This is a genomic window from Bradyrhizobium sp. Ash2021 (genome assembly GCF_031202265.1).
Lineage (GTDB): Bacteria > Pseudomonadota > Alphaproteobacteria > Rhizobiales > Xanthobacteraceae > Bradyrhizobium.
Genome location: NZ_CP100604.1, coordinates 2,725,944 through 2,782,804, shown reverse-complemented (window position 1 = coordinate 2,782,804; position 56,861 = coordinate 2,725,944). Strand labels below are relative to the sequence as shown.

General features: G+C 63.4%; 55 protein-coding genes and 1 tRNA gene (2 of these 56 cut by a window edge). 20 read left to right on the top strand and 36 right to left on the bottom strand.

Features of this window, described 5'->3' with window-relative positions; translation table 11 throughout:
* Positions 1 to 541 carry the 5' portion of a LysR family transcriptional regulator gene (locus tag NL528_RS13430; RefSeq protein ID WP_309183132.1) on the bottom strand. 341 nt of this gene lie to the left of the window's left edge, so the window shows 541 of its 882 coding nt (coding positions 1–541); its start codon is at positions 539 to 541; its stop codon lies off the left edge, out of view.
* Positions 542 to 666: 125 nt separating this feature from the next.
* On the opposite strand from NL528_RS13430, the gene NL528_RS13425 reads away from it, so the two are divergent.
* Positions 667 to 900, top strand: coding sequence for a hypothetical protein (locus NL528_RS13425; protein ID WP_309183131.1), 234 nt, complete (start codon positions 667 to 669; stop codon positions 898 to 900).
* 19 nt (positions 901 to 919) lie between these two features.
* Here NL528_RS13425 and NL528_RS13420 read toward each other — a convergent pair whose 3' ends face one another.
* The 14 genes from NL528_RS13420 to NL528_RS13355 form a co-directional block, all read right to left on the bottom strand.
* A complete protein-coding gene (locus NL528_RS13420; protein WP_309183130.1) occupies positions 920 to 1,324 on the bottom strand; it encodes a hypothetical protein in 405 nt (134 codons plus the stop codon).
* Positions 1,321 to 2,259: an alpha/beta fold hydrolase gene (locus tag NL528_RS13415; protein ID WP_309183129.1), complete on the bottom strand. Its 939-nt coding sequence runs from the start codon at positions 2,257 to 2,259 to the stop codon at positions 1,321 to 1,323. Before NL528_RS13415 ends, NL528_RS13420 begins: the two co-directional genes overlap by 4 nt.
* A complete protein-coding gene (locus tag NL528_RS13410; protein WP_309183128.1) occupies positions 2,256 to 3,122 on the bottom strand; it encodes a hypothetical protein in 867 nt (288 codons plus the stop codon). Before NL528_RS13410 ends, NL528_RS13415 begins: the two co-directional genes overlap by 4 nt.
* 185 nt (positions 3,123 to 3,307) lie before the next feature.
* Complete coding sequence (locus tag NL528_RS13405) at positions 3,308 to 4,243, bottom strand: D-2-hydroxyacid dehydrogenase family protein (protein ID WP_309183127.1); 936 nt, start codon at positions 4,241 to 4,243, stop codon at positions 3,308 to 3,310.
* Between the two features lie 12 nt (positions 4,244 to 4,255).
* Positions 4,256 to 5,080, bottom strand: coding sequence for an alpha/beta hydrolase (locus NL528_RS13400; protein ID WP_309183126.1), 825 nt, complete (start codon positions 5,078 to 5,080; stop codon positions 4,256 to 4,258).
* Entirely contained in the window at positions 5,077 to 5,547 is a 471-nt protein-coding gene (locus tag NL528_RS13395) for a 2,4'-dihydroxyacetophenone dioxygenase family protein (protein ID WP_309184888.1), read from the bottom strand. Before NL528_RS13395 ends, NL528_RS13400 begins: the two co-directional genes overlap by 4 nt.
* A 146-nt stretch (positions 5,548 to 5,693) precedes the next feature.
* Positions 5,694 to 6,398 (bottom strand): glutathione binding-like protein, encoded by a 705-nt coding sequence (locus tag NL528_RS13390; protein WP_309183125.1) that lies wholly within the window; start codon positions 6,396 to 6,398, stop codon positions 5,694 to 5,696.
* A gap of 81 nt (positions 6,399 to 6,479) precedes the next feature.
* A complete protein-coding gene (locus NL528_RS13385) occupies positions 6,480 to 7,055 on the bottom strand; it encodes a carboxymuconolactone decarboxylase family protein (protein WP_309183124.1) in 576 nt (191 codons plus the stop codon).
* Positions 7,056 to 7,137: 82 nt separating this feature from the next.
* A complete protein-coding gene (locus NL528_RS13380) occupies positions 7,138 to 7,695 on the bottom strand; it encodes a DUF417 family protein (protein ID WP_309183123.1) in 558 nt (185 codons plus the stop codon).
* A gap of 121 nt (positions 7,696 to 7,816) precedes the next feature.
* Complete coding sequence (locus tag NL528_RS13375; RefSeq protein ID WP_309183122.1) at positions 7,817 to 8,392, bottom strand: carboxymuconolactone decarboxylase family protein; 576 nt, start codon at positions 8,390 to 8,392, stop codon at positions 7,817 to 7,819.
* A 233-nt stretch (positions 8,393 to 8,625) separates the two neighbouring features.
* Positions 8,626 to 9,822 (bottom strand): SDR family oxidoreductase, encoded by a 1,197-nt coding sequence (locus NL528_RS13370; RefSeq protein WP_309183121.1) that lies wholly within the window; start codon positions 9,820 to 9,822, stop codon positions 8,626 to 8,628.
* Between the two features lie 487 nt (positions 9,823 to 10,309).
* Positions 10,310 to 10,732 (bottom strand): hypothetical protein, encoded by a 423-nt coding sequence (locus NL528_RS13365; RefSeq protein ID WP_309183120.1) that lies wholly within the window; start codon positions 10,730 to 10,732, stop codon positions 10,310 to 10,312.
* A 158-nt stretch (positions 10,733 to 10,890) separates the two neighbouring features.
* A complete protein-coding gene (locus NL528_RS13360) occupies positions 10,891 to 13,758 on the bottom strand; it encodes a winged helix-turn-helix domain-containing protein (RefSeq protein ID WP_309183119.1) in 2,868 nt (955 codons plus the stop codon).
* A gap of 931 nt (positions 13,759 to 14,689) precedes the next feature.
* Positions 14,690 to 14,766, bottom strand: a tRNA-Pro gene (locus tag NL528_RS13355).
* A gap of 69 nt (positions 14,767 to 14,835) precedes the next feature.
* Here NL528_RS13355 and NL528_RS13350 point away from each other — a divergent pair.
* From NL528_RS13350 to NL528_RS13335, 4 genes are read left to right on the top strand one after another with little or no spacing between them, the layout of a single operon-like run.
* Positions 14,836 to 15,828, top strand: a complete 993-nt coding sequence (locus NL528_RS13350; RefSeq protein ID WP_309183118.1) for an L-threonylcarbamoyladenylate synthase — start codon at positions 14,836 to 14,838, stop codon at positions 15,826 to 15,828.
* An 11-nt stretch (positions 15,829 to 15,839) separates the two neighbouring features.
* Positions 15,840 to 17,267, top strand: coding sequence for an FAD-binding oxidoreductase (locus NL528_RS13345; RefSeq protein WP_309183117.1), 1,428 nt, complete (start codon positions 15,840 to 15,842; stop codon positions 17,265 to 17,267).
* Positions 17,264 to 17,719 (top strand): GNAT family acetyltransferase, encoded by a 456-nt coding sequence (locus tag NL528_RS13340; RefSeq protein ID WP_309183116.1) that lies wholly within the window; start codon positions 17,264 to 17,266, stop codon positions 17,717 to 17,719. The genes NL528_RS13345 and NL528_RS13340 overlap by 4 nt, the downstream gene beginning before the upstream one ends.
* Before the next feature lie 23 nt (positions 17,720 to 17,742).
* A complete protein-coding gene (locus tag NL528_RS13335; protein WP_309183115.1) occupies positions 17,743 to 18,324 on the top strand; it encodes an NUDIX domain-containing protein in 582 nt (193 codons plus the stop codon).
* 16 nt (positions 18,325 to 18,340) lie between these two features.
* On the opposite strand, the gene NL528_RS13330 is transcribed toward NL528_RS13335, so the two are convergent.
* On the bottom strand, positions 18,341 to 19,108 hold the full coding sequence (locus tag NL528_RS13330; protein ID WP_309183114.1) for an SOS response-associated peptidase: 768 nt from the start codon (positions 19,106 to 19,108) through the stop codon (positions 18,341 to 18,343).
* Between the two features lie 62 nt (positions 19,109 to 19,170).
* Here NL528_RS13330 and NL528_RS13325 point away from each other — a divergent pair, with 62 nt between their 5' ends.
* The 5 genes from NL528_RS13325 to NL528_RS13305 all read left to right on the top strand — a co-directional run bounded on the left by NL528_RS13325 (position 19,171) and on the right by NL528_RS13305 (position 21,879).
* The gene (locus NL528_RS13325) at positions 19,171 to 19,689 is read left to right on the top strand and encodes a hypothetical protein (RefSeq protein WP_309183113.1); all 519 of its coding nucleotides are present in this window, start codon (positions 19,171 to 19,173) and stop codon (positions 19,687 to 19,689) included.
* A gap of 92 nt (positions 19,690 to 19,781) precedes the next feature.
* Positions 19,782 to 20,201, top strand: coding sequence for an NUDIX hydrolase (locus tag NL528_RS13320; protein WP_309183112.1), 420 nt, complete (start codon positions 19,782 to 19,784; stop codon positions 20,199 to 20,201).
* A gap of 75 nt (positions 20,202 to 20,276) precedes the next feature.
* Positions 20,277 to 20,666 carry a TIGR02301 family protein gene (locus tag NL528_RS13315; RefSeq protein ID WP_309183111.1) on the top strand — a complete coding sequence of 130 codons (390 nt, stop codon included), beginning with the start codon at positions 20,277 to 20,279 and terminating at the stop codon, positions 20,664 to 20,666.
* A gap of 152 nt (positions 20,667 to 20,818) precedes the next feature.
* Entirely contained in the window at positions 20,819 to 21,466 is a 648-nt protein-coding gene (locus tag NL528_RS13310) for an HAD family hydrolase (RefSeq protein ID WP_309183110.1), read from the top strand.
* A gap of 146 nt (positions 21,467 to 21,612) precedes the next feature.
* Complete coding sequence (locus NL528_RS13305) at positions 21,613 to 21,879, top strand: hypothetical protein (protein ID WP_309183109.1); 267 nt, start codon at positions 21,613 to 21,615, stop codon at positions 21,877 to 21,879.
* 129 nt (positions 21,880 to 22,008) lie between these two features.
* Here NL528_RS13305 and NL528_RS13300 read toward each other — a convergent pair whose 3' ends face one another.
* The gene (locus NL528_RS13300) at positions 22,009 to 23,343 is read right to left on the bottom strand and encodes a dihydroorotase (protein WP_309183108.1); all 1,335 of its coding nucleotides are present in this window, start codon (positions 23,341 to 23,343) and stop codon (positions 22,009 to 22,011) included.
* Between the two features lie 141 nt (positions 23,344 to 23,484).
* Between NL528_RS13300 and NL528_RS13295 the strand changes: the two genes are divergently transcribed.
* The 7 genes from NL528_RS13295 (at position 23,485) to NL528_RS13265 (ending at position 30,647) form a co-directional block, all read left to right on the top strand.
* A complete protein-coding gene (locus NL528_RS13295; RefSeq protein WP_309183107.1) occupies positions 23,485 to 24,366 on the top strand; it encodes a folate-binding protein in 882 nt (293 codons plus the stop codon).
* Positions 24,363 to 24,989 carry a DNA-3-methyladenine glycosylase I gene (locus tag NL528_RS13290; RefSeq protein ID WP_309183106.1) on the top strand — a complete coding sequence of 209 codons (627 nt, stop codon included), beginning with the start codon at positions 24,363 to 24,365 and terminating at the stop codon, positions 24,987 to 24,989. The genes NL528_RS13295 and NL528_RS13290 overlap by 4 nt, the downstream gene beginning before the upstream one ends.
* Positions 24,986 to 25,603 carry an HD family hydrolase gene (locus NL528_RS13285; RefSeq protein ID WP_309183105.1) on the top strand — a complete coding sequence of 206 codons (618 nt, stop codon included), beginning with the start codon at positions 24,986 to 24,988 and terminating at the stop codon, positions 25,601 to 25,603. Before NL528_RS13290 ends, NL528_RS13285 begins: the two co-directional genes overlap by 4 nt.
* A gap of 76 nt (positions 25,604 to 25,679) precedes the next feature.
* On the top strand, positions 25,680 to 26,186 hold the full coding sequence (locus tag NL528_RS13280) for a protein-tyrosine phosphatase family protein (RefSeq protein ID WP_309183104.1): 507 nt from the start codon (positions 25,680 to 25,682) through the stop codon (positions 26,184 to 26,186).
* A 119-nt stretch (positions 26,187 to 26,305) separates the two neighbouring features.
* Positions 26,306 to 29,002 (top strand): DUF2339 domain-containing protein, encoded by a 2,697-nt coding sequence (locus tag NL528_RS13275; protein ID WP_309183103.1) that lies wholly within the window; start codon positions 26,306 to 26,308, stop codon positions 29,000 to 29,002.
* 45 nt (positions 29,003 to 29,047) lie between these two features.
* Positions 29,048 to 29,623 (top strand): TetR/AcrR family transcriptional regulator, encoded by a 576-nt coding sequence (locus tag NL528_RS13270; protein ID WP_309183102.1) that lies wholly within the window; start codon positions 29,048 to 29,050, stop codon positions 29,621 to 29,623.
* Positions 29,624 to 29,672: 49 nt separating this feature from the next.
* Complete coding sequence (locus NL528_RS13265) at positions 29,673 to 30,647, top strand: zinc-dependent alcohol dehydrogenase family protein (protein ID WP_309183101.1); 975 nt, start codon at positions 29,673 to 29,675, stop codon at positions 30,645 to 30,647.
* Positions 30,648 to 30,988: 341 nt separating this feature from the next.
* Here the strand turns inward: NL528_RS13265 and NL528_RS13260 are convergent, their stop codons facing one another.
* From NL528_RS13260 to NL528_RS13235, 6 genes are all read right to left on the bottom strand, one after another.
* Entirely contained in the window at positions 30,989 to 31,588 is a 600-nt protein-coding gene (locus tag NL528_RS13260; protein WP_309183100.1) for a hypothetical protein, read from the bottom strand.
* 118 nt (positions 31,589 to 31,706) lie between these two features.
* On the bottom strand, positions 31,707 to 32,693 hold the full coding sequence (locus NL528_RS13255; RefSeq protein ID WP_309183099.1) for an MDR family oxidoreductase: 987 nt from the start codon (positions 32,691 to 32,693) through the stop codon (positions 31,707 to 31,709).
* 203 nt (positions 32,694 to 32,896) lie between these two features.
* Positions 32,897 to 34,141, bottom strand: a complete 1,245-nt coding sequence (locus NL528_RS13250; RefSeq protein ID WP_309183098.1) for an MFS transporter — start codon at positions 34,139 to 34,141, stop codon at positions 32,897 to 32,899.
* Between the two features lie 270 nt (positions 34,142 to 34,411).
* Complete coding sequence (locus NL528_RS13245; RefSeq protein WP_309183097.1) at positions 34,412 to 35,866, bottom strand: cell wall hydrolase; 1,455 nt, start codon at positions 35,864 to 35,866, stop codon at positions 34,412 to 34,414.
* Positions 35,867 to 36,403: 537 nt separating this feature from the next.
* Positions 36,404 to 39,301 (bottom strand): pyruvate, phosphate dikinase, encoded by a 2,898-nt coding sequence (gene ppdK / locus NL528_RS13240; protein ID WP_309183096.1) that lies wholly within the window; start codon positions 39,299 to 39,301, stop codon positions 36,404 to 36,406.
* Between the two features lie 93 nt (positions 39,302 to 39,394).
* Complete coding sequence (locus NL528_RS13235) at positions 39,395 to 39,550, bottom strand: DUF3096 domain-containing protein (RefSeq protein WP_309183095.1); 156 nt, start codon at positions 39,548 to 39,550, stop codon at positions 39,395 to 39,397.
* Positions 39,551 to 39,901: 351 nt separating this feature from the next.
* Between NL528_RS13235 and NL528_RS13230 the strand changes: the two genes are divergently transcribed.
* A complete protein-coding gene (locus tag NL528_RS13230; protein WP_309183094.1) occupies positions 39,902 to 40,258 on the top strand; it encodes a DUF1236 domain-containing protein in 357 nt (118 codons plus the stop codon).
* Between the two features lie 294 nt (positions 40,259 to 40,552).
* On the opposite strand, the gene NL528_RS13225 is transcribed toward NL528_RS13230, so the two are convergent.
* The 7 genes from NL528_RS13225 to NL528_RS13195 form a co-directional block, all read right to left on the bottom strand.
* On the bottom strand, positions 40,553 to 41,161 hold the full coding sequence (locus tag NL528_RS13225; RefSeq protein ID WP_309183093.1) for a class I SAM-dependent methyltransferase: 609 nt from the start codon (positions 41,159 to 41,161) through the stop codon (positions 40,553 to 40,555).
* 3 nt (positions 41,162 to 41,164) lie between these two features.
* Complete coding sequence (gene glyS, locus NL528_RS13220) at positions 41,165 to 43,510, bottom strand: glycine--tRNA ligase subunit beta (RefSeq protein WP_309183092.1); 2,346 nt, start codon at positions 43,508 to 43,510, stop codon at positions 41,165 to 41,167.
* The gene (locus NL528_RS13215; protein WP_309183091.1) at positions 43,510 to 44,445 is read right to left on the bottom strand and encodes a glycine--tRNA ligase subunit alpha; all 936 of its coding nucleotides are present in this window, start codon (positions 44,443 to 44,445) and stop codon (positions 43,510 to 43,512) included. The genes glyS and NL528_RS13215 overlap by 1 nt, the downstream gene beginning before the upstream one ends.
* 188 nt (positions 44,446 to 44,633) lie before the next feature.
* Entirely contained in the window at positions 44,634 to 44,825 is a 192-nt protein-coding gene (locus NL528_RS13210) for a hypothetical protein (protein ID WP_074279761.1), read from the bottom strand.
* Positions 44,826 to 44,936: 111 nt separating this feature from the next.
* Positions 44,937 to 45,848: a S49 family peptidase gene (locus NL528_RS13205; protein ID WP_309183090.1), complete on the bottom strand. Its 912-nt coding sequence runs from the start codon at positions 45,846 to 45,848 to the stop codon at positions 44,937 to 44,939.
* A 240-nt stretch (positions 45,849 to 46,088) separates the two neighbouring features.
* Positions 46,089 to 46,865 carry a methyltransferase gene (locus NL528_RS13200; RefSeq protein ID WP_309184886.1) on the bottom strand — a complete coding sequence of 259 codons (777 nt, stop codon included), beginning with the start codon at positions 46,863 to 46,865 and terminating at the stop codon, positions 46,089 to 46,091.
* Positions 46,866 to 46,950: 85 nt separating this feature from the next.
* Positions 46,951 to 47,178: a DUF2007 domain-containing protein gene (locus NL528_RS13195; RefSeq protein ID WP_309183089.1), complete on the bottom strand. Its 228-nt coding sequence runs from the start codon at positions 47,176 to 47,178 to the stop codon at positions 46,951 to 46,953.
* Positions 47,179 to 47,314: 136 nt separating this feature from the next.
* On the opposite strand from NL528_RS13195, the gene NL528_RS13190 reads away from it, so the two are divergent.
* Positions 47,315 to 48,325, top strand: coding sequence for a polyprenyl synthetase family protein (locus tag NL528_RS13190; RefSeq protein WP_309183088.1), 1,011 nt, complete (start codon positions 47,315 to 47,317; stop codon positions 48,323 to 48,325).
* A 133-nt stretch (positions 48,326 to 48,458) separates the two neighbouring features.
* Here NL528_RS13190 and NL528_RS13185 read toward each other — a convergent pair whose 3' ends face one another.
* The 3 genes from NL528_RS13185 to NL528_RS13175 form a co-directional block, all read right to left on the bottom strand.
* A complete protein-coding gene (locus NL528_RS13185) occupies positions 48,459 to 49,343 on the bottom strand; it encodes a 4-(cytidine 5'-diphospho)-2-C-methyl-D-erythritol kinase (protein WP_309183087.1) in 885 nt (294 codons plus the stop codon).
* Between the two features lie 23 nt (positions 49,344 to 49,366).
* On the bottom strand, positions 49,367 to 51,154 hold the full coding sequence (locus NL528_RS13180; RefSeq protein ID WP_309183086.1) for a tetratricopeptide repeat protein: 1,788 nt from the start codon (positions 51,152 to 51,154) through the stop codon (positions 49,367 to 49,369).
* A gap of 307 nt (positions 51,155 to 51,461) precedes the next feature.
* On the bottom strand, positions 51,462 to 53,120 hold the full coding sequence (locus NL528_RS13175; RefSeq protein ID WP_309183085.1) for an electron transfer flavoprotein-ubiquinone oxidoreductase: 1,659 nt from the start codon (positions 53,118 to 53,120) through the stop codon (positions 51,462 to 51,464).
* Between the two features lie 227 nt (positions 53,121 to 53,347).
* On the opposite strand from NL528_RS13175, the gene NL528_RS13170 reads away from it, so the two are divergent.
* A complete protein-coding gene (locus NL528_RS13170) occupies positions 53,348 to 54,187 on the top strand; it encodes a uracil-DNA glycosylase (protein WP_309183084.1) in 840 nt (279 codons plus the stop codon).
* Between the two features lie 87 nt (positions 54,188 to 54,274).
* Here the strand turns inward: NL528_RS13170 and NL528_RS13165 are convergent, their stop codons facing one another.
* The 3 genes from NL528_RS13165 to NL528_RS13155 form a co-directional block, all read right to left on the bottom strand.
* Positions 54,275 to 55,783: a glycosyltransferase family 39 protein gene (locus NL528_RS13165; protein WP_309183083.1), complete on the bottom strand. Its 1,509-nt coding sequence runs from the start codon at positions 55,781 to 55,783 to the stop codon at positions 54,275 to 54,277.
* A 116-nt stretch (positions 55,784 to 55,899) separates the two neighbouring features.
* A complete protein-coding gene (locus NL528_RS13160) occupies positions 55,900 to 56,643 on the bottom strand; it encodes a ribonuclease HII (protein WP_309183082.1) in 744 nt (247 codons plus the stop codon).
* Positions 56,644 to 56,691: 48 nt separating this feature from the next.
* Positions 56,692 to 56,861, bottom strand: partial view of a GNAT family N-acetyltransferase gene (locus tag NL528_RS13155; RefSeq protein WP_309183081.1) — the 3' portion only. Its footprint extends 508 nt past the window's final position; the window shows 170 of its 678 coding nt (coding positions 509–678); its start codon lies beyond the right edge, outside the window; it ends in the stop codon at positions 56,692 to 56,694.

The window sequence follows — 56,861 nt, the reverse complement described above, 5'->3', positions numbered from 1 at the left end:
GCGTTGCGGGGGTGCCGGCGCGCTCGAAGTAGCCGGGCGTACCCAATACCAGTCGCTTGCATCGACCGACGCGACGGACTGTCAGCGCCGAATCCAGCAGCTTTCCCATCCGCAGCGCCACATCGATGCCCTCCTGCACGAGGTCGATCTGGCGGTCATCGAGCACGACTTCCAGGTCGAGCTCCGGATGTTGCGCGAGGAACTGCGGCAGCAGGGGAATGAGGTGAATGCGGGCAAAGGTGACGGCGGCGCAGACGCGCAATCGTCCCTTCAGCCCGGTGCCGGCGCCGCGCGCGGCGAGTTCCGCCTCATCAGCCTCCTCGATTGCGCGCTTGGCTCGTTCGAAATAGCCAAGCCCCGCTTCGGTCGGGGTTAGTCCGCGCGTCGAGCGCGTGAGCAGCTTGACCCCGAGATAGCTTTCGAGCTGGGCGACCGTCTTCGAGACCGCCGGCTGGCCCACGCGAAGCTGCCGCGCCGCGCCCGAGAAGGATCCCGTTTCGACCACCCTGATGAAGGTCTCCATCGACGCCAGACGGTCCATCTTGATCCTCCCTTATTCTTCCTGGGAATGAGGCCTATTGCCGTGTCCTGTCTGCCACGGCTGCGAAGAATTGGCCATGTTTTCTCGCGACCCCAGCGGGTGCTTGGGCAGGACGGAGACGACCGATGACCCTCTACAGACAATCTTACGCGGACCGCCTTGAGGCCGAGTCATCCGCGTTCCTCGTCAGGCGGAGCACGAAAACCCTTGCCGCCGGGGCGGTCCGGACGCTCAACCTAACTCTTGCCGACGCTCTCTATGCCTACGCCGTGACCGGCAGCGCTTTCGCAACCCTGATGCTGCTCGTCGCGCCGCATCTGGAGATTTTCCTGCGCTGCCTCTTCCACGGCAAGGGATAAGCGCCCAGCTTCCGATCACTCAGCCGTGTCGGGACAGAAACGGGAGCTGATACAAGCGGCCGGTCGCGTCGAGGTCCTCGACCTCCCATTCGCCACCAATGCCCTGGATCATCCACCTCAGGACCGCCCAGAGATCGGTATCGACGTCTGCTTCGGTCAGGGGCTCCAGCGCATCAATGAGCGCATAGACCTCGAGTCCGTCGGGAAACGGCTCTCCGCTCCGACCAACGAATACGAGCGAATAGATGATTCCCGAAGGCGCACGGACATAGCCGGGCTTCGACAGGCCGTCGGTATCGAGCGAGAAGCGCCGAACGAAGAATTCCCGAAATTCCGGGTAGTGGCCGATGCGATCTTCCGCAAGCACGAGCGCTCTTCTTTTTCCCTCGAGGCTGGGCTGTTCGATGACTTCAACGTCTGTCATGGCTGCCTCTCGTGAATCCGGTCGAGGAAGTCGTTGATCTTCTTTGCGATCTCAGCTCCCGAATCCTCCTGAAGGAAATGCCGGCCGGTGACCAATTCGGGACCCTCCGCGTGCGGCAATAGCTCCTTGAAGCGCGTCGCGAACGTCTTGTGATCAAACACTTCGTCTTCCCTTCCCCAGACCAGCATTGTCGGAAATTTCGATCTTTTGAGTTCACGCTCGAGCCATTCGAAACGTCTGAAACCACGTGCGGTCTCATCGAGCGGAATCCAGCGCGGCCAGGTCCAGGTGAGGAGGCGCGATCCCGGATCGGGCAACACGCTCTCATAAGCGCTCTGGGCCTCGTCTTGAAATTTCTTCCTGTCGACCACCGACAGGTACATTCCGCGACCGGCCAACGCATTGTGCTTGCCAAGAAGATAAGGGCCTGCAAGCGGCGCGTGCATCATGCGCCAGGGAAATATCCGTTTGTGGAATTCGGCCGGAGGAAGCGGCCAGGCCCAGGTACTCATGATCACGAGCGCGCGGACGCGGTCAGAATTGGAGAGTGCAAAGCCGAGACCGGTCGGACCGCCCCAATCGTGACAAACCATAGTTGCGTTGCGAACGTCGAGCTGCCGCAGCAAGCTCGTGAGATTTGCGATGTGGCCGTCGAGACTGTGCGCCTGTTCGCGGACGGGTTTCTCGGACAGCCCAAAGCCGATCATGTCAGGAACGATCACGCGCCGGCCTGCAGCCGTCAGCGGCTTTACGAATTTCCGGTACAGGAATCCCCAGGCGGGATTGCCGTGCAGGAGAACGACGGGATCGCCGCCTCCCTCATCGATGTAATGCATGCGCCAGCCATTGACACGCTTGAATCTCGGTTCGTACGGCCATTCCTTATGCACGAAATACCCGGTCGGCACGCGCGACCCTGCTCGGTCAGGCTTCACTGCGCTTCTCCTTGCTGCCGATTCACACCCTGTGGAAAGAAAATCACGGCTTGGCCGTTGAGGCCGGGTAGCTTGACGACGGAACCGAGGCACTTCCCTGTCGCGAAATCGAAGGCCACCACTTCGTCCTGGGTCACGCAGTAGAGCCGGCCTTGAGGCCCAAACCGCAACCCCCGCGGTTTCTGGAATCCCACGTCATTGCGTGGCACGAGCACGCGGACGAGATGCCCGTCAGTACGGTCATATTCGCGAACGGTCGTGGCGGCATCCGCGGCACCGAACGGATGCTCGCTGCTCACGACGATATTGCCGCCTGGCGCGATCGTAAGGTCAAGCGGACTGAGCTCGGGGTCTCTCACCTTCCATGATGGCAGCATCCTGCGATCGGAATCGAACGCCAGAATGGTGTTGTCGCCTTCACCGCCCGGCCCGATACCGGAGGCAACGAAGAGCGTGCCATCGGGAGCGAACGCGAAGCCGCGCGGAAACGGCACGACCTGCGGCGGCAGGACATATTCGCCTTCGCCGTCGAGTTGGCGTGCAAACGCCATGATGGTGCGCTCGCCGCGCAGGCCGACGTAATAGCGCCCGTCCGGCCCAAAATTGCCGCCGCCCGGGTTCAGTCCCTCCACGGCTCTGCTTGCGCGGACGACCACTCCGTTGCGATCGAGCGCGAGAATCCGATTTGAGCCGCTGTTGACGAACAGCAACCTGTCGACGGGCTCGATCCCAAGCCCACGAGGATCGGCGATGCGCGGATCGTCGCCGAAGACGCCAATCGGCTTGCCGTCGTCGGCGAAGGCGAGAACTTTTCCGTAGCCGGCGCCGTTCGCGCCGGTTGCACTTGTGACGAGGAGCGTCATGGATCTTCTCACCCGCGGCGCTTCAGCGCCACCCAACGATTGCCTACGCGCAACATCATTCGTTCCTGCAATCGAGGTAGCTCTCTTGCCGGGATAAGACCTATTCCAGGCCGGAATGGAAAAGCTGTTATCTCGGCTCTGGATCGCATCAACGGCAGCGGTCAATATTCACGAGAGATTTGCCTTCACGCGGCATTGGCCTCGAGCCACCCGGCGATGCTGGCGGCAGCGTCGCCGTAGAAGGTGCGATAAAGCTCCTCCGTCACGTAGCCGATGTGCGGCGTCGCCAGCAAATTGTCCAGCGTTCGGAACGGGTGATCGGCGGGCAAGGGCTCGGTATCGAACACGTCGACGGCCGCACCCGCGATCGTGCGGGCCTGCAGCGCCTTGATCAACGCCGCTTGATCGACAATCGGACCGCGCGACGAATTGATCAGCCGCGCCGTCGGCTTCATCAGGGCGAGTTCGGGTGTCCCGATCAGGCCCTTGGTGCGCCCGCTCAGGACGAGATGGACCGTGATGACATCCGCCTCGCGGAACAGTGTCTCCTTGTCGACGAGCGCGGCGCCGGCGGCGCTGGCCTTCTCCTGGGTCAGGTTCTGGCTCCAGGCGATCACCTTCATGCCGAAGGCCAGACCGATGCGCGCGACCTCTCTTCCGATATTGCCCAACCCGACGACCCCAAGGCTTTTGCCTCGCAGGTTCGAGCCGAGGCCCGTCTGCCATCCGCCGGCCCTCAGCGATGCGGCCTCCCGGTCGATGCCCCGCATGCTCGCCAGGATCAGCGACCAGGCGAACTCGATGGTCGGGGTGGAGTCGTAGCCGGTCGGGGTCACCAGGATCCCGCGCTCTGCCGCGGCCTGCGTGTCGATCGAGGCGTTGCGAGGGCCCGTCGACGCGATCAGCTTCAGCCTCGGCAGCTGCTCGAGAATCTCCCTCGTCAACGGAGTTCGCTCGCGCATCACGCAGACGGCGTCGAACGGGCGCAGCCGGTCTACGACCGCACCGGGATCATCCAGGTGGTCGTTGAACACGGTGATCTCGGCGTGCCGCCGCACGGCGGACCAGTCGGCGAGTTGCTGCGCTACGTTCTGATAGTCGTCGAGGACCGCAACCCGCATGGGTATACTCCGTCAGTGTTCGGCGGCAAAGAACCCGGCCAGAGCTCCCGCTACCGCTTTGGGATCATTTTCCATCGGAATGTGGCCGGCCGACTTGATCCGCACAAGCCTCGTTTCCGGAATCTCGCGTGCGTAACGTTCGGCATAGTCGATGGTCTGGAATTCGTCGTCCTCGCCCCAGACCAGGAGCTTCGGCGTCCTGGATTGGAGCAGCGCCGGCAGCATCTCCACGGTGTAGCGGTGGTCGGCGGCGCCCGCTAGCGCCAGCCATGAGCGGGCAACCCTCGGGTCTGTCCAGGGTTCCAGATATTCGGTGATCTCGGCTTCGCTTGCCGGGCGGCCGAGCGCTTTCACGACGGACACGCGGCGCGCGGCGAGCACGTCGTCCCGCGTCGTCGCGGCGGCCACAACCGGATCCCGGAAGCGGGCGACGCCGGGCACCGGCCATGAGTCGTACATGATGCCGTTCACTACCGCCGCACGCGGCACCTGCACTGTTCCTGCGAGCATAAGATGCTGCGCCACACCTCCGCCGATGTCGTGACCAGCGACCATGACCGGTCCCTTATGCCCGAGTGCCTCGAGGAAGCGCACAAGCCAGGCAGAGAGACGCGGGACCGAAGCCTCGCTCATGGTGAGCTCACCACCGGAGCGGCCGAAGCCGGGGAAATCGACCGCAACCGGGCGAAGGCCCGCGGCGGCCATGCTGTCGAGCACGGGCTGCCAGACGCGGCTCCAATAGGTGCCATGAAGCAGGAGCACCAAGGGTCCCCCCTTGCCGGCGGTCAGATAGCTGATCGGAACGCCACCTACATCGACGGTCTCGCGTCTCGTCATCGGACGATCCTCTTCACATGTTCCTTGCCGAGCCCGATGGCTTCATAGTGCCTGGTCGAGTGCTCGAGCTTGGTGAAAACGTCTTCGTATCCGAGCGCCTCACCGTAGGGATCGACATAGGTGTACCCGCCCGTCACGTGAAAGAGCGTGGCCATCTCCTTGACGTCGTCCGGTACAACCAGCGTGTGCGTCTCGCCGGGCGGCTCGAATGCGTAGTCGCCCGGGGTTGCGATCCAGTCGTGCTCGAGGTAGCGCCATCTTCCGCGCAGCGTGAGGGCATGCACCGGTCCGGAATGGCGGTGGCGCGACAGCACGCCAGAGGACCGAACCCGCAGGATGTTGATGTAGTAGCCCTGGCTCACGTTCAGCACGAGCGGTCTGAACGCGACCGTGTCCGACTGCGGGACCCATTCGCGCTCGTCCCCGTCAAGCTCCAGCGCGGAGCCGACGAATACATCGGACACCATGCCTGCGGGCTGAGGTTTCTGGTAGGCGATCTTGCTCTGATCGATGGAACGGCGCTCGGGCGCCTGCTGCTGCTGCGATGAAGACTTGGTCGTCATTTTCTCCTCCATGAGGCCATGGGACGTCGGGATATTTCGCGCCTCTCCCGTCATGCTGCCGGCGCTATGCTGGCGGTCTGACCGAACAGGATCTTCTTGCCTTCCTCGGTAACCGTCGGGCGGCTCGAGTACGGCTCGCCTTTCGCGTAGGCCCGCTGCGTCCCGGGGCGCGCGCGCACCGTATCGAACCAGCGCCGCAGGTTCGGGAAGTCGTCCAGATTCTGCTGCTGGCGCTTCCAGGGAACAATCCAGGGATAAGCAGCCATGTCGGCGATACTGTAGTCGTCGCCGGCGACGAACGTGCGGTTTTCGAGATGACGGTCGAGGACGCCGTACAGACGGTTCGTCTCCTTCACGTAGCGGTCGATCGCGTAAGGAATTTTGCTCGGCGCGTAGACGCCGAAATGGTGGTTCTGTCCGGCCATCGGTCCCAGCCCGCCCACCTGCCAGAACAGCCACTCCGTCGCGGTCTTGCGGCCGCGGACGTCGTTCGGCAGGAAGCGGCCGGTCTTTTCGGCCAGGTACAACAGGATAGCGCCGGACTCGAACACGCTGATCGGCTCGCCGCCGTCGGCCGGCGCGGTATCGATGATCGCCGGCATGCGGTTGTTCGGCGAGATGGCGAGGAAGTCGGGCTTGAACTGATCGCCGGCGCTGATATCGACCGGATGGATCGTGTAGTCCAGCCCCGCTTCCTCCAGCAACATCGTGATCTTGTGGCCGTTGGGCGTAGGCCAGTAGTAAAGGTCGATCATTTCGGTCTCCTCTGCTTGTCCGCCAGGTGCAACGCCGCGGACCCCGCCCCTGCCGGAGGCAAGGGGCGGCCTCGGTCGCGGTCAGGCGGCGGCCTTCAGTTTGCCGGGCGCGTTCCACTCGGCGCCCTTCATGAACGGATCAAGGGGCGTCTGCGCGAGGTGGTTGGTGTAGTTCGAGATCAGCTTGGTCGCGGCGAGGACGAGTACGTCGAGGATGGCGCCATTGCCGAAGCCCGCCGCCTTGAAGGCGGATACGTCGGTCTCGCTGACGACACCGCGATTACGCGTCACTTTGGCTGCAAACTGGCGCAAGGCCTCGAGCTTGGGGTCGGCGATCGGACGCCCTTCGCGGACGGCGGAGATCGCCTCCGGCTCGACCTTGGCCACGCGAGACAGGTTCGTGTGGCCGGCCATGCAGTACGTGCACTCGTTCTCGTAGATGATCGCGATGTAGACGATGTTGCGTTCTTGCGGCGTAAACGCCGTCTTCTCTGCGATTCCCCACAAGGTGGCATAGGCCTCGAGCGCGGCGGGACTCTCGGCCAGCACGCGGTGCAGGTTCGGAACGAGCCCCCAGGATTTTTGAACGCCGTCGAGAATCCCGATCGATGCCGTCGGCGCGCTGGCCGTGTCGTGAAGCGTGAAACCGTTGATCATCTCTCGTCTCCTTCGAATGATGTGGCGGTGACAAACTTGGGTATCCGCCGGCGCCGGGGCAGTCGCTTTGGGGCAATATCATTCATTCCTGTCCGGAATGAACGAGACCCCCGGTTTTCGAGCGCCGTGCGACAGCGTCCTGCTGAGCAACGCGTACCACGTCCTGCTTCAGGAGATAGAACGAGACGGCGAGCAGCACGACATCCTTCATCAGGAACGGGACGTTGCCGGTCATCGCCGGAAATCCGGCCGCAGGATCCCAACCGTCAGGCATGAAGGGGATGATCGTGACGGTCGCGATGAAGGTCGCGGTCGAGCCGGCGGCACCGAGAATTCCGAGCCGCTTGTCCCAGAACCCTGCAAGCAGCAGGGCGCCAAACGTCCATTCGGAGACTCCGAGAAACCAGCTGGCACCCTGATGCCCGAACACGGGGTACAGCCACCAGATCAGCGGACCATTGCTGATGAAGGGCACGAGCCGCTCCGCCTCATACGGCCACCACTTCTGGTAACCGAAGAAGAAGAACATGATCACCATCGATGCGCGGACCAGATGGTAGTCGAGATCCTCGGTGAGCACGCCGGACCGGCGAAGGATCAGGACGAACGGGCTGACTGCTGTGTTGAGAATCGCGTTCATTATCGTAACTCCTTGTGTCGAGCGTCGACATGCAGTCGCTTCACGCGACCGCGGGGAAGTCGATTTCATTGTCGGACCACGCCGCCCGCGCCGCCAAGCGAGGGCGGCCTTTTGATGCCGGTCAGGCGGCCGGCTTGAGCTTGCCAGGCGGCGTCCATTCGGCGCCTTTCATGAACGAATCGTTCGGCGTCTCGGCGAGGTGGTTGGAATAGTTTGAGATCAGCTTGGTCGCGGCGAGGACGAGCACGTCGAGCACAGCACGGTTATCGTAGCCCGCAGCCTTGAAGGCTGCGACATCGGCCTGGCTCACCACGCCGCGCTGGCGGGTGACTTTTGCGGCGAACTGGCGCAGCGCCTCGAGCTTCGCGTCAGAAATGGGGCGGCCTTCACGGACGGCAGCGATCACGGCATTGTCGACCTTCGCCATGCGCGAGAGGTTGGTGTGACCCGCCATGCAATAGGTGCACTCGTTCTCGTAGATGATGGCGAGATAGACGATGTTGCGCTCCTGCGGCGTGAAACCCGTCTTCTCGGCAATGCCCCAGAGCGTGCTGTAGGCCTCGAGCGCCGCCGGGCTCTCGGCGAGGATGCGGTGCAGGTTGGGCACGAACCCCCAAGCCTTCTGGACGCCGCTCAGAATCTCGGCCGAGGGTGCGGGCGCGGTAGCAGTCTCGTGAAGCGTGAATCCGTTGATCATTTCTCTTCTCCTCTCTTGAGCACCAAAACCATGGCCGCACCATCATCCATTCCCCGCCGCGGCGGCAGGCGCGACGGAGCGATATCATCCATTCCGATCAGGAATGGATCTCTTGGCGACAAATCGGCCCGACGACTTCGAAGAGATCCCTTTCCGGGAAGCGATGATCCTGCCGTCCGATCCGGGCCGAGAGGTTGATTGACGAGAGTGATCATGCGAGGTGCGAGGATCGCTCATGAAACAGTCCTCTTGATCGCGCTCCCTTTCCTTTCCTCGCGCGGTGCTCGCCGTCCTTCGCTCCCTCTCTGTCCTGCACGAGTCACGGCGGGCGGCAGAAGCCTGTTGTCGATCAGGAACTGCAGCGCGTTCCGGAAGGCGTCCTCGGTGTCAATCGTCTTTGTGAACCCAGCCTGGCGCAGCTTGACGGTACTCACGAATGCCCGAGGTCCTTCCGGGGCGCCGTAGGCGAACGCGAAGTCCGCGTGCTGGTCCCCCTGGCCAACCAGTTCCCGTAAGCTCCGCGAGCGAAGATCGTACTTCGCGACGATCCGGTCCCAGATATCCGCGTTTTCCTCGAGGTAGGCCGTCACACTCATTGGCATGTCAGGCCCGGTTTCGACACCGAGGGTTTCGGCCAGGGCCGGCCACACATTGCGCCATTCGAACACGTCGCCATTGGTGATGTTGAACGCCTCGTTCGCCGCCTTGGGCGAGTGCGCAGCCCAGACCATCACGTCGGCCACGAGGTCTGCATCGGCGGCTTCCCAGACGAACGACGGACCGCCAGGAAATCCGAACGGTTCGCCCTTCTCGCGACGGATCGCTGCGTAGACACCGATGGCAGGGAGAACGTTCAAAGCACCTGGGGTGGGACCGGTGACGAGCTGCGGACGCAGTGCCGTGTAGCTGAAGCCGTGCCGGGCGCCCCTCTCACGCACATAGGCTTCCTGGTCGAAAAAGAAGTTCTGGTGGTCCCTGCGGGCATCGCGTTCGCGGGCCGGGATAGGGATCGGGTGCAGGTGCACGCCGTAGACCTTCGTTCCCTGCAGGATGCTGATATGCTGGAAATTGGACGCGGTGCGAACGATGGGTTCCACGACGTTGCGCAGCATGGCGTTGTTGGTCTCGATCTGTTCCTTGCTCGACCAGCCAGCGACCAGCTCGGGTTTCTCGTGCAGGGCCGTGTAGGCGATGTGCGTGATGTCAGTCAGCGGCTCGAACGCGACGCGGGCCGTCTCCTCGTCCCGCAGATCGACCGACAGAAACTCAACATCCCGGCCGCTCGGCAGCTCGGGCTTGCGGCGTGAGACGCCGACCACCTCCCAGCCGGCGGAGAGAAACTTCTCGATCGCGGCGACCCCCAGCAGGCCACTTGCACCCGTGACCAGCACCTTGTCTGGAACGATCTTGCTTTGATTGGTCGCGTTCATGACTTCAAGACCTCGTTGTTTGATGAGGTGAGCTTCCTTTTCAGAAAGGCGATGATTCTGATGTCCGATCCGAGCCGATAAGTTGGTGGACGAGCGTGATCATGCCTGAATTGCTCATGATACTTTCCTCTTGATTGCACTCTCTTTTCTCTTCTTCCGCGGTGCTCGCCGTCGTTCGCTCTCTCTCCGTCCAGCACGCGTCACATCGCTTGGTGCACAATGAAGAGCCCGGTCGCGCGGCGAGGCGGCTCTGCTGAAACCCTCGTTGCGTTCCGCCGCCGCGAAATGGTCCATCGTCTCGCGCATGAGCGTTCTCTGCAGATGGCAGCTCCGAAGAACCTGACTGCATGGGCAAGCGTTGCGCGATCTTCACCTCCAAGGCGAGTTAAACGTTATAAGAGGTTGTTAATCGTGTGGGGTGCGGGCGTGCGGCAGCCAGCCGCTCATAGCGAGGAGCCGAGGCGCCAGATGAGGGTCGGTCCGGTCGTCAGATATCGCGGCGATTGCGCAAGATGATCAATTCGATGATGACATCGTCATGAGGCGTGAAATAAAAGGCCAAGACGAGCGGGTCTGGCAAACCGCGTTTGTCGAAATTTCCATCAACATCGGCCGTCACAATAAAGTTGCCGTAGTGCCTCACGATTTTCGTAACTGCGATCGTCAGTTTTTCGCCGATGATGTCCCGTTCTGCCCAGTCCCTGATGGCCGCTTTGCCCCAGTAGTCCCGCAGCTGATCGTTGACGAGCGCGTCGTCGGAAAAAGTGACCATCAACCGCTCCAGGTCGGAGCTGTTCGTTGCCTCGACAAAGGCTGCAATCAGGGGCGGAAGCCCAGTTGAAGCATTGGTCGAAGAACGGGGGCTTGGCATGTGGATCAGCCATGGCGAACTGCGGTATTTCAATAACATGCCGCAATTTGTGAGCCTTCACCCATTGTATGATGCAAAAAATTGTAAAATCAGCAAGGGCGGCTGTTCGGGCGCACTGGCGCGCTGGCAGTCAAGGGCAGCCGCAAACCGCTTCTGGCACGTCCTGCAAGGGCATCATCGGCACGCCTTGGGACGAGTTACGATCGTGACTGCAAATCTTCCAGGAGCGCGCGCGCCTGCTTGAGGTCTTCGGTTTGAAATCCTTCTGTGAAGCGGTCGTGGACGAGAGCAAGCTCATGACGTGCCTGATCCCGCTGTCCGCCTTCGGCGAGCAAACGCGCCAAGGTCATCGTCGACCTCAGCTCCAGGGCGAGCGCTGATTGGACGCGCGCGACTTCGATCGCTTCGGTCAGGCAACCAATGGCCGACGCCCGGCCATGCCGCGGCATCGCCGCAAGAATCTGTGCCTTGATCCGCAGAAGTTCGGGCATGTCGTACGTCGATCCGCAATCTGTCGCGCGCGCGATTGCGCCATCGACTGTGAGGAGGGCCTCCTCCACTTGCCCGCTCATGTGCAGCCCCTCGGCCAGCGCTCCAGCAAAGAGCGTAAGCAAGATATTCAGCTTTCTAGCGGAAAGGGTCTCCAGCGCACTCCGTAGCAAGTCGACGCCGGGTCCCACTTCGACGCGGGCAATGGCAAGGGCTCCCTTCAGTCCGAGGCCGGCGGCGCGGTACGGCTCGATCGAGTGTCGTCCCGCATATTCGATGAGTCGTTCGACGTAGTCGCTGGCAGTCCGGAAGTCGCCGCTCCAAAGAAAGACGGGCGAACCGTAGGTCAGCGCAACGCATATCGAAAGCGGATTATCTCGGCTCGCCGCTCCGTCGACGGCGTTTCTTGCGATACCGCGCGCCTGGTCGGGAAAGCCGCGCAGCCACAAGGTGCGGGCGAGGCTAATGGGAGCGTAGATGCGATGATCAAACCCGAAGAAGTTCGGGATGACCGTGCCAGGCTCGGCCGCGCGAGCCATGCCTCGCTCACCGTAAAATTGGGCAGCGGCCTGGTCGCCCATAAAATGGTAGCAGGTGCCGAGCATGAAATCCGCGACTACCAGGCCCGCCGGGTCTTGGGCGCCCTCCGCGAGCGTTGCGCTCTGCTGCGCAGCCGCGAGCGCGGCACGGAAATCGCCGAGCCGCATGAGAAGCCGATACGAGCCGTAAAGAAGCTGCAGTTGGTGACGCGGGTCGCCGAACGCCTCCTCAAGCGCAAGTCCGCGCTCGATCGCGGCGCGCACCCGGTCGGCGTTTCCGCTTATATACATCGATGATAACGCAAGGGCCTCCTGAAGGATCATCTCCTGTCTGGTGCCACGGGCTGCGTTATCGAGGCAGGCGAGCGCCCGTTCGCACCACCGGTCGCACTCCTCGAGCAGTGACAATCCGATGAACAGGGGCGCCGCCCAGGTAGCGAGTTCCACGCCAACCGCGACATCACCGTCGGCAGAGAATGCCCATTCGAGCGCCGCCCGCACATTGCCAATGTGCGAAGTGTATCCCGAAAGATCCTGCTCGCCTAACCTCGATTGAACGATCTCGTCGTGTTGGAGAAATTTGGAAAAAAAGCTCGCGTGCCGCCGGGCGACGCGATTCGCTTCACCCCGCTCGGCGAGCTTTGCTCCGGCATAGGCGCGCGTCGTGTCGAGCAACCGATAATATGTGGGACCGTGTACTGGGATAGACGATATCAGCGATTTCGCAAGCAAGCTTTCGAGTGTCTCTGTAGTACTCGCCCGGTCTATCTCCGTCTCGGATGCAAGATAGCAGGCGGCCTCAAGCGTGAAATCCCCTACGAAGACCGAGAGTCTGCTAAGAACAACCCTTTCGCACTCCGAAAGCAGGCTGTAACTCCAATCGAGCATCGCATTCAGGGTCTGGTGGCGGGGCAGCGCGGTTCGGCGGCCGTGCCAGAGCAAGCTGAAGCGATTGTCGAGCAGCTCCGCAATTCCATGAATCCCGAGAGACCCGGTGCGACTCGCGGCAAGCTCGATGGCTAGCGCGATTCCATCAAGTCGGCGGCAGATCGTGGCGACGATCGGCGCATCGATATCGCTCAACGATGCGCTATAGCCGCTAGCGGTCGCCCGCTCCATGAATAGCTGGGCAGCAGGATATTTCAGTGCTTCCGCGGCAGTCAGGTCGGCATCCGCGGGCGGACAATCAAGTGAATACAATAAGTGGACGCGTTCACCTTCGACACGGAGCGCTTCGCGACTGGTCGCCAGGATATGCGCTTGTGGTGCCTCACTGACGACCCGTTCGGCCAACACCGATGCCGATTCAATCACGTGCTCACAATTGTCGAGAATGAGGAGGATCTTCTTGTCGCCGAGAAACGCCACAAGGCTGCCGAACGGGTCGCTGGCCTGAACCATGAACCCGAGCGCCGAGGCGACCGCCGTTGGGACGAGCTGGGGATTGGTCAGCGCGCCAAGATCGACAAAGGAGACCGCGCCGCTGAAACCGTTCAATAACGCATGCGCAACAGAGACGGCGACGGTCGTCTTGCCAATTCCTCCTGGGCCGACGATGCTCACGAAGCGGCCCATGGTGAGCTGCTCTGATACGGCCCGAACGGCTTCATCTCGACCGACCATCCGTGCCAATCGCGGCGGCAGCTTCCTGGGTCGCTCGCCGTCAGCGTTTCCTTCGGCCGCAATCGGCCGCCCTATCGGGCGTGTGACAGGCGCGACAAAACAATAACCGCGACCGGCAACGTTCGATATGTAACGGGCGCCGCCCTCTCCGTCACCCAGGGCTTTCCGCAGGGTGGCAATCTGAACGCGGAGATTGGCCTCATCCACCGTTACATTTGGCCACGCAATCGAGATCAGTTCCCTGTAACTGACGACCTCGCCAGCCCGCTCCGTCAGCGTGATCAGAACATCGAGCGCGCGTCCGCCTAGCGGTATCGGCTCATCAGCCCTTTTGAGCAGCCTGCCGGCCACCAACAGACTGAACGGGCCAAAGGAAAGGGCGTCCTTGGCCTGGAAATCACGACGACCATTCATTCAAGTGTTCCGCGCTCTTGGAGAGGCATAGCGGATTCTCTGCGACGCGGAACTTTGATGAGGGAAGCCGATGCTTCTTCGCACCGAACCCGCGCGCCTTCTCCCGCGCGATGCTTAATCCGGGCGAGCAGGCTGTCAACGGCTCCCACTCATCCGCGGCAGCACCCCGACCACGAACCGAGATCGCATCGGGAACGACAGAGTACAGCATAGGACGATGACGTGCAGTCGACAAGTTTGCGCTCGGCGCGGGAGCCGGCAGGGTATTCCGTGCAGGAATAGGTGTTATTGCGAGGATAGGTCTGCCGGGGTCGTGCCCCGCACAGCACCTAGCTGCTCACACCCAGCGACAGCCATCTGCGCCGCTCTTCAGCGGTCAGGAGACGCTGGTGCCCGGAAGACATGCGGTCCACGATTAGGGGGCCTCATTTTTCACAAGCTGACGTTCGATAACGGCTCTTTGCAAGAGTTGCGGCCCGGCAAAAATCGGGATCACAAATTTCCAGACTGCCGGGTGAGATCACGCTTCTCGGCGCACATTTCATTCCAAGAAGCCTTGCTACTTATTCGTCGCATTCGGAGCGAATTCGCCACTCACTCCGTTTCGACTGCGCATCGTCCTCCTCGCATCCAGATCTTAACGGGCTTGATGCTGCTGTACGCCGTCCTCACAAGGTTAGCGGCGGTCGAAATGTTCGTGAGATCAACAACACACCAAAAAGTGGGATCTGGAGAAGCCAGGCGTCGTCAAGCCCGGTTGGAAGAAGTCGCGATGAACGAAATGCTCAACATGCCCCTGACGGGTGCACCATCGGACGCGTGATGAAGAGCCTCGTGCGCGCCGTGAAAATGCTGCGTGCATTTTGCGTGCAAAATCGAGATTTTTGGTCAATAACGGGCCGCGAGAGCGTGGCCCAAGCCATTGATTACTTGGTCGGAGTGGCAGGATTTGAACCTGCGACCCCTGCGTCCCGAACGCAGTGCTCTACCGGGCTGAGCCACACTCCGACTAAGAACGCGGCTTATAGCCGTGGGTGTCGGCGACCGCAAGCCGCCGAATTAAGGAAGTTAATCCCAGTGAATGTGGGCCTGAAAACGCTGATTTTGCCTGCCGGCGCGGCCGCGACCGCCGCCGCGGCGCGCGCGCTTGCCGATGGCGCCCTGGTTGCGTTCCCGACCGAGACCGTCTACGGCCTCGGCGCCGACGCCACCAATGCCGCCGCGATCGCCCGTTTGTACCAAGCCAAAGGCCGGCCGGCCTTCAATCCGCTGATCGCCCATGTCGGCGACCTCGGCGCCGCGCGGCAAATCGGGCTTTTTGACGCCAAAGCGCTGGCGCTTGCGGAAGCGTTCTGGCCGGGCCCGTTGACGCTGGTTTTGCCCAAAACAGCCGATTGCGCGGTGGCCGATCTCGCCACCGCCGGCCTCGACACCGTCGCGATCCGGATACCGGCGCATCCGGTGGCCCGAGAAATCCTGCGGCTGTTCGGCCGCCCGGTGGTGGCGCCGTCCGCGAACCTGTCGGGCCACGTCTCGCCGACCACGGCCGCCCATGTGCAAAGCGACCTCAACGGCCGGATCGACCTGATCGTCGATGGCGGCGCGGTCGCGGTCGGCGTCGAATCAACCATTGTCGGATGTTTCGAGGCCCCGATGCTGCTGCGCCCCGGCGGCCTGCCGCGCGCAGAGATCGAACGCGTGCTCGGCCGCGCGCTGGTTCAACCGCCGGTGGATGCCGACAGCGACAGCGGGCAACCCTTGGCGCCGGGCATGCTGGCGTCGCATTACGCGCCGCGCGCCACCGTGCGGCTGGGAGCAATGCGGATCGAGCCCGGCGAGGCGCTGCTGGCGTTTGGCTCCCATCCGGTTTCGGGAATTGACGCCGCATCCGCCGTGATGAATCTGTCCGCCCGCGGCGATCTTGCCGAGGCCGCGGCCAATCTGTTCGGCTATCTTCGCGCCCTCGACACCCGGGGCGCACGCACGATCGCGGTGATGCCCATTCCGGACGATGGATTGGGCGAGGCCATCAACGACCGGCTGCGCCGCGCAGCCGTGGGGCGGAAATGAAAGAGAAGCGAATGAATATCGTTCAAGCCGCCGTGCCGCCGCTTGCACCCGAACTGATCGCGAAATTCCGCGCCATCGTCGGCGACAAATATGCGGTCACGGATGCGGCCGACATCGCGCCTTACGTCACCGAGGAGCGCGATCTGTTCCACGGCCGCTCGCCTTTGGTGTTGCGCCCGGGCTCGACCGCGGAAGTCTCCGCGATCTGCAAGCTGGCGTCAGAACACCGCATCGCGCTGGTGCCGCAGGGCGGCAACACCGGGCTCGTCGGCGGACAGACCCCGCATAATGGCGAGGTCGTAATCTCGATGCGGCGGCTGGACAAAATCCGCGAGGTTGACGCCGCCTCCAACACCATGACCTGCGAGGCCGGGGTGGTGCTGCAGGTTGCCCAACAGCGCGCCAGTGCGGTCGACCGGCTGTTTCCGCTCTCGCTCGGCGCCGAGGGAAGCTGCACCATCGGCGGCAATCTCTCCACCAATGCCGGCGGCACGGCGGCACTGGCCTATGGCGTGGCGCGCGAGATGGCGCTCGGGCTCGAAGTGGTGCTGGCGGACGGGCGGATCCTGAACGCGCTGTCGAAGCTGAAAAAGGACAACACCGGCTACGATCTGCGCAATCTCTTCATCGGCGCCGAAGGCACGCTCGGCATCATCACCGCGGCGACGCTAAAACTATTTCCAAAGCCGCGCGCGATCGAGACCGCCTATGTCGGCCTCAAATCGCCGGCGCAGGCGCTCAAGCTGCTGTCGATCGCGCAGAACGAGGCCGCCGGCAGCCTCACCAGTTTCGAATTGCTGGCCGACATCGCGGTGGATTTCTCGATCCGTCACGGCATCGACATCCGCGATCCGCTGACCGGCAAGCACCCCTGGTATGTGTTGATGGAATTGTCGTCCTCGCGCGACGATGCCCGCGATGCGCTGGAATCGATCCTGGCGAAAGGCATGGAAGACGGCATTGTCGACGATGCCGTGATCGCGGCGAATTTGACCCAGCGCGCGGCGTTCTGGAAACTGCGCGACGAGATGTCCGCGGCGCAGAAGCCGGAAGGCGGCTCGATCAAGCACGACATCTCCGTGCCGGTCGCAGCCGTGCCCGATTTCATCGAAGCGGCCAATGCGGCCGTGGTGAAGCTGATCCCGGGTTCGCGGCCGGTGCCGTTCGGCCATCTCGGCGACGGCAATATCCACTACAATGTCAGTCAGCCGGTCGGCGGCAACGCCGCCGACTTTCTGGCACGCTGGCACGAGGTCAACGAGGTCGTGTTCGCGATCGTGCTGCGGATGGGCGGGTCGATCTCCGCCGAGCACGGCATCGGCGTGCTCAAGCGCGACGAATTGCCCGAGGTCAAGGACAAGGTCGCGATCGAACTGATGCGCGGCATCAAGGCGATGCTCGATCCGCTCGGGATCATGAACCCCGGAAAAGTGCTGTGAATAATTCTGCGGCCGCTCAAGTCCTGAGCATCACGGCGATCGAAGATGCCGAAATCCCCGAGGTGATTGCGCTGTGGCAGCGTTGCGGTTCGACGCGGCCATGGAACGATCCGGCAAGCGACATCGCGCTGGCGCGCCAGGGAACCAACTCGACGGTACTGCTGGGCCGCCATGACGGCGCGCTGGTCGCCTCCGTGCTGGTCGGCCATGACGGCCATCGCGGCTGGGTCTACTACGTCACCGTCGATCCGGAGTGCCGCTATGCAGGCTTTGGCCGCGCCATCATGAATGCCGCCGAAGAGTGGCTGCGTGCCCGCGGCATCGCCAAACTTCAACTGATGGTTCGCAAGGAAAATACCAAGGTCCACGCATTCTACCAGTCGATCGGCTATTACAACCAGGAAACCGTGACCTTCGCCAAATGGCTCGATGGCCGCGAGCCCACGCCATAGTCGCAGCGATTGAGCAGGCAGGCATGACCATCTCCGAACGCGTCCGCGTCAAGAACGTGCAGATCCTCTCCGACGATTATTATGTGCTTAAGAAGACCACGTTCGAATACCACCGCGGCAATGGCGAGTGGCAGACGCAAGACCGCGAAACCTATGACCGCGGCAACTGCGCTACCGTACTGCCCTATAACCTCGCTCAGCGCACCGTGGTGCTGGTGCGCCAGTTCCGCTACCCGGCCTACGTCAACGGCTACGACGATCTGCTGATCGAGGCCGCCGCGGGCGTACTGGACGGCGAAGCGCCCGAGGTGAGGATCCGCGCCGAGGCGGAGGAGGAAACCGGGTACCGGCTCGGCGATATCAAGAAGATCTTCGAGGCCTTCACCAGTCCGGGCTCGGTGACCGAGAAACTGCACTTCTTCGTCGCCGAGTATGATCCTTCGATGCGGATCGGCAGCGGCGGCGGCCTCGCAGACGAAGGCGAGGACATCGAGGTGCTGGAATTGCCGATCGACCAGGCGCTCGCCATGATCGCCGACGGCCGCATCGTCGACGCCAAGACCATCATGCTGTTGCAACACGCGGCGCTGCATATTTTCAGGTGAGCATCGCAGGGTGGACTCAAAACAGCGACCCCTGCCCGTCATCCTCGGACGCTGCCAGCGCAGCTTTGCGCGCCGCGGTCTTCTTCGCCGGCTTCGGTTGTTCCGCCGCCCTCTCCTCGTCGCTGATCGGCAGGACCAATTGCGCGTCGTCATTGGCGACGCGATTGACCCGGGTCGAGACCTCATGCCAGCCAAATTCGCCTTCGGCCGGCCCGGTCAACAGCGCCATGACGGCTTCGGCGTCGTTGGCCCGGCCATCGAGCCAGCGCTCGAAATCATCGGGCGCAATGGTCACGGGCACGCGGTGATGCAGCACGGTCAGATCGCGGCTGGCCGGCGCGGTGACGATGGCGACGCTGTCGATCTCCTCGCCGTTCGGCCCCATCCAGGTTTCCGCCAGCGCCGCAAAGCCGACCGGCTGGCCGTCGCGGCGGTGGATGAAGAATGGCCGTTTGCGGCCGGCGCTATCCTGCCATTCGTAATAGCCGTCGGCCGGAACCAGGACCCGCCGGCGCTTGATGGCGTTCTTGAACGCCGGCTTGTCCTGCACCGTCTCCGAACGCGCGTTGATCAGCAGGCTGAATTTGCGGGGGTCCTTGACCCAGGCCGGCAGCAGGCCCCAGCGCATCAGCCGGAAACGCCGGCCGCCATTTTCGAGGATGACGACCGGGATCGGCTGGGTTGGCGCAATATTGTGCCGCGGCGGGAAATTGGGCTGCTCGGCATAGCCGAAAATCTGCCTAAGTGCCGCCGGCGGCGAGGTGATTACGAAACGTCCGCACATTATCTGACCAAAGATAGTAGCCGTTTAGTTGCTGTTAACGTCAGGTGTTAACACTGGAATCGATGAGTTCGACAGCTTCCTCCACATGCGCGCGATCCGATCGCTCGACACCGCGACCGACCGGCACCGACGCGGAGGCCTGGACGGCGAAGCTGCGCGCCGCCAACATCAACCCCCGCACCGGGCTCGCCACCGATTATCTGAATCATTTCAACGAAGCCATCATGCTGCTGGAGATGGTTCCGGACATTCCTGAGTGCTCGGAAGACTTCCTGGCCTGGTACCCGCTGTCCTATGCCGAGCATTTCATGCTATCCAATTTCAAGGCCCGCGACCTTGCGATCGAGGCCTACGAATTGGCCGACACCAGGATTCGCGCCGAGTTCGACAACATCACCTCGACCATGACCTCGATCCTGACCGCGGTGGGCCAGGCGATGCGCGAAGTCCGCCAGGACAAGACCCGCGCAACGCTGGCCGAGCAGGCCACGATCTGGGTCAAGCCGCTGGTGACGCTGGCCGGCGGCATCATCAATGGCGGCACCGATGCCGACGTCGAAACCATCATGGCGAGTAACTGATCGCCGACGGCGATGGCGCCGAATTAGACCTGCGCGTGTCGATGAGGCATGATCGGGTCCGAAAAACCGGTTCCACCTTTCCGGATCGTACCTTGGTCGCCCCCCTGCAACCGTCCCGTCCCCAGCTCGCCGTCAGCGGCGCGATCTTTCGCGATGGCAAGGTGCTGCTGGTGCGCCGCGCCCGTTCGCCGGGCAAAGGCTTCTATTCGTTCCCCGGCGGACGGGTCGAATTCGGCGAATCGCTGCATACCGCCCTGCACCGCGAGGTCGATGAGGAAACCGGACTGAAAATCGAGATTGTCGACCTTGCCGGCTGGCGCGAAGTACTGCCGGGAACCGGCGGCGGCGGGCACTATCTGATCATGTCGTTCGCGGCCCGCTGGAGGGCCAAGGAGCCGGTCCTGAACGACGAACATGACGACTTCAAATGGCTCGAGCCCGATGCAATCGGCGATCTCCAGGTCACCGGCGGCCTCCAGGAGGTCATTGCCGCCGCCCGGCGGCTGATTTAGGGCCCGATTGCCCAGTCTCGCGCGCCTTGCTTCCAGCCCCCTGAGGAGGCATACCACGCGGGTTCGGAACCCCTCATGTCCAAGAAATTTTCGGCCTATTTGCTGGCCATTCTCATCATCGTCCCGGCCTGCCATCTCGGCCCCGCGCGGGCCCAGGATGCGGCGGCGCCGTTCGACGGCGACCTGCAGCGGCTGGCCGAGATCCTCGGCACGCTGCATTATCTGCGGGGCATCTGCGGCACCAATGAAGGTCCGAAATGGCGCAACGAAATGCAGGCGCTGATCGATGCCGAAACCCCCTCCGGCGACCGCCGCGCACGCATGATCGCAGGCTTCAACCGCGGCTATAACGGGTTTCAGCAGACTTACCGCACCTGCACCCCGGCGGCCACGGTGGCGATCCGCCGCTATATCGAAGAAGGCTCCAAGATCTCGCGCGACCTGACCGCGCGTTACGCGAATTAGGATTGACGATGAGTGGTCGCCTGTTGCCCATGCTTCGAGACGCTCGCTTAGCTCGCGCCTCAGCATGAGGGCGGTTATGTTGCAGCAAATTCAACCTCATCCTGAGGGGGCCGTCTCGAAGGATGGGCCGTAACACCGGTATTTGATCCACCATGGACGCGATCTTCTTCGATCTCGACGGCACGCTGACGGATCCGAAACCCGGCATCACCAGGTCGATCCAGTATGCGCTGCAAAAACTCGATCAGCCGGTGCCGTCGCAGGACGAACTGACCTGGTGCATCGGCCCGCCGCTGCGCGATAGCTTCGTCACGTTACTGGGCGGCGACAGCCGGACCGACCTGGCCGTGACGCTCTACCGCGAACGCTTCGGCGATGTCGGCCTGTACGAGAACGCCGTCTATCCCGATATCGAACACATCCTGGGCGCGCTGAAGCAGTCGCATGGCCGGCTGTTCGTCGCCACCAGCAAGGCCAGAGTGTTTGCCGAGCGCATCATCGAGCACTTCGGCCTCGGCAGCTATTTCGAGCAGGTGTTTGGCGCCGAACTGGACGGCACACGAGTCCACAAGAGCGATCTCCTGGCCTACTCCCTCGACAAGGCAGCCGTGGAGGCGTCGCGGGCGCTGATGATCGGCGACCGCAGCCACGACATCATCGGCGCGAAAAACAACGGCATGGACGCACTCGGCGTGCTCTACGGCTACGGCAGCCGCGAAGAGCTGATCGAGGCCGGCGCCCGCCATGTCTGCGCCAGCCCACGCGCCGTGCTCGACCATATTACGGGGCGCTCCGGCTGACCGGCGGAACCCTGTTTCAAATGCAAATGCGGACAGCCGCGTTAACCTTTCCTAAAGATGTAGTCTAGCCGGTCCCGCGGCGCATGCTACACCTCGGCCATCAGATGCGCTCCGCCCTGGATCGCGTGCAAATTTCGTTGAGTTTCATGAGCCATCCAGCGTCCTTTTCGATTCACCGCGACCCGCTGCCGGATCACGAACAGAAGCAGGCTGCGCTCGGCTATCTCAACGAGGCCTGGGCCGAAGCGCGGCACGATGGCGTCGACGGCGATTGCCTGGCGCAGGCCAGCCTGTTCACTGCCCTGGCCGAACTGGTCTCCACCTACGGCGAAGACGCGGTCGCGAAATTCGTCGAGGGCCTTCCGGCGCGCGTGCGCAACGGCGAGTTTTCGCTGGCGCTGGCGAAGCAGTAGGACTTGCTCCGCCTCTGGTCGTCATTGCCCGCGAATGCGGGCAATCCAGTACGCCGCGGCTTCTGAATTACTCGCTGACGTCTCTGGAATACTGGATCGCCCGCTTTCGCGGGCGACGACAGTTGTGAATTACACCTTCAGCGTCTCCAGAAACCGCACCGGCTCGCCCGTCGACGGCGTCGCCACCTCGCCCTGCCACATCACCCGTCTGCCGCGCACGAACGTGCCGACCGGCCAACCGGTCACGCGCACGCCGTCATAGGGCGTCCAGCCGGCGCGCGAGGTCACCCATTTGTTGGTGATGGTCTCGCTGCGCTTGAGATCGACGACCGTGAAGTCGGCGTCATAGCCCGCCGCGATCCGGCCTTTGCGGGCGATGTCATACAGCCGCGCCGGACCTGCGCTGGTGAGATCGACGAAGCGTGCCAGCGACAACCGCCCGGCATTGACGTGATCGAGCATCAGCGGAACCAGCGTCTGCACGCCGGTCATGCCCGAGGGCGAGGCCGGATAGGTCTTCGCCTTTTCCTCCAGCGTATGTGGGGCGTGGTCGGAGCCGAGCACGTCGATGATGCCCTGCTCGATGCCGTACCAGATGCCGTCGCGATGATCGGCCGAGCGCACCGGCGGATTCATCTGCGCGCGGGTGCCTAGCCGCTCGTAGCATTCGGGCGCAACCAGCGTCAGGTGATGCGGCGTCGCCTCGCAGGACGCGACGTCCTTGTGGTCGCGCAAGAACTCGATCTCCTGCTTGGTCGAGATATGCAGCACGTGAATGCGTTTTCCGGTCTCGTGCGCGAGCTTCACCAGCCGCTGGGTCGCCATCAGCGCCGCGGTTTCGTCGCGCCAGACCGGATGCGAGCGCGGATCGCCCTCGACGCGCAGCGGCTTCCGATCATTGAGGCGGTATTCGTCCTCGGCGTGGAATGCGGCGCGGCGCCGGATCACCCCAAAAATCCGCCGCAGGCTTTCGTCGTCCTCGACCAACAGCGCGCCGGTGGAGGAGCCGATGAACACTTTTACGCCGGCGCAGCCCGGCGCGCGCTCCAGTTCCGGCAAGTCCTGCACGTTCTCGCGGGTGCCTCCGATGAAGAACGCAAAATCGCAATGCATGCGGTGACGGCCGCGCTTCACCTTGTCGGTGAATGTCGCTTCGGTGATGGTGAGCGGATCGGTGTTCGGCATTTCGAACACCGCGGTAACCCCACCCATGACAGCGCTAAGCGACCCCGTTTCGAGGTCTTCCTTGTGGGTCTGGCCCGGCTCGCGGAAATGCACCTGCGTGTCCATCACGCCGGGCAGGATATGCAGCCCCTTGCAGTCGATCACCTCGCCCGCCGAGGCCTGCCCCAAACCGCCGATCGCGGCGATCCGGCCATTGGTGACGCCAATGTCGCGGATGCCCTCACCGTCCTGATTGACCACGGTGCCGGATTTTAGAATGGTATCAAATCGCTGATTCATCGGTCCTCGACGCCCGCTTTTGAGTGGTCGCGCGGGCCTTGTTGACGGCACCTTAGCGCCTTACGTTCCCGTGTGATATCCGCGACCGGTGTTTCCCCAGGAACTTCAAAAAAGAACGTCGAAAAAGGGCCATTTCAGCGAATGAAAGCAGCGTTTCTTCCAGACCGAGGCGTGGTCAAGGTCAGCGGCGAGGATGCCCGCAACTTCCTCAACGGCCTCGTTACGACCGATGTGACGCTGCTTCGCCCCGGCCTTGGCCGGTTCGGCGCATTGCTGACGCCGCAGGGCAAGATCATCACCGATTTCCTGATCACCGAGGCCCCGGCCGGCCATGGCGGCGGCTTTCTGATCGATGCCCCGCGCGCGCTGGCGCCGGGACTTGCAGCCAAGCTCGGCTTCTACAAGCTGCGCGCCAAGGTCGCGGTCGAGAATCTCACCGACAGCCTCGGCGTGCTGGCGGTCTGGCGCGGCGAACCCGCGATGAAGCCCGATCTTGCATTTGCAGATCCGCGCAACGACGCGCTCGGCTGGCGCATCCTCGTGCCCGAAGAACTCAAGCAGAAGGTTGCCGATTTGATCGGCGCCGAACTCGTCGACAGCGCCGACTATGAGGCCCATCGCATCGCATCTGGCGCCCCGCGCGGCGGCCTCGATTTCATGTATGGCGACGCGTTTCCGCACGAGACCAATATGGATCGCCTGCACGGCGTCGATTTCGACAAGGGCTGCTATGTCGGACAGGAAGTGGTGTCGCGGATGCAGCATCGCGGGACCGCACGCACGCGAACCGTGCGGGTGGTGCTGGAAGATCTGTCGCCGGAACCGGGCGCGACAATCCTTGCCGGCGACAAGGCGGTCGGCACCATGGGTTCGACCGCCGGCGGCAACGGTCTGGCGCTGATCCGCACCGATCGCGTCGCCGATGCGCTGGAGGCCGGCCTGGCGCTGACCGCGGGCGGCCTCGGCATCCGTCTGGCCGATCCGGACGACGTTCGCACCCCACCGAAGCAGACCGTCGCATGACCAGGTCCGCGCGCCTGCATGCCGATGGCAAGATGCGATGCCCGTGGCCGGGCGAAGATCCGTTTTACATGGCCTATCACGACACCGAATGGGGCGTGCCGGAATATGACGACCGCGCGCTGTATGAAAAACTGATTCTGGACGGTTTCCAGGCCGGGCTGTCGTGGATCACGATCCTGCGCAAGCGCGAGAACTTTCGCAAAGCGTTCGACGATTTTCAACCGGAGAAGATCGCGCGCTACAATGCGAAAAAAGTCGAGGCGCTGATGAACGATGCCGGCATCGTCCGCAACCGCGCCAAGATCGAAGGCGCGGTCGCAAGCGCAAAGTCCTATCTGAAGATCATGGAAGAGGGCGCCGGCTTTTCGAAATTCCTGTGGGACTTTGTCGACGGCAAGCCGAAGGTCAACAGCTTCAAGACTACTGCCAGCGTGCCGGCGTCGACGCCGCTTTCGATCAAGCTGTCCAAGGAACTCGGCGCGCGCGGCTTCAAATTCGTCGGCCCCACCATCGTCTATGCCTTCATGCAGGCCACCGGCATGGTCAACGACCATCTGGTCACCTGCTTCTGCCACGAAACCTGCAGCGGCACCCATCGCAGCCCCCGCCTCAAGACCAAATGACGGCCCGGAAATCGTCCGCCTCCGATGTCTCGACCCGCGTCTGGCAGCGGATGCTGTCGGGGCGGCGGCTCGATCTGCTCGATCCCTCGCCGCTCGATATCGAAATCGCCGATATCGCCCATGGTCTCGCGCGCGTCGCGCGCTGGAACGGGCAAACCAGCGGCGCGCATATCTTCTCGGTGGCGCAGCACACGCTGCTGGTCGAGGCCGTGATGCGCGAGCAGATGCCGCGCGTCGACATGAAATTCCGGATCGCGGCGCTGCTGCACGACGCGCCCGAATATGTCATCGGCGACATGATCTCGCCGTTCAAGGCGGTGCTCGGCGGCGACTACAAGGTGGTGGAAAAGCGGCTGCTTGCGGCGATCCACATCCGGTTCGGGCTGCCGCCGGTGCTATCAGATGAGATCACGCAGAAGATCAAGGCCGCCGACCGCGGGGCGGCCTATCTCGAGGCGACGCATCTGGCGGGCTTTGCGGAAGCTGAGGCCAAACGCCTGTTCGGCCGCGATCCCGGCCTGCCGGCCGCCACCGAGCGCGATTACATGACGCCGTGGACCGCTGCGAAGGCCGAGAAGCGGTTTTTGACGCGATTCAAGCTATTGCACGGTTGAACGCTGCGCCCGAACCTGCTTTCACCACCCTGCGCGCGGGCCTATAATCGCGTTTCCAGAGGACGCAGGAATCATCATGCTTCACGTCTGTTCGCTCGCAGCCCTTCCCGAGACCGTCAAGGCCACCGGCGCCAGCCATGTTCTCACCGTGATGGCCAATGTCGATCAGGTGCAGCGGCCGGCCTCGATTCTCGCGGCCAATCATCTGAAAGTGCAGGTCGACGACATCACCGAACAGATGGATGGGTTTCTGGCGCCATCGGAAGAGCACATCGAGAAAGTGCTGAACTTCGTCCGCGGCTGGGACCGCAGCGCGCCGATGGTGGTGCACTGCTATGCCGGCATCAGCCGCTCGACCGCCAGCGCCTTCGCCGCCGCCTGCATGCTCAATCCGCATCGCGACGAGATGGCGATTGCGCGCCAGATCCGCGCGGCCTCCCCGATCGCCGCACCCAACCGGCTGATCGTCAGCCTCGCCGACAAGGCGCTGGGACGCGACGGGCGGATGCTGCGCGCGCTGGACGAGATGGGGCCGGGCAGCATGATCGTCGAGGGCCGGCCGTTCCAGGTCGATCTCGAGTAATCCCGCGCAAATACCTCGCGGCCGCATTGAACTTTTAGCCGCCAGACCTGCACTCACTGGATTGCGACGGGCCGTGAAACGGATCGGTTAACGATCCGACGCGCCCGCCCGGAGGCCTGATGTTCGAATTCTTCTCGCTCGTGATCGCGCTGGCCGCGTTCATTTTCGCCCGCAAGGCCATGAACCAGGTGACGGCGCTGCGCGCCCGGCTGGAAGCGATCGAGGCTGCGCCGGCGACCGCGCCAAGGGCCTCTCCGCCGCCGCTGCCGACTCCAGCGTTTGAGCAGACCCCGCAGCCCACAGCGCCCAGCATCGCGCCAGAGCCGCCGCCGCTGGCTCCGGACGTAGAATCCATCGCCCCCGCTGCGGCGGCACCGGCCGACGCGATCGACACCGCCCCCAGCGCGCCGGCAACGCCGCCCCCGCCGCCGCAACCCGACCGCGGCTTCGAGGAAACCCTCGGCACCCGCTGGGTGGTGTGGATCGGCGGCTTGACGCTGGCGCTCGGCGGATTCTTCATGGTCCGTTATTCGATCGACGCCGGCCTGCTCGGCCCTGGCGTGCGCACCATTCTCGGCGGCCTGTTTGCGCTGGCGCTGCTCGCCGCCGGCGAATGGACCCGCCGCAAGGAGGACATCTCGGCGATCGAAGCGCTGCCGATCGCCAATATCCCGGCCATCCTCACCGCCGCGGGAACGGCGGTGGCCTTTGCCACCGTCTCCGCGGCCTACGCGCTGTACGATTTCCTGGCGCCCGCAACCGCCTTCATCCTGCTCGGGATGGTGGCGCTGGGCACGCTCGCCGCAGCACTGCTGCACGGGCCGGCGCTCGCCGGCCTCGGCATCGCCGCCGCCTTCGTGACGCCCATCCTGGTCTCCTCCGGCAAGCCGGACTTCTGGGCGCTCTACGTCTATCTCGCCATCGTCACCGCGGCGGCCTTCGGCCTGGCCCGGATCCGGCTGTGGCGCTGGCTTGCGCTCACCACCATCGCGTTTGCGCTGCTGTGGACCTTCCCCTGCCTGCAATGCGGTCCGTCGATGGTCGCGCCGCATGCCTTCCATGTCCTGGCAGGCTTCATCCTCGCCGCCCTGCTGGTGGTCTGCGGGTTCATGTTCGGTCCGCCGGCGGACGAAGGCCAGATCGAGCCGATCTCGTCCGGCGCGCTCGCAGCCTATCTGTTCGGCGCGACGCTGATCGTGCTCAACAGTTTCCACGCCGACGCCGCCATGATCGTGTTTGCGCTGCTGGTGGCCGGCACCCTGCTGGTGGCCTGGTGTACCGATGCCGCCGCCGGCGCGGTCGGCGCCGCGGCAGCCCTTGTCTTCATCGTCTTTGCCGAATGGGCGATCCGCGGCAATCCGGACATGCTGGTGCTGCCCGGCGGACCGCTGCCGGGGATCGGCCCGAACGCCACGGACGGATCGGTGTCGCTGCACCTGGTATCGGCCGCAATCTTCGCCGCCGGATTCGGGCTGGCGGGATTTTTGGCGCAGGGCCGTTCAGCGAGCCCGGTGATCCCCGTGATCTGGTCGGCGGCATCGGTGTTCACGCCGCTGGCGCTGTTGATCGCGCTTTTCGCGCGCATCGCCCATCTCGACCGCTCGATCCCGTTTGCGATTGTCGCGGTCATCCTCGCCGCAGCGTTCGCTGCCGCCACCGAAATCCTGACCAAGCGCGACGACCGGCCGGGAATGCAGGCCTCGATCGCGCTGTTCGCCACCGGCGCGCTCGCAGCCCTGGCGCTGGCGCTTACATTTGCCCTGGAAAAAGGCTGGCTCACCATCGCGCTGGCGCTGATGTCGCTAGGCACCGCCTGGATTTCGATGCAGCGCCCGATCCCGTTCCTGCGTTCGCTGGCCGCGATCCTGGCCGGCATCGTGGTGCTGCGCATCGGCTACGAGCCGCGCATCGTCGGCAATGACGTCGGCACGACGCCGATCTTCAACTGGCTGTTGTGGGGCTACGGCATTCCGGCGCTGTCGTTCTGGACCGGCAGCATCCTGCTCCGCCGCGGCGGTGACGACGCGCCGCTGCGCACGGTGGAATCGGCGGCGATCCTGTTCACGGTGCTGCTGGCGTTCGCCGAGATCCGCCATGCCGTCACCGGCGGCGACATGTACCGGGTCAGCACTTCGCTCACCGAGTTCGCGCTGCAGGTCTGCGTCGCGCTGGCGATGGCGATCGGCCTGGAGCGGTTGCGAATCCGCACCCAAAGCATCGTCCACAATGCCGGCGCGGTGCTGCTCACAATCTATGCCGGGCTTGCCACGGTGTTCGGGCTGATGCTGCTGGAGACGCCGATCTTGTGGCCGACCGATGTCGGCGGCGCCTTCATCAACCTGCTGCTGCTCGCCTATGCCCTGCCCGCGGTGCTGGCGCTGCTGTTGTCCTATGCGGTGGCCGGCCGGCGCCCGGCCGGCTATGCCAACACCATCGCTGCCGGCGCGCTGGTCCTGGCGCTGACCTATGTCACGTTTGAAATCCGCCGGCTCTATCACGGTCCGGTGCTGACAAGCGGTCCGACCACGGGCGCCGAGCAATATACCTATTCGATTGCCTGGCTGGCGTTTGGCGTGGTGCTGCTCGGCATCGGGATACTCTTCAACTCGCAGCGCGCCCGGCTGGCTTCCGCCGCCGTAATCGCGCTGACTATCCTCAAAGCCTTCGTGATCGACATGTCGACGCTGACCGGCGCCTACCGCGCGCTGTCGTTCATGTGCCTGGGCCTGGTGCTGGTGGCGATCGGCTGGCTCTACCAGCGGATCCTGTTCCGCCGGCAGGCCGCGCCGCCGGTCGCGGCGCCTGATGCGGGCTGAGCCCAAGCGGTTTGCGATTTCTCCGGCGTCGCGTACATAGGGCAGATGGCAAGACCGCGCAGTTTCGATCCCGACGAGGCGCTGGACCTCGCGCGCGACGTGTTCTGGCAACAGGGATTCCAGGGCACGTCGCTCGACGACATCACCGCCGCGACCGGGCTCGCCAAGCCGAGCCTGTATGCCGCATTCGGCGACAAGAATGTCTTGTTCCTCAAAATTCTCGAGCGCTATCACGCCCGCATCGTCGCCCAGGCCGAACGCATCATCAACGATGGCCCGTCGGCGCGCGACGCGGTGCATCGCTGGCTGACCGGCTTTGTCCCGTTCTGTTCGGGCGTCAAAGGCAAGCGCGGATGCCTTTCGATCAATGCATCGGCCGACGGCGCGGCCGAGCAAAAGGAAGTCGGCAAGCGGATCGAAAGCTTCAACCGGAAGCTGGAGGAACTGCTGCGAGACCGGCTGCGCGCCGATCGCGCGCAATTCGCCGACGGCTTCGATCCGGACGTCACCGCGCATACGATCGTGGCGATCTATACCGGGCTGATGGTGCTGGCCAAAGATGCGCCGGATGCGGCGCGCGTCCGTGCCACGCTTGATCAGGCCTTGAAACTGCTTGCTTGACAGCCCACCTCCATTATGTACTGCATAGTACATAACCGGGAGAATGGTCATGAAAGCGATCCAGATCGAGGCGTTCGGCAATCCGGCCGAGGTGATGAAATTGGTCGACGTTCCCGATGTCGGAACGCCCGGTGAAGGTGAGGTGGTGATCGCGCTGGAAGCCTCGCCCATTAACATGAGCGATCTCCTGATGATTTCCGGTCGGTACGGGTACCGGCCGAAGCTGCCCAGCATCGTTGGAACGGAAGGCGTCGGCCGTGTCGTCGCGGTCGGCGGCGGCGTCACGCATCTGAAAGAAGGCGACCGGACGCTAGTACCCTATCCGTCCCCCGCATGGGCGGAACGGATCAAGGCGGACGGGAGCCGGCTGCGGCCGCTTGCCGGCGGCGACATCCATCAACTTGCGATGCTCGGCATCAATCCCGCGACGGCCTATCTGCTGCTGACCGAATACGTCGCGCTGCCATCAGGTGCCTGGGTCATCCACAACAGCGCCAACTCAGGCGTTGGCCGGGCGCTGATCGCGATCGCGAAATCGCTTGGCCTGAAGACCGTCAATGTGGTCCGGCGCGAGGATGTTGTCGCCGAGATCAAGGCGATCGGCGGCGACGTCGTGCTGGTCGATGGACCGGATCTCGCCAAGCGGGTTGCGGCCGAAACCGGCGGCGCACCCATTACGCTCGCCGTCGATGGGGTTGCCGATACCGCGACGATGAACCTGCTGGGTTGTCTGGCGACGAAGGGTGTTCTGGTGTTCTACAGTGCGATCAGCGGCAAGCCGTTCGTCGGCCCCGCGCTACCCCTGATATTCCACGACGTATCGATGCGCGGATTCTGGCTGGCCAATTGGTTCAACACCGCGACATCCGACAAGATCAGCGCGATGTACGATCGCTTGACGCCGCTCGTCGCGTCGGGCGCGATCAGTTCGCCGGTTGCCGGCACCTTCAGCTTCGGGCAAATCGCCGAAGCCGTGGCGGTGGCCTCAAAAAATCGCGGCAAGGCGCTTTTCACGCCCGGTTGAGACGGGTGGCCGCGAGCAATCACGCGGCGCACACCGAGTTGAGGAATTTGGAGACCTCGAGCTTGAGGCGGTTGCTTTCGACCGGCAGCGACTTCGCCATGGCTGATCCGGAAAAATACAGCGGCATGATTGGGCTCATGCGTTAGGCCCCCTCCCGGCCTTTGTTGGCTGGCAGGTTGGATCGGATTTGCTACCAAGCGATAAAGATGGCCATCCGTATGACTACGGCGTGGCGACATCGCAGCGATCGGACCCGCAATTCTGCGCTTCGGCGCAGCGTCAGACCAGGTTCAACCGGGATCCATGCGGCCGGCGTGTGCGCCGCAGCCGCGCTGCGGAACTCAATCGGTCGAGCGACGCAATTCCGGGGCACTCTCCGGCTTCGCCGGCTCGGCCTTGGGTTCGGCTTTGACCGGCTCGAGTTTGGCGCTCTCGACCGGCGGCGTCTCCACCCGCGCCGATATTTCGGTGCGCGACGCGTCCGCCGAGCGCCTCGGCTCCGACGGATGCAACGAGCGCGGCCGGGCCACGGCGCGTGCCATCAGCATCTGCGCCGCGCCCTGGTGATGGAATTCGCAATAGGCAAAGCCCATGCCCGAAACCGATCCGCGGAAGGTGCTCTCGTCGCGCTTGTCGAGATTGAAACACGGCTCGAATGGAAGACCCTTGAGCGAAGCGCACACGCTCTGGCCGCGGACCTGAAGCGTGTTGCCCGGGAGACGCACATGGCGGATCGGTCCGGAGCCCGAGAACTGGATCGAACCCGCAGCCCCCATGTCGTCGAGAATGCGGCCAGCGCCGCGGGTACCATCGAAGCAGGTGAAAGCGAACACCTTGCCGGATACAAACCTGCGCGCCTCATCGGCATTCATCATTCCGGCCACCGCCGGCACAATCATCGCCCCGGCCGTGACGGCCCCCAACACCAAACGCGCAACCATGCCGCAACTCCAACTTGACCCAAGCGCGGGTATCCGCCCGAAGTTTCTTTACCCGCTGATTACCATACCAACCGTGTGGCAACATTGGAGCAGCTTGGTTGGTAAAGTCTGAACGCCGTCAGAGAATTTTTACCACGATTCGACCGCGGACCTGGCCGGCGAGAATTTGGGCACCGGCGGCAATGACCTGCTCCAAACCGATTTCATGAGTAATATCAGCTAGTTTTGTCCGATCCAAATCGACGGCCAAGCGACTCCAGGCGAGCTTGCGCTGCGGAAGCGGGCACATCACGGAATCGATGCCGAGAAGGCACACCCCGCGCAAAATAAACGGCGCCACCGAGGACGGCAGGTCCATACCGGAGGCCAGGCCGCAGGCGGCGATGGCGCCGCCATATTTCGTCATCGACAACAGGTTGGCGAGCGTGTTCGAGCCGACGCTGTCGATGCCACCCGCCCAGCGCTCCTTCGCCAGCGCCTTTGCCGGAGCAGACAGCTCATTGCGATCGATCACCTCGGCCGCGCCGAGGCCTTTCAGGTAGTCCGTTTCCGACGGCCGCCCGGTGGAAGCGATGACGTGATAGCCGAGTTTTGACAGCACCGCGGTCGCGACCGAGCCGACGCCGCCTGCAGCACCGGTCACCACGACCGGACCGCTGTTCGGTGTCAGGCCGTGCTTCTCCAGCGCCAGCACCGACAGCATCGCGGTATAGCCGGCGGTGCCGATCGCCATCGCATCGCGGGTCGAGATGTTCTCGGGCAGCCGCACCAGCCAGTCGCCTTTGACGCGCGCCTTCTCGGCGTAGGCGCCGAGATGGGTCTCGCCCATGCCCCAGCCGTTACAGACGACCTTGTCGCCGGCCTTCCACTGCGGATGGGTGGATTGTTCGACGGTGCCCGCGAAGTCGATGCCGGCGATCATCGGGAAGCGCCGCACCACCGGGGCCTTGCCGGTGACGGCGAGGCCATCCTTGTAGTTCAGCGTCGACCACTCAACCCGCACCGTGACGTCGCCGTCCATCAATTCGGCTTCGTCGAACTGCGTGAGTGCGGCGGTGGTACCCTTTTCCGCCTTGTCGATCCGGATCGCCTTGAACGTTGCCACGATACCTCTCCCAAAACTCGCGGTGATTTCCAACGCGTCATGGCCGGGCATAGCCGTCCGAAGGACGGCGTCGCTTCCGCTAGCCTATGCCCGGCCATCCACGTTCTTGGTTGCCCCTCGACAGTAAGGACGTGGATGCCCGGGACAAGCCTGGACAAGCCCGGGCATGACGAACAGCCTTTGCTTGGCCGTTGTTTACCGCATCAGGCGGGTTGCGCAACCAGGCGCGGCACCGGCTGCTCGACGATCGGCAGGTTGATCAGCGCCGACAGCACGCCGAACAGCACCGACAGCCACCAGATCGGCGTGTAGGAGCCGAATTTCTCGAACACGATTCCGCCGAGCCACACGCCCAGGAAACCGCCGACCTGATGGCTGACGAAGGCGAAACCATACAGTGTCGAGAACCAGCGGGTGCCGAACATCAGCGCCACCAGCGCCGAGGTCGGCGGCACCGTCGATAGCCAGGTCAGGCCCGAGATCGCGCCGAACGCGATCGAGGAGAAGGTCGTAATCGGAAACGAGATGAAGGCGATGATCGACAGCGCACGGGTTAAATAAATCGCCGACAGGATGTAGCGCTTCGGAAAGACGTTCTGCAGCCAGCCGACGCTGAGCGAACCGACAATGTTGAACAGGCCGATCGCCGCGATCACCCAGCCGCCGGTTTGCGCGGACACGCCGCGATCGGACAGATAGGCCGGCAGATGCACCGTAATGAAGGCGAGCTGAAAGCCGCAGGTGAAGAAGCCGAGCACCAGCAACACATAGGAGCGGTGGCCGAACGCTTCCGCAAGTGCGGTCTTGAACGTCTGCTGGTCGGCGGCAGGCACATTGGCCGACGTCTGGGCGGGTGTAGCAAGTGCGAGCGACAGCGGCACGATTAGCAGCATCAGGGCCGCAAACACCGTCAGCGCCGCCTGCCAGCCGAAATTGTCGATCATCGCCACGCCGAACGGCGCGAACAGGAATTGTCCGAACGAGCCCGCCGCGGTTCCGGCGCCGAGCGCGATACCGCGATGGTGCGGCGGCAACAGCTTGCTGAACGCGGATAGCACGAGGTTGAACGAACAGCCCGACAGCCCGAAGCCGATCAGGACGCCGGCGCCCAAATCGAGCGACAGCGGGGTCGCCGCATAACGCATCGTCAGCAGACCGCCGGCATAGAGCAGCGCACCGACGAGTATGACGCGCAAGGATCCGAAACGGTCGGCGATCGCGCCTGCGATCGGCTGGCCCAATCCCCACAACAGGTTTTGCAGGGCCAGCGCCAGACCGAACACGTCGCGGCCCCAGGTAAGCTCCCGGCCCATCGGCTGAATGAAGAAACCGAAGCTCGACCGCGGCCCGAAGCTCAGCAGCGCAATCGCGCAGCCGCAGATGATGATGACCAGCGGCGTACGCCAGGTGCCGGCGGCTGGGCGAAGGTCGTCTGCGGTTACAGCCATCTATTTCCCCCAGTATCAATCGGCGCCCGGAATTCCCCGAGGTCCAACATTACGGGGAATTAATGCATCTGCATGAAAATCCCAAGGGGGCGGGTCGGAAAAAGTGTCACCGCAGGGCAGCCTTGCAAAATCGGCGAGAGCAATTCACGGGCAGTTCGTCATTCCGGGGCGCGCAAAGCGCGAACCCGGAATCCCGAGGTTGACTTGCGAGTTCTACAATATCGAGATTCCGGGTCTGGCCCTTCGGGCCATCCCGGAATGACGGCTAATTTACCGCCTGGCGCTGGCCTGCTCGGCCGAGCTTTGCGCGGCTTCCGCGAGTTCCGCGGAAATCTCTGCAGTCTGCGCGGCATTTCCCCAGCTCGGCGCATCGCTGCCGTCGCCCCAGGCGCGGGGCCGGTAGAAGGTGTGGACGCCGAATTTATACATCTTCTTCATTTCACTGACCCAAGACGGCCGCACCCAATAGGCGTGGTAGTGCGTCGACTTGTCGACCTCCGGCAGCCAGAGCTGGCCGTCGAGCATCGCTTTCGCGATCTTCCGGGCGCGGTCCCACATGTCGGGCTCGCGAATGACGTCGGGAGTGTTGTCGCAGGCGAAGGTGAATTGGCAGGCGAAGTGGCGGTGCTTGTTCTGGTAGACCACGCCGCACACCGTGTCCGGATATTTGCCGGAGAAGGCGCGGTTCATCACCACCTGGGCGACCGCGATCTGGCCGCGCACGGCTTCGCCGCGGGCTTCGAAATAGACGGCCTCAGCCAGGCACTTCTCCGACTTGGCGCGCGATTTCTCGTCGAACAGGCCGAGACGCTCGGCCGGCGTCTTGGCATGCTGGTTGTCGGCATTGACCTCGCCCTTCGGCGCGATGCTCTCGCCCATTTCGCCGGCCTTGACCGGCCCGTCGGCATCGACCGGCAGTGAGGCCATGATCTTCATGTCCGGATCGGGAAGCGCGTCCGGCATCATGACGACAGGTTCTTCGCCGGGCCGCCAGCGTTCGATGCTTTCGGGCGAGCCGAGCGAGCTGCCGAAGAACAGGCTGGACGTCTTGAACGCGAAATTGTCGCGCGGCGGCGCGGCGCTGAGGGCTACGGCCGCTGCCTCCGGCTCCGGCTTGAGGTCGTCGAGCGGATTGGCCTCCAGCGACATCGACACATCATATTGCGGCAGCGGCGGCGCCGAGAGGGCTTCCTGCAGTTCCGGGTCGAGCGGCGCGCGTTCGTCCGCCGGCTGCACGGCCGCGGTCTTGGCGCCCCTCACCGACGCGTTGGACGTCGAGGGATCCACGTTCGCGGGCACGGCCTCGGCGGGCGCTAAGGTTTCCGCCGGCTCGGGCAATGCGACGACAAGACGATCGCCCTTCAGCGTGCGATCGACCTTGGGAAAATCAGATGCCTGGTAGCGCGGCGGCGGCGACGCCAGCGGATTGCGCGTCACAGAACCGGTGATGTCGATGCCCTGGTTGTCGAGGCTTGCCAGCCGGTAGGTCGCGGTTTGCGGCGTGGACGTTCCGATCGGTCGGCCGAAGCTGAAAGTGGCAACCTGAATGCTGTTGGCGGTGGAGAACACACGGCTCTGCCAGCGCTCTGCGACGCCAGGCTGCCGGGCCAGCAGTGACGCGATATCCTGATATCCGATCTCGGTCGGCATCATTGCGAAGACGCAAAGACCGAGACCGAAGGACGCAAACCGTGCGCCCCTCGGCTGGTTACGCAACACAAACATCGATACGCTCACGCAACGCTTACACAGCTACGATCGATCGGCAGTACATCCGTGCAATTCGATCTTTTTTGTTGGTATCGAATTTAGGTTGCCGGGGAGTTAATCGGCGTTGCACGCGCGCTACACTCAAGAGTTGACGGCGATTCCGCTCGTTTCATCGAAAGCGTTGGTAAACGGGCGCTCGATGAAAGTGGTAAATATCCGGTCAACGAAAATGATGAAGAAATTTCGCAGAGTTCCCGTGTGACTACGGGGCCAGGCATTGAGCCACAAATGCCTCAACGTCATTGCGAGCGAAGCGAAGCAATCCATCTAACCCAGCAAAGGAAGATGGATTGCTTCGTCGCTGCGCTCCTCGCAATGACGGAACTCTATCGTCATGGCCGGGCATAGGCGTCCGAAGCCCGAAGGACGGCGTCGCTTCCGCTCGCCTGTGCCCGGCCATCCACGTCTTTCTTCTTCACAGCACGCCAAAACGTCGATGCCCGGGACGAGCCGGGGCATGACGCCGTCTTCGTTCGTTAGCCGTGCAGAGAACTACGCCTGGCTGGCGACCGTCTTGCCGAGAGCGGCTTGCGCCGCGGCGAGGCGGGCGATCGGCACGCGGTAGGGCGAGCACGAGACGTAGTCGAGCCCGATCTCGTGGCAGAACGCGACGGAGGCGGGATCGCCGCCATGCTCGCCACAAATGCCGACCTTGAGGTTGGGCCGCGTCTTGCGGCCGCGCGTGACACCGATCCTGACGAGTTCACCGACGCCATCGCGATCGACCGAGATGAAGGGATCGATCTCCAGAATTCCCTTGGCGACATAGGTGCCAAGGAAGCTCGCGGCGTCGTCGCGGCTTATGCCGTAGGTGGTCTGCGTCAGGTCGTTGGTGCCGAAGGAGAAGAACTCGGCGGTCTGGGCGACGTCGCCGGCCATCAGGCAGGCGCGCGGCAGCTCGATCATGGTGCCGACCTGATAGCTGAGCTTCTTGCCGGTTTCCTTCATCACCGCCTGCGCGGTGGCGTCGATCCGCGCCTTGACCAGATCGAATTCCGCCTTGGTCGCGATCAGCGGCACCATCACCTCGAGGCCGACGGCCTTGTTGGTGCGTTTTTCCGCTTCGATCGCGGCCTCGAAGATCGCGCGGGCCTGCATCTCGGCGATCTCCGGGTAGGCGATCGCAAGACGGCAGCCGCGGAAGCCGAGCATCGGGTTGAACTCGGCGAGATCGCGGGCGCGATCGGCGAGCTTGCGCGGATCGGTGTTCATCGCGCGCGCGACTTCCTCGATCTCGGCCTGGGTATGCGGCAGGAACTCATGCAAGGGCGGATCGAGCAGGCGGATGGTGACCGGCAGGCCCTTCATGATCTCGAACAGCTCGACGAAATCCGCGCGCTGCATCGGCAGCAGCTTTGACAGCGCCGCGCGGCGCGACTGTTCGTCCTCGGAAAGGATCATCTCGCGCACGGTGCGGATGCGGGTTTCCTCGAAGAACATGTGCTCGGTGCGGCACAGCCCGATGCCCTCGGCGCCGAACTTGACCGCGGTGCGCGCGTCATCGGGCGTGTCGCCGTTGACGCGGACGCCGAGCTTGCGGACGGCATCGGCCCAGCCCATCAGCGTGCCGAACTCGCCCGACAGTTCCGGCTCGATCATCGGCATCCGCCCGGACAGCACCTGGCCGACCGAGCCGTCGATGGTGATGACGTCGCCGGTCTTGAAGGTGCGCGAACCGATGCTCATGGTGCCGCGGCCGTAATCGACGCGGATGGTGCCGCAGCCGGAGACGCAGGGCTTGCCCATGCCGCGCGCGACCACCGCGGCATGCGAGGTCATGCCGCCGCGCGTGGTCAGGATGCCTTCGGCGGCGTGCATGCCGTGAATGTCTTCCGGGCTGGTCTCGATGCGCACCAGGACCACTTTGCGGCCGTCGGCCTGCAGCTTGGCGGCTTCATCGGAGGAGAACACGATCTCGCCGGAGGCGGCGCCCGGCGAGGCCGGCAGGCCGGTGGCGATGACGTCGCGCTTCGCCGCGGGATCGATGGTCGGGTGCAGCAATTGATCCAGCGAAGCCGGATCGATCCGCATCACCGCATCCTTCTTGGAGATCAGGCCTTCATTGGCGAGTTCGACGGCGATGCGCAGGGCGGCTTTCGCGGTGCGCTTGCCGCCGCGGGTCTGCAGCATCCACAATTTGCCCTGCTCGACCGTGAATTCCATGTCCTGCATGTCGCGGTAGTGCTTTTCGAGCAGCGTGTAGATCCGCGTCAGCTCCTTGAACGCCTCGGGCATCGCGCTTTCCATCGATGCCTTGTCGGAACCGGATTCCTTGCGCGCGTCTTCGGTGATGTCCTGCGGCGTGCGGATGCCCGCCACCACGTCCTCGCCCTGCGCGTTGATCAGGAATTCGCCGTACAGCTTGCTCTCGCCGGTCGAGGGATTGCGCGTGAACGCAACGCCGGTCGCCGAGGTCTCGCCCATATTGCCGAACACCATGGCCTGCACGTTGACCGCGGTTCCCCAGGATTCCGGAATGTCGTGCAGCCGGCGGTAGGTCACCGCGCGTGCGTTCATCCAGGACGAAAATACCGCGCCGATCGCGCCCCACAATTGCGCGTGCGGATCCTGCGGGAAATCCTGGCCGGTCTCGCGCGCCACCGCATCCTTGTACTGGCCGACCAGTTGGACCCAGTCGTCGCCGGTGAGGTCGGTGTCGAGCGCGTAGCCCTGGCTGTCCTTGAAGGTATCGAGGATGTCTTCGAAATGATGGTGCTCGAAGCCGAGCACGACGTCCGAATACATCGTGATGAAGCGGCGATAGCTGTCATAGGCAAAGCGGCGGTCGCCGGACAATTCGGCGAGCGCTTCGACGGTCTGATCGTTGAGGCCGAGATTGAGCACGGTGTCCATCATGCCCGGCATGGAGGCGCGGCCGCCGGAGCGGACCGACACCAAAAGCGGATTGCTGGAATCGCCGAACGCTTTGCCGGTCAGCTTGCCGACATGATCCAGCGCCTTCTCGACCTGCGCCTTCAATTCCTTCGGATAGGATTTGTCGTGCGCATAAAAATAGGTGCAGACCGAGGTCGGAATGGTGAAGCCGGGAGGCACCGGCAGACCGAGATTGGCCATTTCGGCGAGATTGGCGCCCTTGCCGCCGAGCAGATCGCGCAGGCCCGCCTGCCCTTCGGCCTTGCCGTCGCCGAAGGTGTAGACCCATTTTCCGGCCTTTACCGCCGATATCGCGGGCTTGCTGGCAGAGGCCTTCGCAGGGGCCTTTCCAGGCGCCTTGGGGGCCGCTTTGGGCGCCGGCTTGGCCGGGCCCTTTTTCAGCGCCTTGCGGGCCGGCGACGCGGCCTTGGCTCGCGCGGATGGCTTTGATTTCGCTGCGATTTTCTCGACGGTTTTCTCGACGGTTTTCTTGGACTTCGCGACGGCTTTGGCCATGGCAGACAACAATCCGAAAAGAGGGGGAGAAGATGCGCGCCTTACACCACTTTGAGGGGGTCCGCGCAAGCCGCGAAACCCGCCTTTCCTGCGCTACAGGTGAAACATCTTGAGCACGCCGAGACCGACCAGACCGACGAAGATCAGATAGATTGCTACGATGAAATTGAGCAGCCGCGGCATGAGCAAGATCAAAATACCCGCGATCAGGGCGACGATGGCGGGAACATGCGCAGCGGTGATGGTCATTCAAATGCCTCCGGCAGATCTGGTGGAAAATCGAATCGAGGGCGGCAACTTACCCGCTGGCGCGGTTCCGGAATAGGAGACGCTTGTGGCGTCCATGGGTTCCGGTTCCGGAAAAATTGTCAGGAAGATTGATCGAGAAAACTGCCGGGAAAAGCCGCCGGCAAACTGCAAACAAAAACAGCAAGAAACCTGCCCAGAAAAATGCCCGAAATTGCCGCGTATGCGGCCGCCCTTTTTCGGAACAATGCCGCGCGCGACGAATTGGCTCGCCTGGAGCGTTTTCGAGCGAAGTGGGTACCGGTTCGCGTGAAGAAAACGCGTCAAAGAAAAAGCCCCGCGAAGGAGTTGAGCATGCGGAACAGGATACTTGCCATTGCAGCGATCGCAACCGCGATCAGTACACCGATCGCCGCGCAGGCCCAGAGCACCGTGGGCGCCGTTCGCGGCGGCACGGTTATCGTCGACGACAACGAGGGCATCGCGGTCGATCAGCGCCCGGCCTTCCGTGAATACATCGTGCGCGAACGGGTTCCGAACTACACCATTCCGGATCGCGTGATCGTCGGCGGCGTGCTGCCGGAAACCGGCGTCACCTATTACGATGTGCCGCAGACCTTCGGCGTCACGCCCTATCGCTACACCGTGGTGAATGGCCAGACCGTGCTGGTCGAACCGCGTTCGCGTCGCATCGTTCAGGTGGTCGAGTAGTCTCGATAATCTGAATGATTGGTCCGGGCGCCGCGCAAGCGGATATGCGCGAGTTCCGACCGGACATGAAAGCCCCGTCCGGCTCCCCCTCCGGGCGGGGCTTTTCATTACGTATCGTGTTCCGGACGCGATGCAGCGTGAAACGCTGCTTCGCTGCGCCGGGACCCACGCTGATGGACCCCGGATCAGCAGCGCATCACGTCACAAGCCATAGCGCGTCGAAGACGCGCGTAAACGCGCTGATGGCACTGCGCAGCATCCGGGGAACGAAAATCCGGAGCGAAGCAGAACCCATCAATCGCGGTTCTGCAAACCCGGCTTCTTCACCACCAGGCGGTGAATCTTTTTGCCGGATGAGGCGCTGACCACCTCTTCGTCGAGGAATGGCGTGCCATCAGGCAATTCGGTGCGCACCAGCGCCGCGTCAAACGCGGCATAGAACCGGCCATCGCCGTCGCGAATGTCGCACTTATCGGTGACACGCCAGCTCAGATAGAGCACGCCGCTCGGCTTGACGATGTCGAGCAGCCGGCGGACGGCAGGGCCGATCTGCGCACAGCCGAGATGCATGATCACGGTTTCGCAGAGCACGTTGTCATAGGCATCGGCGGCGATGCCCTGAAGTTTCGGCAATTCCGCGTGCGCAAAGTTCAGATTTGGATATCGCGCGCGCGCCTCGGCCAGCAGTCCATCCGAAGCGTCGAAGCCGACGGCCGGAAAACCGTTCGCATTGAGCCAGGCCACCTCGCGGCCACAGCCGCAGCCGATATCGGCGGTGGTCCCGCCCCGGATGAAGAAACGCGCGACGGTTTCCTGCAGATCGACGGGGGCCGGCTGCGCATGCCAATCCTTCGCGAACGTTGCCGCATCATGATCGTAGGCGGCAAGCGTCTGGCGATCCATGGCTTAACCTTCGATCTTCGAAAAATCCGCCACCGCGCGCGTCGCCGCGCGGATCTCATTGAGCAATCTTAGCCGATTCTCGCGCACCTTTGGATCGTCATCATTGACCTTGACCTTGTCAAAGAAGGCGTCGACCGCCGGCCGCAACTTGGCCATCGCGCTCATCGCGGCGGCAAAATCTTCCTTGGCCACGGCGGTGCCGGCTTCGTTCTTCACCTGATCGATCGCCTTCGCCAGCGCCTTCTCTTCGTCGAGGGCGTAGAGCGCGGCATCCGGCGCACCATCAAAGCTGCGCTTGTCCCTTTTCTCCTCGATCCCGAGGATATTGTTCGCGCGTTTTGTGCCGGCGAGCAGGTTCTTGCCGTCGTCGCTGTCGAGGAATTTGCCGAGCGCCTCGACGCGGCGGACGACGAGCAGGAGGTCATCCTGACCGCCAAGCGAGAATACGGCATCGACGAGATCGTGACGTGCACCTTGATCGCGGAGCTGAACTTTTAAGCGGTCGGCGAAAAAGGAGAGCAGATCGGCCCGAACCTGTTCGCAGGAAGGCAACGTTCCGACAATGTCATGCCCCTGATCGATGGCATCAGCCAGCAGGAGAGTTATTGTGCCCCTCGCATCGCTCCGTTGCTCGACCTTAGAGGTGCAAACAATGGCTGGCTTTGTCAGGTCAAGCACAGCCTTCGACTTGAACGGCTCCGACCGTGTTCGTTCGTCCGCAAATGCGGCAGTTATTGATGCATGGTTTCTGCCATCTTCAGTTGGAAGAAATACAAAAGTGTTTCCACGCTGATTTCGAAGTAAGTGAAGCAAATATGAACTCCTGAATAGTTCAGTGAGCGAGCAGCGAATTAGACTCTCAAGAAGCAGCCTAATTACCCCGAGCGCCGCGCGACGTAGCGCGTAAGGATCCTTCGATCCTGTCGGTTTCTCGTCGATCACCCAGAACCCAACCAGCGTGTCGATCTTGTCGGCCAGCGCCACAGCCACGCTCACCGGGTCGGTCGGCACGCGATCGGTCGGCCCCTGCGGCTTGTAATGCTCTTCGCTCGCGGCGGCGACGGAAGCATCCTCGCCCTGCGCCAGCGCGTAGTATTTGCCCATCAAGCCCTGCAGCTCCGGGAATTCGCCGACCACTTCGGTCAGCAAATCCGCCTTCGCCAGATGCGCCGCGCGCTTTGTCTTTTCGAAATCGGCGCCGACCAGCGGCGCGATCTCGGCCGCCAGCCGTTCGATGCGCTTGATGCGCTCGCCCTGCGTGCCCAGCTTCTCGTGAAACACGATTCCGTCGAATTTCGGCAGCCGGGCTTCCAGCCTGGTCTTCAGATCGCTTTCATAGAAAAACTTCGCATCGCTCAACCGCGCACGGATCACGCGCTCGTTGCCGGCGACGATGGCCTTGCCGCCGTCGCTCGCCTCGATGTTGGCGGTGAGGATGAATTTGTTGGTCAGTTTTCCCGTCTTGGGGTCTTTGACCACGAAGCACTTCTGGTTGTTGCGGATGGTGGCGCGGATCACCTCGCCCGGGATCGACAGGAATTCCGGGTCGAACGAGCCCATCAACACGACGGGCCATTCGACGAGGCCTGAGACCTCATCCAGCAGCACCTGGTCCTCGACCAGTTCGAACCCCTGCGCGAAGGCCAACTGCTTGGCGTCGGTAACGATGGTATCCTTGCGGCGCTCCGGATCGAGCACAACCTTGGCATCCAGCAGCTTCGCCTCGTAATCCTCAAAACGGCGCACGGAGATCGCGGCCGGCGCCATAAAGCGATGGCCAAAAGTAGTTTGGCCCGCTTCGATCCCGGCAACGTCGAACTTCACCACGTCGGGCTCTTCGGTCTCGAGGCCGAAGGTCGCGATGATGGCGTGCAGCGGCCGCACCCAGGTGAGCGAACCCGATTTCGCCGAGCGCTCGCCCCAGCGCATCGATTTCGGCCACGGGAAGGTGCGCACGATCACCGGCAGATTCTCAGCGAGCACGTCGAGCGTGGGACGGCCGGGCTTTTCGATCAGCGCGATGTAAAAGTCGCCCTTCTTGGGATCGGTCTGGATCCTGGCCTCGCTGAGCGAGGCAAGGCCGGTGGCTTTCAAAAAGCCCTGGATCGCCGCATCCGCTCCGCCGACGCGCGGGCCGCGGCGCTCTTCCTTCAGATCCGATTGCCGCGCGGGAATACCGTGCACGGTCAGCGTCAGCCGCCGCGGCGTCGCGAACGCCTTGGCGCCTTCATAGACCAGTCCTTCGGCCACCAGCTTGTCGGTGACCATGCGGCGCAGATCGTCCGCCGCCTTCGCCTGCATGCGCGCGGGGATTTCTTCGGAAAACAGCTCTAACAGGAGATCGGGCATCAGACCGCCCTGCCCGCTTCGGTGTGGACCCAGGCTTCGCCGCAGGCTCTTGCGAGGTCGCGCACGCGCATGATGTAGCTTGCCCGCTCCGTTACCGAGATTACGCCGCGAGCATCGAGCAAATTGAAGACATGGCTTGCCTTGATGCACTGGTCATAGGCCGGCAGCGCCATCAGATGTTCTTTCTGGTTGCTTCCCTCGCGCCATCCGGCGGCGAGATATTTCTTGCAGGCCTCTTCCGCCATCTTGAACTGCTCGAACAGCATCGTCGTGTCGGCATATTCAAAATTGTGCCGGGAATATTCCTGCTCGGCCTGCAGGAACACGTCGCCATAGGTCACCTTGTCGGCGCCGTCGCGGCCGTTGAAATTGAGGTCGTAGACGCGATCAACGCCCTGCACATACATCGCAAGCCGCTCGAGCCCGTAGGTGAGTTCGCCGGCGACCGGCGCGCATTCGACGCCCGCGACCTGCTGAAAGTAAGTGAACTGCGACACTTCCATGCCGTCGCACCAGCACTCCCAGCCCAGGCCCCACGCACCCAGCGTCGGGCTTTCCCAGTCGTCCTCGACAAAGCGGATGTCGTGCAGCGCGGAGTCGATGCCGATCGCGGCCAGCGACTTCAGGTACAGGTCCTGAAGGTTCGGCGGCGATGGCTTCATGATGACCTGAAACTGGTAATAGTGCTGCAGGCGGTTGGGGTTTTCGCCGTAACGGCCGTCCTTCGGCCGGCGCGACGGCTGCACATACGCCGCATTCCATTGCTTCGGCCCCAGCGCGCGCAGCGTCGTCGCCGGATGAAACGTGCCGGCGCCCATTTCCATGTCGTAAGGCTGCAGGATCACGCAGCCCTGATCGGCCCAGAACCGCTGCAGAGCAAGAATAAAACCCTGGAACGAGCGTTCCGGGCGCATATGAGCGGGTATGGCGTCCATCGTCAGAATCGGTCTCGCGAGGGGTTTTGAAGCGCGCGGGACCGTATCGGCGGGGGGACAGGGAATCAAGGCGATGCCGGGGCTCGACTTAGGGCGTCATTCCGGGATGGTGCGCTAGCACCAGACCCGGAATCTCGAGATTCCGGGTTCGTTTCGCTTCGCTTCACGCCCCGGAATGACGGCCGTTCCTAGCCCGGGCGATAGGCGCCGGTGACAGGGTCGCGGCGCAGCGTCGGGATATCGCCGGAACGGGCGGCTTCGGCCACGCGGGCCAGGCGCGCTTCTTCCAGCTCCCTGTTGATCCTGACGGCGGTCTTGTAGGCCCAGCGGACCACGGCCAGCCCACCCAGGGCGCCGGCGAATGCGATCAACGGTGGCATCGGTCGATCCTTGTCGTTCACGTCGGTCGGACCCCCATGACGGTATTCTCGCGCAAGCCGGCCCGCGCCGCAATTGGCCTTTTGGGGCTAAATGGCGCGGGGTGCCTGCCCTTAAAACCCGAATTTCGCCCAAATCGCCCGGGTTTCGAGGGCGGAAATCAGCTCGTCCGGGAGGCCCGAAAGCCCGTCCAGCGACGCCAGCGTTCCAGCACCTGCCGATCTGCGGCCGAGAAGCCCGGCCAGCATCCCGCTGGCGGGCGCGATCACCGGCGTCAGCACCTTGTCGCCGTAGCGGGCGCGCAAGGTCGAGCGCAGGTCGCCGATGGCATCCGCCAGACCCATGGAGACCGAGGTCTCACCGGCCCAATATTCGCCGGTGAACAGGGTATCGTCGGCGCCCTTGAGGCGGCTGCCCCGGCTTTGCTTCACCAGCGCGATGAAGATGGCGTGGATCTCGCGCTGAAGCGCTTTTACGCGCGAGACATCATCGGGGTTCTCCGGCAGGAACGGATCGAGCATCGCCTTGTGTTCGCCGGCCGTATAGAGCCGCCGCTCGACGCCGATCCGCTTGATCAGATCCTGAAATCCAAAACTGCCGCCGACCACGCCGATCGAACCCAGGATCGAAGACGGATCGCAGAATATCTCGTCGCCGGCGCAGGCGATCATGTAGCCGCCGGATGCCGCGACGTCCTCGACGAACACCAGCACCGGCAAATTCTTTTCCGCGGCGAGTTGTCTGATCCGCAAATATATCTGGCGCGATTGCACCGGCGAGCCGCCGGGCGAATTGATCACCAGCGCCACCGCCTTGGCATTCCTGACCCCGAAAGCGCGTTCGAGCGTCTTGGCAACGCCCGCCAGCGACATACCCGGCCGCAACGGCGTCACCGCGCCGATCACGCCGGACAGCCGGACCACGGGCACCACCGCGGCGCCGCGCCGGAATTTCGCCGGAACGAATTCCTTCAGCCGCTCGAGGAGGCCCGGCATCACGCCGCGATCACGTGTTTGTTCACTCATGCCGTTACCTCGAATTAACCATTTTTTATCACCCCAATGTCATTGGAGAGCTGGAACGCCTTTTGCATTGCTGTGGTCAAGGCTGCAATGGCGCAGCGGAGAGTGACATGAAAATCTATCTCCTGATAATGCTGATCGGCACCATTTTGGCCGCGGTTCACTTCACTTCGACGCCCGATCGGCAGTCAGAAACACTCCCGCAATAGTTGCCTGCTCAAAGCCGGGGCGATCGGGCCGTCCTCACGGCATCGCCAGCGGTAATATTCCCTTCCCGGCCAGAACCTCCTGCACCTGTTTATTAGGCAGGCCTGACTCATCATTGAGCAGCAGGGTTGCCAGGATTTGCGTCGGCGCACGTCCGCCCTTGACGGCGCGAATCAAAACGCGGATCGCCGGCGCCGTCACGTCGGCGTGAACGGGCAATATCTGCAGACTGCCAAAGCCCCGTTCGAGCGCCGCCAGCACCTCGGCGATCCCGTCGGCCCGCCAGATTAGCGTCAGCATGCCCTTGGGCTTGAGGAGGCGTCGCGCCGCATGGATCCAGTTTTCGAGCGTGGTCGCGCTCGCCACATGCGCCGTTTCGCGCGCCTTGTCCGGTGAAATGCGATGCCGCGCGGGATCGTTGAACGGCGGATTCATCAGCACGGCATCGACGCTGTCGGGCCGAAGGCCGGCTGCGGCGAATGCCCCGGCCGCCGATTCGACATCGAGCACGATCACCTCGGCCGCGATCGCGTTGGCCGCCGCGTTCTCGCGCGCGAGTGACGCCAGCGTCGCATCGATCTCGACCAGCACGAGATCGACGTCAGTCACGCGTTTGGCAACCGCAAGTCCGGCAGCGCCGACGCCGGCGCCGAAATCGGCCACGCGATCGCCCGGACGCGCCGGCGTCGCCGCCGCCAGCAGCATGGCATCGTGACCGGCACGATGCCCCGATTTTAGTTGCCGCAGCCGCAATTGTCCGCCGAGAAATCCATCCTCGGTGACATCGAGGCCCGGAGCCTTATCGGTTCTGATTAGATCAGAACCGGGCTCCGCATTGTTTTTTTGACGCGTTTTCTTCACGCGAACCGGTGCCCACTTTGCTCGAAAACGCTCTGTCTCAATCATCGGCCCGCAATTCGTGGGCGAGGCCCGCATCGGCCAGCAGCTCGCGCGCCTCGCGGTTATCATCCTCGTGGACCAGGATGCGGCGCGGCAGCACCCCCAGCGACCCTTCGATGATGCTCATATTCTGGTCCAGCACCAGATGATGGATATTGGCGCCGTCGAGCAGCGCGCCGACAGCGGAAACCAGCACGATATCGTTGGTCCGAACCAATTCCCGCAATTTACGCTCTCCTTTACCTGCCCGGTGCGGGGGCCAGGCGGGCCATGTCAACCGCTTCGAGCCCTTGCCGCTTTGGTGCGCAGTTTCTATTGTTATACCCAAGGATAGTGCCGATTGGGCAAATGTGGAGACCAGCGTGGCGGTTATTGTACCCTTCGAAAGCCCATCGAACGCCTCAATAGATGCGCTGGTCACCCTTGTCGCCGCCGACATGGAGCGCGTCAACGCCACCATCCTGTCGCGGACCGGATCCGAGGTGACCATGATTCCCGAGGTCGCCAACCACCTGATTTCCTCCGGGGGAAAGCGTCTGCGCCCGATGCTGACGCTGGCGATGGCTAACCTCACGGGCTATTCCGGCGACGGCCATATCAAGTTAGCTGCCTCCGTCGAATTCATGCACACCGCCACCCTGCTGCATGACGACGTGGTCGACGAAAGCGAGCTGCGCCGCGGAAAACTGTCGGCGCGGATGCTGTGGGGGAATGAGGCCAGCGTGCTGGTCGGCGATTTCCTGCTCGGCCAGGCCTTCCGCATGATGGTCGAGGTCGGCTCGCTGCGCGCGCTCGACATCCTCTCTGCCGCTGCCGCCACAATCGCCGAAGGCGAAGTGATGCAGCTCGCCGCCGCCAAGAACACTCAAACCACCGAAGACGAATATCTCGCCGTGATCCGCGGCAAGACCGCCGAGTTGTTCGCCGCCGCCTGCGAGGTCGGTCCGGTGATCGCCAACCGGCCCAAGGCCGAGCAGACCGCGTGCCGCTCGGTCGGCATGAATCTCGGCATCGCGTTCCAGCTCGTCGACGACGTGCTGGACTATGGCGGCAAGGCCGCCAAGCTCGGCAAGAACATCGGCGACGATTTCCGCGAGGGCAAGATCACGCTGCCGGTGGTGCTGGCGTTCCGCCGCGGCAATGACAGCGAGCGCAAGTTCTGGATCAAGGCGCTGGAGCGCGGCGAGATCGGCGGTGGCGACCTCGACCACGCCATCGGCCTGATGACCAAGCACCGCGCGCTCGAGGATACGATCAGCCGCGCCCAGCATTACGGCGCGATGGCCGTCGATGCGCTGGCGCTGTTTCCGGCTTCCCCGATGAAGACCGCGCTGGAGCAAGTCGTGGCGTTCTGTTTGGCGCGGTCGCACTAGACAATAGAGATCGTCAGAGATCGTCATCCCCCGCGAAAGCGGGGGATCCAGTACGCCGCGGCTTCTCGGTAAAATCGCCAAGGTCTCTGGGATACTGGGTCACCCGCGTTCGCGGGTGACGACAGCGCGAAGCCTAGCTCAACGTCCCCGCATGCACCCACCAGCCGGGGTGGTCGCGCCGGATTTTGTCCGCCGCGCGGCCGGCGTCGGCGGTGTTCTCATAAATCGCAAAACAGGTCGCGCCCGAACCGGACATCCGCGCCAGCCAGGCCCCGTTGCTGGCCGACAGCGCCGAGATCACTTCGCCGATCACGGGCTGAATGCGCATCGCCGGCACCTCCAGGTCGTTGGAACTGGCCGCAAGCACTTCGACCCAGTCTTCGACCGATGCGCCGGCTTCCGGCCAGGCGGTGCCCCGGAGAATGTCCGTGGCGCCGACCAATAGCTCGCCATTGCGCAAGCCCAGCGCGGCGAACACGTCCTTGGTCGCCACGGGAACGCGCGGATTGACCATCACGCATGGCAGGATCGGCAGGCTCAGCGGCAACAGGGTCTCGCCGACGCCGGTCATGTCGCAGGCGTGGGAGGCGAGGCAGACCGGCACGTCGGCGCCGGTCGCAAGCCCGACCTGGAGCAACCGTTCGTCGTCGAGCGCGAGGCCATTGAGTTGCGCAAGCAACCGCAGCGCCGCCGCGGCATCGGCCGAGCCGCCACCTATACCGGCCGCGACCGGCAGCAGCTTGTCGAGGGTGAAACTGCCGACCTTCAGATCCGGCACGCGCTGCCCAAGCAGCCGCGCCGCCTTGAGCACGAGATTGTCGGATGTTTCGCCGCAGGCGCCGGCCAGCGGTCCCGACATGTTCAACCCAAGTTCGGAGCCGGGCGTCAATGTCAGGCGATCGGCGCAGTCGGCAAATGCCACCACGCTTTCGATGTCGTGATAGCCGTCAACGCGCCGCCCGACCACCCGCAGGGTCAGGTTGACCTTGGCACGCCCCTCCGCAATCAGCGCCGGCATTGACGAAGCCCCGAGCCCTTCGATCAGCCGCCCTTGCCGTCTTCTTTTTTCTTGTCGGCGGAAGCGGCCGAAGAAGAGGTGTCCTCCGGCAGGCCGTTCTCGATCTTGGCTTCGATCTTCGGCAGTTCTTCCGGTTCGGGCTTGAGGTCGCGGGCATGGGCCCACTGGAATTTCGCTTCCAGCGTGCGGCCGATGCGCCAATAGGCGTCGCCGAGATGATCGTTGATGGTGGGATCTTCGGGCTTGAGATCAATCGCGCGCTCGAGATTCTTCACCGCGTCTTCGTAATTGCCGATGCGGTAATAGGCCCAGCCGAGCGAGTCCACGATGTAGCCGTCGTCAGGACGCTGATCGACGGCACGCTTGATCATCTTCATGCCTTCGTCGAGATTGATGCCCTGATCGATCCAGGAATAGCCGAGATAGTTCAGCACATGCGGCTGCTCGGGCTGCATGTCGAGCGCCTTGCGCATGTCGGCTTCCGCCTTGCTCCACTGCTTGGAGCGCTCCTCGCAGATACCGCGATAATAATAGGTCACCCAGGCGTTCTTGTCGCCGCCGCTCGCCGGCATCACATCGATGGCCCGGGAATAGGTCGTGGCACAATCGCCAAACTTCTTGCGGCCGCGCTCGATATTACCGAGCGCCATGATGGCTTCGATGTCCTTGGAGTCTTCGGTGGTGACTTCCTTGAGGATCTTGATCGCCTCGTCGCTGCGGTCGGCGGCGTCGAGGTTCGTGGCGAGCTGGATCTGCGCATTGCGCTTCAGCGGCGAATTGGCCGGCATGCGCTCATAGACCTTGATCGCCATCGCCGGCTTCTTCACCGACTCATAGAGATCGGCGAGCGAGAGCAGCGCCAGCGAATGATTGGGCTGCAGATACAGCGCTAGCTGGAGATAGACCAGCGCCAGATCCTCGCCGCCGCGGCGGGTCAGCGTCGCGCCGATGCCATACAGCGCCTCGGCGGCGCCGGCCTGCGCCGTATCGATCAGCGGCGGCAGTTTCTTGCCGGCCTTGGCCTCGCGCATGCCTTCCAGCACGAGCGGATGCCGCGGCAGCTTCTTGTCGAATGCCTCGTAGACGCCGGTTGCAGCCGCCGCATCCTTGTTGCGCGTCAGCCAGCGGGCATATTCGTCGGACACGCGCAGCATGGAATCATCGAGCTTGTAGGCGCGCTCGAAGCGCGTACCGGCGTCCTTCTCCTTGCCCGAGAGCTCGAGGATCATGCCGGCGTGCAGATCCTTGAAGATCGGATACCATTCCGGACCCGTCAGCTTGTCGATGTTGGCGACCGCCGCCTTGGCGTCGCCGGCGCCGTAGCTGGCCCAGCCCGACAGCAGCGTCGCGACCAGATCGGTGATCGGTCCGCGGATCGACTGATTGATGTTGAGCTGCGCAGTCGAATATTTCTTCAGCTTGAGATCGCGCACGCCGACGACCAGCCGGGCGACGCGATTGGATTTGTCCAGCGTCAGGATGCGGTCGGCGAGCTTGACCGCCTCGTCGATGTCGCCGTCCGCCAGCGAGGAGATGAAGGCGCGGTCGAGCAGCTCGTTGTTCTTCGGATCGGTGCGAAGCGCCGAGCGATAGAACGCCGCCGCCGAATTGGAGTCGCGTTCGACGCTGGCGTGACGGGCCGCCAGATAGCTGCCGGAGGTGGTCAACCCCTTCAGATCGATCTTGCTCGGGAACTGCGCCGAGTTGTCGCCGGTATGCTCCGGCGTCTGCGCCAAAAGCGAGCCCGGGACGGCCAGCGCGGCGACGGTAAAGGCGGCGATCGTCCAGCGATTGAAACGAGTGGAAATCATCACGGTTCGCCTAGCTCCAGGATTTACGGATCTTCTCGAATGCGAACCCAAGCGGCGGCATCAAGGTCCGCGACAATGCCGCTTTTGGCGTTGAACCGCAAGGATACGGGTGACGAATCGATTGGCAGGTACCGCCCTCAGGCCGCCGATTCCGCACCACCCGGAAACGCTTTCAGTGTGGCGGTATCGTGGCCGGGCCGCCAGAACGCTGTTCCGGCGCTTGTTTTGAGGCGTTTTCTGCACGCGAATCAATATCCGCCCCGCTTGAAAACGATATGTAACCCGGCGCTGGCTCACGCAATCGTGGTCACATCGCCTCGTAATTGGGGCCGCCGCCGCCTTCCGGCGGAACCCAGGTAATGTTGCCGTTCGGGTCCTTTACGTCGCAGGTTTTGCAGTGGACGCAGTTCTGGGCGTTGATCTGGAAACGGGGACCTGCTGGTTCCTCGACCCATTCGTAAACCCCGGCCGGGCAATAACGGTTGGACGGACCGGCATAGACGTCGTGCTCGGAACTCTTCTGCAGGTTCATGTCGGCGACCTTGAGATGAACCGGCTGATCCTCTTCATGATTCGTGTTGGACAGGAACACTGACGAAAGCTTGTCGAACGATATCTTGCCGTCCGGCTTCGGGTAGGCGATCGGCGTGTGGGTCTTCGCCGGATCCAGCGTCTTGCGGTCAGGTTTTGCGTGCGACAGGGTTCCGAACAGCGAGAAGCCCAGCGTGTTACACCACATGTCGAAACCGGAGAGCACCATGCCAAACATGGTGCCGAACTTCGACAACATCGGTTTCGCATTGCGAACCCGGTGCAGATCCTTGCCGATAGCGGAATCGCGCCAGGCGTTCTCGTAATCGACCAGTTCATCATTGGCGCGACCGGCGCCCAGCGCTGCTGCAACATGCTCGGCCGCGAGCATGCCGCTGCCCATCGCGTTGTGCACGCCCTTGATGCGCGGCACGTTCACAAATCCAGCCGCACAGCCGACCAGTGCACCGCCCGGAAAAGTCAGCCGGGGCACCGACTGGTAGCCGCCCTCGGTGATGGCACGCGCGCCGTAGGCGAGTCGCTTGCCGCCCTCGAACACGGTACGAATCGAGGGATGGGTCTTGAAGCGCTGGAATTCGTCGAACGGCGACAGATACGGATCGTCGTAGTTCAGATGCACCACGAAGCCGACCGCGACCTTGTTGTCATCGTAGTGATAGAGGAAGGAGCCGCCGCCGGTCGAATCGTTCAGCGGCCAACCCAACGTGTGCTGGACCAGGCCCTTCTGGTGCTTGGCGGGATCGATCTCCCAGACTTCCTTCAACCCGATGCCGAACTTCGCCGGCTCACTCTTGGCGTCGAGCGAGAATTTCGCGATCAACTGCTTGGAGAGACTGCCGCGCGCGCCCTCGGCGAACAAAGTGTATTTGCCGAGCAGTTCCATGCCACGGGTGAACGAATCCTTGTGGGTGCCGTCCTTGGCGATGCCCATGTCGCCGGTCGCAATGCCGCGAACCGCGCCCTTGTCATCGTAGAGCATCTCGGCCGCGGCAAAGCCCGGATAGATCTCGACACCAAGCGCCTCCGCCTTCGGCGCCAGCCAGCGGCAGACATTGCCGAGCGAGCCGATATAGCAATGATGGTTGTTCATCAGCGGCGGCATCATGAAATTCGGCAACCGAAATGCGCCGCGCGCCGTCGCCCAATAGAAACGGTCATCCTTCACCTGCGTCTTGAGCGGGCAATCCGCGTCCTCGCGCCAGTCGGGAACGAGTTTGTCGAGCGAGACCGGATCGATCACCGCACCCGAGAGGATATGCGCGCCGACTTCGGAACCCTTCTCCACCACCACGATGTTGAGATCGGCATTGAGCTGCTTCAGCCGGATCGCGGCCGACAGGCCTGACGGCCCGGCGCCGACGATCACGACGTCGAATTCCATGGACTCACGCGGCGGTAGTTCTTCGGTGCTCATGATCTGATCTCAGCCCGGTTGAGAACGGCTCCAAGGTTTGTTTCTTTCCGATTTTTGCGGCAAGGACAACCATGGAAATGGCATCTGAGGCGTTTCGTAGCCGGCTAATCCATCCTGGAGCCTCGGTTCTGATTAGATCAGAACCGAGGCTCCAGGTTTTTGTTTTGACGCGTTTTCTTGACGCGAACCGGTATCCACTTCGCTCGAAAACGCTATAGATTGGCATAATGAACCCCACGCCTGAACCCGCCCCTACGTTAAAGCAATTGCTGGCCTTTTATCTCGAGTCCGGGGTCGATTGCGCGCTGACGGACGAGCCGGTCAACCGGTTGGCCGAGCCCGACGTCGTTCCCGCTGCGGCGCCGCGCGAAACGGCGGCACCGCGCGCGGTCCGGGAAATCCCGGCCGCAACGCCGCCAATTCCGCGCAACGAAACAGCGGTCGCGCCGGAAGCGGCAATCAACTCAGCCAGGGAAGCGGCGCGAACCGCGCCGACGCTGGAGGCGTTGCGCGCGCTACTGGAGAATTTCGGCGGCTGCGCACTGAAGCACACCGCGACGCGGCTGGTATTCGCCGACGGCAACCCGCAGGCGCGCATCATGTTCGTCGGCGAGGCCCCCGGACGCGACGAGGATATCGAGGGGCTGCCGTTTGTCGGACGTTCCGGCAAATTGCTGGACCGGATGATCGCGGCGATCGGGCTCGATCGCAGCAAGGCCTATATCGCCAATGTGATTCCGTGGCGGCCGCCCGGCAACCGCACGCCGACGCCGCAGGAGACGCAGATCTGCCTGCCGTTCATCCAGCGGCAGATCGAACTGGTCAATCCGGACGTGCTGGTGACGCTCGGCAATCCCTCAACGCAAACGCTGCTGCAGACCCGCGAGGGCATCATGAAAACCCGCGGGCGCTGGTTCGATTACGACACCGGAACCCGCACCATCCGCGCCATTGCCACGTTTCACCCGGCCTATCTGTTGCGGTCGCCGTCCTACAAGCGGATGTCGTGGCAGGATTTGCGCGCGATCGCCAAGGCGCTGGTGCAGACCGGGTCTCCCTCATCCTGAGGAGCACGCGCAAGCGTGCGTCTCGAAGGATGGGCCACGGGCCTCATGGTTCGAGACGGCGCTGGCGCGCCTCCTCACCACGAGGAACTACGGCGTCTTCGGCCGCACGATGGCCCAACCGATCCGCAGCAGCGGTTGCCGGCCATTCACCATCCATTCGAAGGCGCGCGGCACTTCCGGCACCAGGCCGGGAAACCGTTGCGCGATATCGGCGGGCGGCGTGCCTGAGGTGTCGGAAGCACGCCAGACCAGGACGCCGCCGGTTTCATTGAACTTCGTCACGTTAAGCCACGGCGTCCGTTCCGGCGCGGCATCGAGCAGCAGATGTGGGCGGCCCTTGTCCATCGCGACCAGGGCGGCAAGCTGCGGATCGCCCGTCACCGCGCGCAGCCGCTGGTTGGTGCGCCGCTCAAAACTGTCGCCGAAGAAATGCGCGATCGCATTCGCCGGCAGCGAGGTCGGCACGTCGGCAGTGCCGGTCCAGGGCAGGAACAGCGTCGCTGCGATCGCCACCAAGGCCGGCGCGGCCAGCGCCGCCGCCCAGACCGAACGCAACAGGCGCTGGCGCCGCAAATGGATCAGATCGCCGGTCGCAACGACCACGGCCAGTCCCGCCATCAGGAGCGCCACGCCTGCGCCGCCCACCACGTGGTCCAGATTGAACAGGCCGGCGATCAGGCTTCCGAGCAACGCCGGGGCAATCGCAAAGAAATAGACGAACTGGCGCGACAACGGATCGACCGGCGGCCGATAGATGATCGGCGTTTCCTCCGCATTGCGGGCGAACCAGCCCGAATTGAGGATCACGAGCAGCACGATGCCGGACATCGCCAGCACCAGGCCGCCGAGCAGGCTGCCCCAATGCAGCGCCCTTCCGCTGAGATCGTAGATCGCGGGTAACGGCGGCATGACCAGAAAATCCGACCGGAACAGCCAGATCAGATAGGGCAGCACCAATACGACGATCACCAGCAACGAATACAGCGGATCGAGCGACATCAGCGTGCGCCGCCCGCGCGGGGTGGCGAGCGCGAATCCGAGGACGAGCAGCAACAGCCCGATCGCTGCCGGTGTCGTCAGCAGCAACAGGCCGGCCTCGATCGACCATGCAAACCAGGCGTTGTGCCGTTTCTGGCCCATCAGCCGCCATGAATGCAAAAGCAGCATCGCCCAGAGCGGGCGCGCCAGCACCAGTGGACCGAATTCAACGCCGGGCGAGCTGAAGACCACCACCGTCATGGTCAATAGCACCGCGAGCACCGCCTGCTGGCCGCCGACAATGGCGCGGCCGAGCTGGTATAAGGTCAGGAAGGTCGCAATCGTGCACAGCTGCGCCAGCAGATAGACGCCGAACATGTGATTGCCGGCGGCACGGAACGCGATATCGGCGAGCCAGAACGCCAGTGGCGGGCCCAAATCAGTGCCGACCTGATATTCGCGGCCGAAGGCCAGCACCATCGCAAGGTCGCCGGGCGGGCTGCGATAGAGCAGCAACGGCAGGAACAGCCAAAGCCCGGCCTGAAACAGCACGACAAGCCAGACCACCAGCCGCGGCCGGGCGCGGATCAGTTCGACAACCAGGGAGGTGAAGCGCATGAAACGTCCGAAATGCCCAAGTAAATGCACAAGCAAACGTGCAGGCCAAGCGTTCAAGCCGGCCTTTTCCGATCCGCACGTGTGATAAAGGCCGCGGGTGGCGGAAGCAACTGGCGTTAGATAACGGCCGAAACCTCAGGCGTGATCGGCGTTTCGACCGTGAACAGGTCAGGTTTGACGGTGGCCGGCTGATGCTTTTCCCGCGCCGCGATGACGGGGGCGAAGAAGCGGCGGTGATGGACGCTCGGTCCCAGCTGGTCGAGGGCCTCGCGATGTTCCGGCACCGCATAGCCCTTGTGGGTTTCGAAACCGTAGCCCGGGCAATCCAGCGCCAGCGCGCACATCAGGCGGTCGCGCGTCACCTTGGCGATGATCGAGGCGGCGGCGATCGACATCACGATCCCGTCGCCGCCGATCACGGCGTCGCAATCGCAGGCCGTATCGATGCGGTCGCGGCCGTCGACGAAGACATGTTGCGGCGTCTCGGGCAGCGCCTGGACGGCACGTGCCAGCGCCCACAGCGAGGCGCGCAGGATATTGTCGCGATCGATTCGCGCCGGTGAGGCAAAGGCGACCGCAAACGACGCGGTCGCGCAAATTTCCTCGAACAATTCCTCGCGGCGTTCGGCGGTCAGCCGCTTGGAATCGTCGATGCCCTTGGGTATTCGCCTGGGGTCGAGCACGACGGCCGCAGCGACCACCGGACCTGCCAGCGGACCGCGCCCGGCCTCGTCGCAACCGGCCACCGGCCAGACCCCGCGCTTGATCAGCGTGCGCTCGCGGCGAAAGCTCGGCGGCGAAACCGCGATCACGCCTTTCGGCAGGCTGGCCGGCTGCTTCGTGGATTTGTCCCGAATCATGCCGGGATCGTGCGCAAGCGGCGGCCGTGGCACAACGAAAAAATCGAACTATGCCCGTTGTTCACGCGCCCGGGCGCGCCACTGTTCGTTCTCGATGCAGAAAACGCTGCGGTTGGCGCGCCTGGGTTCCGCCACGTCCTTCAAATACCGCAGTCCAAGCTTTTCAATGGCATGGATCGACGGACCGTTTCGTGGATCGACCAACCCGAGCAATCGGG

Coding starts and splice junctions, on each gene's coding strand:
- NL528_RS13165 (WP_309183083.1), bottom strand. CDS start 55,783: ATGCGCTTCACCTCCCTGGTTGTCGAACTGATCCGCGCCCGGCCGCGG.
- NL528_RS13225 (WP_309183093.1), bottom strand. CDS start 41,161: ATGGATCGCCAGACGCTTGCCGCCTACGATCATGATGCGGCAACGTTC.
- NL528_RS13295 (WP_309183107.1), top strand. CDS start 23,485: ATGAAAGCAGCGTTTCTTCCAGACCGAGGCGTGGTCAAGGTCAGCGGC.
- NL528_RS13310 (WP_309183110.1), top strand. CDS start 20,819: ATGGACGCGATCTTCTTCGATCTCGACGGCACGCTGACGGATCCGAAA.
- NL528_RS13205 (WP_309183090.1), bottom strand. CDS start 45,848: ATGAGTGAACAAACACGTGATCGCGGCGTGATGCCGGGCCTCCTCGAG.
- NL528_RS13400 (WP_309183126.1), bottom strand. CDS start 5,080: ATGACGAGACGCGAGACCGTCGATGTAGGTGGCGTTCCGATCAGCTAT.
- NL528_RS13245 (WP_309183097.1), bottom strand. CDS start 35,866: ATGTTTGTGTTGCGTAACCAGCCGAGGGGCGCACGGTTTGCGTCCTTC.
- NL528_RS13410 (WP_309183128.1), bottom strand. CDS start 3,122: ATGACGCTCCTCGTCACAAGTGCAACCGGCGCGAACGGCGCCGGCTAC.
- NL528_RS13185 (WP_309183087.1), bottom strand. CDS start 49,343: ATGCCGGCGCTGATTGCGGAGGGGCGTGCCAAGGTCAACCTGACCCTG.
- NL528_RS13290 (WP_309183106.1), top strand. CDS start 24,363: ATGACCAGGTCCGCGCGCCTGCATGCCGATGGCAAGATGCGATGCCCG.
- NL528_RS13275 (WP_309183103.1), top strand. CDS start 26,306: ATGTTCGAATTCTTCTCGCTCGTGATCGCGCTGGCCGCGTTCATTTTC.
- NL528_RS13250 (WP_309183098.1), bottom strand. CDS start 34,141: ATGGCTGTAACCGCAGACGACCTTCGCCCAGCCGCCGGCACCTGGCGT.
- glyS (WP_309183092.1), bottom strand. CDS start 43,510: ATGCCCGATCTCCTGTTAGAGCTGTTTTCCGAAGAAATCCCCGCGCGC.
- NL528_RS13160 (WP_309183082.1), bottom strand. CDS start 56,643: ATGATTCGGGACAAATCCACGAAGCAGCCGGCCAGCCTGCCGAAAGGC.
- NL528_RS13345 (WP_309183117.1), top strand. CDS start 15,840: ATGAATATCGTTCAAGCCGCCGTGCCGCCGCTTGCACCCGAACTGATC.
- NL528_RS13270 (WP_309183102.1), top strand. CDS start 29,048: ATGGCAAGACCGCGCAGTTTCGATCCCGACGAGGCGCTGGACCTCGCG.
- NL528_RS13235 (WP_309183095.1), bottom strand. CDS start 39,550: ATGACCATCACCGCTGCGCATGTTCCCGCCATCGTCGCCCTGATCGCG.
- NL528_RS13230 (WP_309183094.1), top strand. CDS start 39,902: ATGCGGAACAGGATACTTGCCATTGCAGCGATCGCAACCGCGATCAGT.
- NL528_RS13215 (WP_309183091.1), bottom strand. CDS start 44,445: ATGGACGCCATACCCGCTCATATGCGCCCGGAACGCTCGTTCCAGGGT.
- NL528_RS13170 (WP_309183084.1), top strand. CDS start 53,348: ATGAACCCCACGCCTGAACCCGCCCCTACGTTAAAGCAATTGCTGGCC.
- NL528_RS13380 (WP_309183123.1), bottom strand. CDS start 7,695: ATGAACGCGATTCTCAACACAGCAGTCAGCCCGTTCGTCCTGATCCTT.
- NL528_RS13360 (WP_309183119.1), bottom strand. CDS start 13,758: ATGAATGGTCGTCGTGATTTCCAGGCCAAGGACGCCCTTTCCTTTGGC.
- NL528_RS13370 (WP_309183121.1), bottom strand. CDS start 9,822: ATGAACGCGACCAATCAAAGCAAGATCGTTCCAGACAAGGTGCTGGTC.
- NL528_RS13265 (WP_309183101.1), top strand. CDS start 29,673: ATGAAAGCGATCCAGATCGAGGCGTTCGGCAATCCGGCCGAGGTGATG.
- NL528_RS13395 (WP_309184888.1), bottom strand. CDS start 5,547: ATGGTGTCCGATGTATTCGTCGGCTCCGCGCTGGAGCTTGACGGGGAC.
- ppdK (WP_309183096.1), bottom strand. CDS start 39,301: ATGGCCAAAGCCGTCGCGAAGTCCAAGAAAACCGTCGAGAAAACCGTC.
- NL528_RS13335 (WP_309183115.1), top strand. CDS start 17,743: ATGACCATCTCCGAACGCGTCCGCGTCAAGAACGTGCAGATCCTCTCC.
- NL528_RS13280 (WP_309183104.1), top strand. CDS start 25,680: ATGCTTCACGTCTGTTCGCTCGCAGCCCTTCCCGAGACCGTCAAGGCC.
- NL528_RS13390 (WP_309183125.1), bottom strand. CDS start 6,398: ATGATCGACCTTTACTACTGGCCTACGCCCAACGGCCACAAGATCACG.
- NL528_RS13300 (WP_309183108.1), bottom strand. CDS start 23,343: ATGAATCAGCGATTTGATACCATTCTAAAATCCGGCACCGTGGTCAAT.
- NL528_RS13315 (WP_309183111.1), top strand. CDS start 20,277: ATGTCCAAGAAATTTTCGGCCTATTTGCTGGCCATTCTCATCATCGTC.
- NL528_RS13210 (WP_074279761.1), bottom strand. CDS start 44,825: ATGCCACCGTTGATCGCATTCGCCGGCGCCCTGGGTGGGCTGGCCGTG.
- NL528_RS13405 (WP_309183127.1), bottom strand. CDS start 4,243: ATGCGGGTTGCGGTCCTCGACGACTATCAGAACGTAGCGCAGCAACTC.
- NL528_RS13425 (WP_309183131.1), top strand. CDS start 667: ATGACCCTCTACAGACAATCTTACGCGGACCGCCTTGAGGCCGAGTCA.
- NL528_RS13325 (WP_309183113.1), top strand. CDS start 19,171: ATGAGTTCGACAGCTTCCTCCACATGCGCGCGATCCGATCGCTCGACA.
- NL528_RS13180 (WP_309183086.1), bottom strand. CDS start 51,154: ATGATTTCCACTCGTTTCAATCGCTGGACGATCGCCGCCTTTACCGTC.
- NL528_RS13420 (WP_309183130.1), bottom strand. CDS start 1,324: ATGACAGACGTTGAAGTCATCGAACAGCCCAGCCTCGAGGGAAAAAGA.
- NL528_RS13285 (WP_309183105.1), top strand. CDS start 24,986: ATGACGGCCCGGAAATCGTCCGCCTCCGATGTCTCGACCCGCGTCTGG.
- NL528_RS13330 (WP_309183114.1), bottom strand. CDS start 19,108: ATGTGCGGACGTTTCGTAATCACCTCGCCGCCGGCGGCACTTAGGCAG.
- NL528_RS13260 (WP_309183100.1), bottom strand. CDS start 31,588: ATGGTTGCGCGTTTGGTGTTGGGGGCCGTCACGGCCGGGGCGATGATT.
- NL528_RS13365 (WP_309183120.1), bottom strand. CDS start 10,732: ATGTTATTGAAATACCGCAGTTCGCCATGGCTGATCCACATGCCAAGC.
- NL528_RS13175 (WP_309183085.1), bottom strand. CDS start 53,120: ATGAGCACCGAAGAACTACCGCCGCGTGAGTCCATGGAATTCGACGTC.
- NL528_RS13305 (WP_309183109.1), top strand. CDS start 21,613: ATGAGCCATCCAGCGTCCTTTTCGATTCACCGCGACCCGCTGCCGGAT.
- NL528_RS13375 (WP_309183122.1), bottom strand. CDS start 8,392: ATGATCAACGGATTCACGCTTCACGAGACTGCTACCGCGCCCGCACCC.
- NL528_RS13385 (WP_309183124.1), bottom strand. CDS start 7,055: ATGATCAACGGTTTCACGCTTCACGACACGGCCAGCGCGCCGACGGCA.